General features: G+C 48.6%; 62 protein-coding genes, 1 tRNA gene, 1 other RNA gene and 1 pseudogene (2 of these 65 only partly in view). 57 read left to right on the top strand and 8 right to left on the bottom strand.

From position 1 onward, the window contains the following. The 8 genes from KNP91_RS08180 to KNP91_RS08145 all read left to right on the top strand — a co-directional run. Positions 1-339, top strand: partial view of an acyltransferase gene (locus tag KNP91_RS08180; RefSeq protein WP_012371275.1) — the 3' portion only. 144 nt of this gene lie to the left of the window's left edge; only the last 339 of its 483 coding nucleotides appear in the window; the start codon falls outside the window, past its left edge; the stop codon is at positions 337-339. 29 nt (positions 340-368) lie between these two features. Continuing rightward, positions 369-749, top strand: coding sequence for a sporulation phosphorelay system protein KapB (gene kapB / locus KNP91_RS08175; RefSeq protein ID WP_214849533.1), 381 nt, complete (start codon positions 369-371; stop codon positions 747-749). Positions 750-845: 96 nt separating this feature from the next. Beyond that, the gene (locus KNP91_RS08170; protein ID WP_012371273.1) at positions 846-2330 is read left to right on the top strand and encodes a tetratricopeptide repeat protein; all 1485 of its coding nucleotides are present in this window, start codon (positions 846-848) and stop codon (positions 2328-2330) included. 60 nt (positions 2331-2390) lie between these two features. After that, on the top strand, positions 2391-3353 hold the full coding sequence (trxB, locus tag KNP91_RS08165) for a thioredoxin-disulfide reductase (RefSeq protein WP_214765771.1): 963 nt from the start codon (positions 2391-2393) through the stop codon (positions 3351-3353). A 111-nt stretch (positions 3354-3464) separates the two neighbouring features. Next, positions 3465-4334, top strand: coding sequence for an RNase adapter RapZ (gene rapZ, locus KNP91_RS08160; protein ID WP_012371271.1), 870 nt, complete (start codon positions 3465-3467; stop codon positions 4332-4334). Then, complete coding sequence (locus KNP91_RS08155; RefSeq protein ID WP_214849531.1) at positions 4334-5332, top strand: gluconeogenesis factor YvcK family protein; 999 nt, start codon at positions 4334-4336, stop codon at positions 5330-5332. The genes rapZ and KNP91_RS08155 overlap by 1 nt, the downstream gene beginning before the upstream one ends. Then, positions 5329-6285: a DNA-binding protein WhiA gene (gene whiA, locus KNP91_RS08150; RefSeq protein ID WP_012371269.1), complete on the top strand. Its 957-nt coding sequence runs from the start codon at positions 5329-5331 to the stop codon at positions 6283-6285. The genes KNP91_RS08155 and whiA overlap by 4 nt, the downstream gene beginning before the upstream one ends. A gap of 81 nt (positions 6286-6366) precedes the next feature. Continuing rightward, positions 6367-6603: a hypothetical protein gene (locus KNP91_RS08145; protein WP_012371268.1), complete on the top strand. Its 237-nt coding sequence runs from the start codon at positions 6367-6369 to the stop codon at positions 6601-6603. Positions 6604-6718: 115 nt separating this feature from the next. Here the strand turns inward: KNP91_RS08145 and clpP are convergent, their stop codons facing one another. Beyond that, positions 6719-7330, bottom strand: coding sequence for an ATP-dependent Clp endopeptidase proteolytic subunit ClpP (gene clpP / locus KNP91_RS08140; protein ID WP_255412930.1), 612 nt, complete (start codon positions 7328-7330; stop codon positions 6719-6721). 153 nt (positions 7331-7483) lie between these two features. Next, a tRNA-Arg gene (locus KNP91_RS08135) sits at positions 7484-7559 on the bottom strand. Between the two features lie 167 nt (positions 7560-7726). Here KNP91_RS08135 and KNP91_RS08130 point away from each other — a divergent pair. From KNP91_RS08130 to KNP91_RS08085, 10 genes are all read left to right on the top strand, one after another. Continuing rightward, positions 7727-8869 carry an RNA polymerase factor sigma-54 gene (locus KNP91_RS08130; RefSeq protein WP_214849529.1) on the top strand — a complete coding sequence of 381 codons (1143 nt, stop codon included), beginning with the start codon at positions 7727-7729 and terminating at the stop codon, positions 8867-8869. Then, complete coding sequence (locus tag KNP91_RS08125) at positions 8866-9129, top strand: glutaredoxin family protein (protein WP_114595120.1); 264 nt, start codon at positions 8866-8868, stop codon at positions 9127-9129. The genes KNP91_RS08130 and KNP91_RS08125 overlap by 4 nt, the downstream gene beginning before the upstream one ends. A gap of 113 nt (positions 9130-9242) precedes the next feature. After that, positions 9243-10271, top strand: coding sequence for a sugar-binding transcriptional regulator (locus tag KNP91_RS08120; protein ID WP_131972316.1), 1029 nt, complete (start codon positions 9243-9245; stop codon positions 10269-10271). A 53-nt stretch (positions 10272-10324) separates the two neighbouring features. Then, entirely contained in the window at positions 10325-11332 is a 1008-nt protein-coding gene (gene gap, locus KNP91_RS08115) for a type I glyceraldehyde-3-phosphate dehydrogenase (protein ID WP_214765761.1), read from the top strand. Between the two features lie 124 nt (positions 11333-11456). Continuing rightward, positions 11457-12641, top strand: coding sequence for a phosphoglycerate kinase (locus tag KNP91_RS08110; RefSeq protein ID WP_214722103.1), 1185 nt, complete (start codon positions 11457-11459; stop codon positions 12639-12641). A 27-nt stretch (positions 12642-12668) separates the two neighbouring features. Next, positions 12669-13421: a triose-phosphate isomerase gene (gene tpiA / locus KNP91_RS08105; RefSeq protein ID WP_026827585.1), complete on the top strand. Its 753-nt coding sequence runs from the start codon at positions 12669-12671 to the stop codon at positions 13419-13421. Then, complete coding sequence (gene gpmI / locus KNP91_RS08100; protein ID WP_214849527.1) at positions 13422-14969, top strand: 2,3-bisphosphoglycerate-independent phosphoglycerate mutase; 1548 nt, start codon at positions 13422-13424, stop codon at positions 14967-14969. A gap of 73 nt (positions 14970-15042) precedes the next feature. Continuing rightward, entirely contained in the window at positions 15043-16335 is a 1293-nt protein-coding gene (eno, locus tag KNP91_RS08095; RefSeq protein ID WP_214765752.1) for a phosphopyruvate hydratase, read from the top strand. A gap of 322 nt (positions 16336-16657) precedes the next feature. Continuing rightward, a complete protein-coding gene (locus KNP91_RS08090; protein ID WP_214765749.1) occupies positions 16658-17560 on the top strand; it encodes an acyl-ACP desaturase in 903 nt (300 codons plus the stop codon). Between the two features lie 18 nt (positions 17561-17578). After that, complete coding sequence (locus KNP91_RS08085; protein ID WP_214765746.1) at positions 17579-17827, top strand: hypothetical protein; 249 nt, start codon at positions 17579-17581, stop codon at positions 17825-17827. A gap of 803 nt (positions 17828-18630) precedes the next feature. On the opposite strand, the gene KNP91_RS08080 is transcribed toward KNP91_RS08085, so the two are convergent. Beyond that, positions 18631-18951, bottom strand: coding sequence for a hypothetical protein (locus KNP91_RS08080; RefSeq protein WP_214766226.1), 321 nt, complete (start codon positions 18949-18951; stop codon positions 18631-18633). Positions 18952-19090: 139 nt separating this feature from the next. Between KNP91_RS08080 and KNP91_RS08075 the strand changes: the two genes are divergently transcribed. The 12 genes from KNP91_RS08075 (at position 19091) to ssrA (ending at position 29735) form a co-directional block, all read left to right on the top strand. Then, complete coding sequence (locus KNP91_RS08075; RefSeq protein WP_214849524.1) at positions 19091-19423, top strand: hypothetical protein; 333 nt, start codon at positions 19091-19093, stop codon at positions 19421-19423. 158 nt (positions 19424-19581) lie between these two features. Then, entirely contained in the window at positions 19582-20562 is a 981-nt protein-coding gene (locus tag KNP91_RS08070; RefSeq protein WP_188004657.1) for a LacI family DNA-binding transcriptional regulator, read from the top strand. Further along, positions 20559-21437: a ribokinase gene (rbsK, locus tag KNP91_RS08065; RefSeq protein WP_214849523.1), complete on the top strand. Its 879-nt coding sequence runs from the start codon at positions 20559-20561 to the stop codon at positions 21435-21437. Before KNP91_RS08070 ends, rbsK begins: the two co-directional genes overlap by 4 nt. Next, a complete protein-coding gene (rbsD, locus tag KNP91_RS08060; protein WP_214849522.1) occupies positions 21434-21823 on the top strand; it encodes a D-ribose pyranase in 390 nt (129 codons plus the stop codon). The genes rbsK and rbsD overlap by 4 nt, the downstream gene beginning before the upstream one ends. Before the next feature lie 12 nt (positions 21824-21835). Beyond that, positions 21836-23314, top strand: coding sequence for a sugar ABC transporter ATP-binding protein (locus KNP91_RS08055; protein ID WP_214849521.1), 1479 nt, complete (start codon positions 21836-21838; stop codon positions 23312-23314). A 1-nt stretch (position 23315) separates the two neighbouring features. Further along, positions 23316-24284: a ribose ABC transporter permease gene (gene rbsC, locus KNP91_RS08050; protein WP_012371250.1), complete on the top strand. Its 969-nt coding sequence runs from the start codon at positions 23316-23318 to the stop codon at positions 24282-24284. 27 nt (positions 24285-24311) lie between these two features. Further along, positions 24312-25226: a ribose ABC transporter substrate-binding protein RbsB gene (gene rbsB, locus KNP91_RS08045; RefSeq protein ID WP_214849520.1), complete on the top strand. Its 915-nt coding sequence runs from the start codon at positions 24312-24314 to the stop codon at positions 25224-25226. A gap of 142 nt (positions 25227-25368) precedes the next feature. Then, positions 25369-25602, top strand: coding sequence for a preprotein translocase subunit SecG (secG, locus tag KNP91_RS08040; protein WP_012371248.1), 234 nt, complete (start codon positions 25369-25371; stop codon positions 25600-25602). 100 nt (positions 25603-25702) lie between these two features. Beyond that, a complete protein-coding gene (locus tag KNP91_RS08035; RefSeq protein ID WP_214766212.1) occupies positions 25703-26443 on the top strand; it encodes an alpha/beta hydrolase in 741 nt (246 codons plus the stop codon). Positions 26444-26457: 14 nt separating this feature from the next. Next, the gene (rnr, locus tag KNP91_RS08030; RefSeq protein ID WP_214849519.1) at positions 26458-28815 is read left to right on the top strand and encodes a ribonuclease R; all 2358 of its coding nucleotides are present in this window, start codon (positions 26458-26460) and stop codon (positions 28813-28815) included. 32 nt (positions 28816-28847) lie between these two features. Further along, on the top strand, positions 28848-29318 hold the full coding sequence (gene smpB, locus KNP91_RS08025) for an SsrA-binding protein SmpB (protein ID WP_088837732.1): 471 nt from the start codon (positions 28848-28850) through the stop codon (positions 29316-29318). Between the two features lie 58 nt (positions 29319-29376). Beyond that, positions 29377-29735: a transfer-messenger RNA gene (gene ssrA, locus KNP91_RS08020) on the top strand. 67 nt (positions 29736-29802) lie between these two features. On the opposite strand, the gene KNP91_RS08015 is transcribed toward ssrA, so the two are convergent. Together KNP91_RS08015 and KNP91_RS08010 are read right to left on the bottom strand one after the other, a co-directional pair. Beyond that, positions 29803-30750, bottom strand: coding sequence for a DUF4435 domain-containing protein (locus tag KNP91_RS08015; RefSeq protein WP_214849517.1), 948 nt, complete (start codon positions 30748-30750; stop codon positions 29803-29805). After that, a complete protein-coding gene (locus KNP91_RS08010) occupies positions 30750-32117 on the bottom strand; it encodes an AAA family ATPase (protein WP_214849514.1) in 1368 nt (455 codons plus the stop codon). Before KNP91_RS08010 ends, KNP91_RS08015 begins: the two co-directional genes overlap by 1 nt. Positions 32118-32443: 326 nt before the next feature. Between KNP91_RS08010 and KNP91_RS08005 the strand changes: the two genes are divergently transcribed. Next, positions 32444-32953, top strand: coding sequence for a GNAT family N-acetyltransferase (locus tag KNP91_RS08005; RefSeq protein WP_119923372.1), 510 nt, complete (start codon positions 32444-32446; stop codon positions 32951-32953). Between the two features lie 55 nt (positions 32954-33008). Here the strand turns inward: KNP91_RS08005 and KNP91_RS08000 are convergent, their stop codons facing one another. Then, positions 33009-33374, bottom strand: coding sequence for a winged helix-turn-helix transcriptional regulator (locus KNP91_RS08000; RefSeq protein ID WP_147510502.1), 366 nt, complete (start codon positions 33372-33374; stop codon positions 33009-33011). 204 nt (positions 33375-33578) lie between these two features. On the opposite strand from KNP91_RS08000, the gene hxlA reads away from it, so the two are divergent. Together hxlA and hxlB are read left to right on the top strand one after the other, a co-directional pair. Beyond that, positions 33579-34214, top strand: coding sequence for a 3-hexulose-6-phosphate synthase (hxlA, locus tag KNP91_RS07995; RefSeq protein ID WP_026827605.1), 636 nt, complete (start codon positions 33579-33581; stop codon positions 34212-34214). Beyond that, positions 34215-34763, top strand: coding sequence for a 6-phospho-3-hexuloisomerase (gene hxlB / locus KNP91_RS07990; RefSeq protein WP_028105789.1), 549 nt, complete (start codon positions 34215-34217; stop codon positions 34761-34763). A gap of 142 nt (positions 34764-34905) precedes the next feature. Here hxlB and hisJ read toward each other — a convergent pair whose 3' ends face one another. Beyond that, on the bottom strand, positions 34906-35700 hold the full coding sequence (hisJ, locus tag KNP91_RS07985; protein WP_214849512.1) for a histidinol-phosphatase HisJ: 795 nt from the start codon (positions 35698-35700) through the stop codon (positions 34906-34908). A gap of 134 nt (positions 35701-35834) precedes the next feature. On the opposite strand from hisJ, the gene KNP91_RS07980 reads away from it, so the two are divergent. The 13 genes and pseudogenes from KNP91_RS07980 (at position 35835) to KNP91_RS07915 (ending at position 46199) form a co-directional block, all read left to right on the top strand. Further along, positions 35835-36656: an ATP phosphoribosyltransferase regulatory subunit gene (locus KNP91_RS07980; RefSeq protein WP_214849510.1), complete on the top strand. Its 822-nt coding sequence runs from the start codon at positions 35835-35837 to the stop codon at positions 36654-36656. Beyond that, positions 36657-37265: an ATP phosphoribosyltransferase gene (gene hisG, locus KNP91_RS07975; protein ID WP_214849509.1), complete on the top strand. Its 609-nt coding sequence runs from the start codon at positions 36657-36659 to the stop codon at positions 37263-37265. It begins immediately after the preceding gene. Beyond that, positions 37265-38482, top strand: coding sequence for a histidinol dehydrogenase (gene hisD / locus KNP91_RS07970; RefSeq protein ID WP_214849508.1), 1218 nt, complete (start codon positions 37265-37267; stop codon positions 38480-38482). The genes hisG and hisD overlap by 1 nt, the downstream gene beginning before the upstream one ends. Next, complete coding sequence (locus KNP91_RS07965) at positions 38482-39453, top strand: pyridoxal phosphate-dependent aminotransferase (protein ID WP_214849507.1); 972 nt, start codon at positions 38482-38484, stop codon at positions 39451-39453. Before hisD ends, KNP91_RS07965 begins: the two co-directional genes overlap by 1 nt. Beyond that, positions 39426-40004 (top strand): imidazoleglycerol-phosphate dehydratase HisB, encoded by a 579-nt coding sequence (gene hisB / locus KNP91_RS07960; RefSeq protein WP_214849506.1) that lies wholly within the window; start codon positions 39426-39428, stop codon positions 40002-40004. Before KNP91_RS07965 ends, hisB begins: the two co-directional genes overlap by 28 nt. Beyond that, positions 40004-40591, top strand: a complete 588-nt coding sequence (hisH, locus tag KNP91_RS07955) for an imidazole glycerol phosphate synthase subunit HisH (protein WP_214849504.1) — start codon at positions 40004-40006, stop codon at positions 40589-40591. Before hisB ends, hisH begins: the two co-directional genes overlap by 1 nt. After that, entirely contained in the window at positions 40564-41268 is a 705-nt protein-coding gene (hisA, locus tag KNP91_RS07950) for a 1-(5-phosphoribosyl)-5-[(5-phosphoribosylamino)methylideneamino]imidazole-4-carboxamide isomerase (protein ID WP_214849502.1), read from the top strand. Before hisH ends, hisA begins: the two co-directional genes overlap by 28 nt. Beyond that, complete coding sequence (hisF, locus tag KNP91_RS07945; RefSeq protein ID WP_026827613.1) at positions 41262-42011, top strand: imidazole glycerol phosphate synthase subunit HisF; 750 nt, start codon at positions 41262-41264, stop codon at positions 42009-42011. The genes hisA and hisF overlap by 7 nt, the downstream gene beginning before the upstream one ends. After that, a pseudogene (hisIE, locus tag KNP91_RS15905) lies at positions 42008-42623 on the top strand (bifunctional phosphoribosyl-AMP cyclohydrolase/phosphoribosyl-ATP diphosphatase HisIE). The gene hisF and the pseudogene hisIE overlap by 4 nt, the downstream one beginning before the upstream one ends. Positions 42624-42844: 221 nt before the next feature. Continuing rightward, entirely contained in the window at positions 42845-43510 is a 666-nt protein-coding gene (gene trhA / locus KNP91_RS07930; RefSeq protein WP_214766229.1) for a PAQR family membrane homeostasis protein TrhA, read from the top strand. Positions 43511-43521: 11 nt separating this feature from the next. Then, positions 43522-44181 (top strand): TVP38/TMEM64 family protein, encoded by a 660-nt coding sequence (locus KNP91_RS07925; protein WP_251135965.1) that lies wholly within the window; start codon positions 43522-43524, stop codon positions 44179-44181. A gap of 84 nt (positions 44182-44265) precedes the next feature. Further along, on the top strand, positions 44266-45183 hold the full coding sequence (locus KNP91_RS07920; protein WP_012371222.1) for a proline dehydrogenase family protein: 918 nt from the start codon (positions 44266-44268) through the stop codon (positions 45181-45183). A gap of 194 nt (positions 45184-45377) precedes the next feature. Further along, positions 45378-46199 (top strand): DUF2785 domain-containing protein, encoded by an 822-nt coding sequence (locus KNP91_RS07915; RefSeq protein WP_214849498.1) that lies wholly within the window; start codon positions 45378-45380, stop codon positions 46197-46199. A gap of 127 nt (positions 46200-46326) precedes the next feature. Here the strand turns inward: KNP91_RS07915 and KNP91_RS07910 are convergent, their stop codons facing one another. Further along, positions 46327-46959 (bottom strand): class I SAM-dependent methyltransferase, encoded by a 633-nt coding sequence (locus KNP91_RS07910; protein WP_214766189.1) that lies wholly within the window; start codon positions 46957-46959, stop codon positions 46327-46329. Positions 46960-47144: 185 nt separating this feature from the next. Between KNP91_RS07910 and KNP91_RS07905 the strand changes: the two genes are divergently transcribed. The 11 genes from KNP91_RS07905 to KNP91_RS07855 all read left to right on the top strand — a co-directional run. After that, positions 47145-49562, top strand: coding sequence for a 3-hydroxyacyl-CoA dehydrogenase/enoyl-CoA hydratase family protein (locus KNP91_RS07905; RefSeq protein WP_214849496.1), 2418 nt, complete (start codon positions 47145-47147; stop codon positions 49560-49562). A gap of 17 nt (positions 49563-49579) precedes the next feature. Continuing rightward, complete coding sequence (locus tag KNP91_RS07900) at positions 49580-50770, top strand: acetyl-CoA C-acetyltransferase (RefSeq protein WP_214849493.1); 1191 nt, start codon at positions 49580-49582, stop codon at positions 50768-50770. Continuing rightward, positions 50767-52551: an acyl-CoA dehydrogenase family protein gene (locus tag KNP91_RS07895; protein WP_214849490.1), complete on the top strand. Its 1785-nt coding sequence runs from the start codon at positions 50767-50769 to the stop codon at positions 52549-52551. Before KNP91_RS07900 ends, KNP91_RS07895 begins: the two co-directional genes overlap by 4 nt. Before the next feature lie 75 nt (positions 52552-52626). Beyond that, positions 52627-53082 (top strand): DinB family protein, encoded by a 456-nt coding sequence (locus KNP91_RS07890; protein ID WP_214849487.1) that lies wholly within the window; start codon positions 52627-52629, stop codon positions 53080-53082. 36 nt (positions 53083-53118) lie between these two features. After that, positions 53119-53472, top strand: a complete 354-nt coding sequence (locus tag KNP91_RS07885) for an arsenate reductase family protein (RefSeq protein WP_012371216.1) — start codon at positions 53119-53121, stop codon at positions 53470-53472. Between the two features lie 64 nt (positions 53473-53536). Further along, a complete protein-coding gene (gene gcvH / locus KNP91_RS07880; RefSeq protein ID WP_114595154.1) occupies positions 53537-53920 on the top strand; it encodes a glycine cleavage system protein GcvH in 384 nt (127 codons plus the stop codon). Positions 53921-54021: 101 nt separating this feature from the next. Beyond that, entirely contained in the window at positions 54022-54300 is a 279-nt protein-coding gene (locus tag KNP91_RS07875) for a thioredoxin family protein (protein WP_214849485.1), read from the top strand. 549 nt (positions 54301-54849) lie between these two features. Beyond that, complete coding sequence (locus KNP91_RS07870) at positions 54850-55488, top strand: class I SAM-dependent methyltransferase (RefSeq protein ID WP_214766175.1); 639 nt, start codon at positions 54850-54852, stop codon at positions 55486-55488. A 3-nt stretch (positions 55489-55491) separates the two neighbouring features. Beyond that, positions 55492-55956 (top strand): S-ribosylhomocysteine lyase, encoded by a 465-nt coding sequence (locus tag KNP91_RS07865; protein WP_114595157.1) that lies wholly within the window; start codon positions 55492-55494, stop codon positions 55954-55956. Further along, positions 55953-56876 carry a PLP-dependent cysteine synthase family protein gene (locus KNP91_RS07860; RefSeq protein WP_012371210.1) on the top strand — a complete coding sequence of 308 codons (924 nt, stop codon included), beginning with the start codon at positions 55953-55955 and terminating at the stop codon, positions 56874-56876. Before KNP91_RS07865 ends, KNP91_RS07860 begins: the two co-directional genes overlap by 4 nt. Further along, positions 56869-57528, top strand: partial view of a bifunctional cystathionine gamma-lyase/homocysteine desulfhydrase gene (locus KNP91_RS07855; protein ID WP_214766173.1) — the 5' portion only. Its footprint extends 507 nt past the window's final position; the window shows 660 of its 1167 coding nt (coding positions 1-660); the start codon lies at positions 56869-56871; the stop codon falls past the right edge of the window. The genes KNP91_RS07860 and KNP91_RS07855 overlap by 8 nt, the downstream gene beginning before the upstream one ends.

Here is a 57528-nt window from a genome sequence, read left to right as displayed (position 1 = left end):
AGTCTCTACCGGACGTGTTTGCGGATGAAGATCGGCGACCGGACGGCACTGGCGTTGATGGTCATGCCGGATACGATGTTCCCGGAACGGATTACGATCGGCTCCAATACGGTCATCGGCTTCAATACGACGATTCTCTGCCACGAATATTTGACGACGGAATACCGGATCGGCAACGTGACGATCGGAAATGACGTGTTGATTGGCGCAAACGTGACGATTTTACCCGGCGTGACGATTGGGGACGGTGCGATGGTCGGAGCCGGTTCCGTCGTCCATCGGGATATTCTGCCCGGGGAACGCGTGTCAAGTCAGCCGCTCCGCCGGCACGAAATGTGACGAAAATGTGAGAGGAAGGAGAGGACAAGATGAGTCATATCCGCTTTACGTATAAAACAGGAAAGTATTTCGGAAGATTATTTGCCGAACGTCCGCAAGGGTTGGTCGTCGAGGTACTGGCCGTCGAGAAACACCCGATTCAAGGTGATCTGCACAATCCGAATCAGGTCGACGTGCCCCTCTTCCATGTCCGTACTGCCTTACACCCGCACGAAAAAGTAACGGTTGCTCCCGGTGTCGTTTATGCCTATGAAGGCGAGATTCCGAGCTACGCCGAAAGCTTACGCCAGGCATATGATAAGGAAGTCGAACGTTTGAACGGACAAAACCCGGAGACGGATGCTTTCGTACAAAAATGCTTGGAGAATTACAAGGAACTGGAATCGATTTATGCGAAACGTTGGGGATAAACCCCGGCGTTTTTTTCTGTTGCAACGGTTTCCGAGATAGGTTATTCTTGTCTCTGCAACTACGAAACCAGATTTAGATCTATGGGGGCTTGAATCATGATGGAATTAACTGAATACAAAGCAGACCCCTTTGCGATTACAACGCGCCAAGCGGAACTTTTTTATTTCCGCGGACGGAAGGCGCACCGGGAAGGGCGACTGGAAGAGGCGGTTTATCACCTTGATGAAGCAACGACGCTTCAGCCGAGTGATGTCCGTTATCTTTTACGTTACGCTCGTGTTTTGTTCGAGACAGGCGAAATCAATCATGCCAATGATGTCTTGAAACAAGTGCGGACGCTCGACCAGTCAAATACGGAATCTTTGTTTTATTTAGCGAATAACTACGCGCATGTCTCTTTATATGAAGAGGCGAAAAATTACGCGCTTGAATATTTATCCAGTGCACCAAACGGGAAACACGCAGAGGCATCGGCCGCGCTCGTGGAATTAATCGATCTCGAACAAGAGATGGAAGATGACGATGAGGATGAATTGATTCGTTTACATGCTCAGGCACAACGTCAAATCGACAAAGGGATGCTCTTTGCGGCGCAGGAAACACTCGAATCCCTGATCGTCCAGTATCCGACCTTCTGGCCGGCATACAACAATCTTGCCATCGTCGAGTTTTACCTTGGTGAAAACGACCGGGCGTTTGCTTCACTGGAACAGGTCCTCGATGGAAATCCGGGAAACCTGCATGCTCTCTGTAACACGCTTGTGCTGTTGCACGAGATGGGACAGGATGAAGAAGCGCATCGTTTATCGAACAAGCTCGAGCATGTCCGCTCTGTGAATCTTGAAACACGCTACAAGGTCGCTTCGACGCTTGCGATCATCGGTCGTCACGATTTGGCTTACGAAGAACTGAAGTTACTGGAACGACGCGGCTACCGTGGAGATCCGCTGTTCGGACACTGGCTGTCGATCTCAGCTTTCAAAACGGGACACGTCGAAGAAGCAGCTGCGTTCCTTCAATCAGAAGAAGCGCAAAGTATGCGGGAAGAACAGGAAGCTTACGACATCCGTCATAATCTCCAGTTCCGCTCGGCTTTGATTCAAGCCTTGAAGACGGAAGATGATGTCTCACGGATTTTTACAGCGTTGTTACTCGGCAAGCTGAATGATGAAGAAGCGAAACTCGCGTTATCGATGATGCCGGAAGTAACGGATCATCCGGACGTCCTCTTGCTGACGGAACAAATCATTCATGAGATGAACGGGGAGCACGACGTCGTCGATGCCCGGATTCACCGTGCCTTGATGACGATCCGCCTTGCGGAACGATTTGTCTCGGATGAAGAACGGATGAGCCTTGAAGGTGATTTTTACGAACGGTTTGCGCGACTCGTCTTGAGCGGTGAGACGTTTGATTCGGTCGAACAGTCGGCTGCGGCTCTGATTTATTTATTCCACGATGTCCGCGACGGTATGTTGATTGAAGACTGTGCGGCACTCGTCCACGTTTCCTTTGAGGATACGGCAACGGCGATCCGTGCCTATCAACGACTTTTAAACCCGGCCCGTGCAAAGTGTTAGACGTTTGTACGATTCTCACCTATACTCAAGTTACAACGAAAATACAGATGGGGTGGAATCATGACAGAAACTGAACAGAAAATTTATGACGTCATCATTATTGGTGCCGGTCCTGCCGGAATGACAGCAGCACTTTACGCATCACGTGCGAACCTTTCAACACTGATGATCGAACGCGGTATTCCGGGCGGACAGATGGCCAATACGGAAGATATCGAAAACTATCCCGGTTATGACAGTATCTTAGGACCGGATCTTTCGCAAAAAATGTTCGACCACTCAAAAGCGTTCGGCGCAGAATATGCTTACGGCGATGTCCGCAGCATCGAAGACGGTCCGGCATTCAAGACCGTCCATGCTCACAACAAGGATTACCATGCCCGGGCGATCATCATCGCTTCAGGAGCACAGTATAAGAAAATCGGTGTTCCGGGTGAGGAAGAACTCGGCGGACGCGGTGTATCTTACTGTGCAGTCTGTGACGGCGCGTTCTTTAAAGAAAAAGAACTGTTCGTCATCGGTGGCGGTGACTCTGCCGTCGAAGAAGGTGTCTACCTGACGCGCTTCGCGAAAAAAGTCACGATCGTTCACCGTCGTGAAGAATTACGTGCTCAAAAAATTCTTCAAAAACGGGCATTCGACAATCCGAAAATCGATTTCATCTGGAACCATACGGTCAAACAGATCAACGAAGATAACGGAAAAGTCGGCGGCATTGAACTGATCAATACGAAAACGGCAGAAACGACGACATATCCGATTGATGGCGTCTTCATCTACATTGGGATGAACCCGATCACAGGCTATGTCCAGGATCTTGGTATCTTAAACGACCAGGGCTATGTCGTGACGAACGAAGGAATGGAAACGAACATCAAAGGTATTTTTGCAGCCGGCGACGTCCGTGAAAAAACACTTCGCCAAGTCGTCACAGCGACAAACGACGGTTCGATTGCCGCGCAAAACGCGCAACACTATATCGAAGCCTTGCTTGAAGAATTACAGGAATCATCACAAGTCTAATTCAAGATCCAGCTTGGTTGGGAGGCTCTTCCATCAAGCTGGCTCTTTTTTTATGTTATACTGACATGAGAGTAAAAATACACACGGAACTGTTGTCTGGAGGGCGAAGAGATGGAACAGAATCAACCGCAACTGGTCATCATTACAGGAATGAGCGGCGCCGGCAAAACGGTCGCAATGAACAGCTTTGAAGACTTGGGCTATTTTTGTGTCGACAATTTACCGCCGACGTTACTGCCGCAATTGATCGAAGTCATTGGGCAGGTGCGTCCGAAAATCGCCGTTGCCATCGATACACGGGCTCGTGATTTCATTGACAGCTTCTTTGTCGTTTATGAAGATTTGAAAAAAACGAATCTGCAAATCCGGATGTTGTACCTCGATGCCCGCAACGACGTACTCGTCCGCCGGTATAAAGAATCACGCCGGTCGCATCCGCTCGCACCGACTGCGTCGCCGTTGATCGGTATCGAGCGGGAACGGACGCTGCTCGAAGGATTCCGTGATAAAGCCCAGTTGCTGATGGATACGAGTGACATCAAACCGCTTGCCTTAAAGGAACGGATCTTAAAAGAGTTTACGGAAGGGGAACGGATTCCGTTCACCGTCAATGTCATGTCGTTCGGATTCAAGCACGGTCTGCCGCTCGACGCCGATCTCGTCTTCGATTTACGGTTCCTGCCGAACCCGTTTTATATTCCGGAACTCCGTCCGAAAACGGGTCTCGATCTCGAAGTCTCGTCGTACGTCATGCAGTGGCCGGAAGCGAAGCTGTTTTATAAAAAGCTCGTCGATATGCTCGAATTCCTGATTCCCCAGTACGAACGGGAAGGGAAATCGCAGCTCGTCGTGGCACTCGGTTGTACCGGCGGCAAACACCGGTCAATCACGTTTGCCGAAGCAATCAGCAAAGAGTTCAAGAATCAATACCATATCGTGACGAATCATCGGGATTACGTGCACGCGAAGGAGGAGAAGTAATGAAATGGGAACGAAAAGTCGTCGCTGTCGGCGGAGGAACGGGCCTATCGACTCTTTTGCGCGGACTAAAACATTACCCGCTTGATATCACGGCCATCGTCACCGTCGCCGACGACGGCGGAAGCTCGGGCCGTCTGCGGACGGAATTTAATATGTTGCCGCCGGGCGATATCCGAAACGTCATCGTTTCGCTCTCGAAGTCCGAGACATTGATGGACCGGATCATGCAATACCGGTTTGAGACGGGGGAAGGGCTGCACGGACATTCGCTCGGGAATTTAATGCTGACGGCAGCGACGCAACTCTGTAACGGGTCATTCGTCGAAGCGATCGGTGTCATGGGGCAACTCTTGAATGCCGAAGGAAAAGTCTATCCGGCAACGGAGCGGACGATTACGTTATGTGCTGAGTTCGAGGACGGAACGATCGTCAAAGGCGAATCCTTGATTCCGAAAGTTGGCAAAGTCATCGAACGAATTTTCCTCGAGGAAGAAAATGTCCGTCCGGTTCCGGAAGCGATTCAGGCGATTCTCGATGCCGATGTCATCGTTCTCGGTCCCGGCAGTCTCTATACGAGTGTCATTCCGAACGTCCTGATCGAAGAAATCCGGGACGCGATCAAACAGTCACTCGCACCGGTCGTCTATATTTGTAACGTCATGACGCAGCCGGGTGAGACGACAGCCTTTACGGCAAACGATCACCTGAATGTCCTGGAAAAGTTCCTCGGCAAAGGGGTCATCGATACGATCATCGTCAACAACGAATCGATTGATGTCAGTTACCTGCGGAAGTATCAAAAAGATCATGCCGACATCGTGACCTACGATGAATCGAGTTTTGAAGAAGCTGGAATTGAAGTACTCGCGGACGATATTGTGGATTATAACCACCACTTCATCCGTCATGACTCAGACGCCGTGGCAAGCCTGGTCATGCGGAAAGTCCTATCCATCCGACGTGTGCGTCAATTCGAAGGGAAGGAGGAATTGACGTGAGTTTTGCATCAGAAGTCAAAAAAGAATTAACGCAAATCGCCATCACCGATCACGAAATGAAGGCGGAACTCGCCGCTTTGGCCCGGATGAACGGAGCCATCTCATTCGGACTCGGACGTGGTCTGACACTGGATATCTCGACGGAAAACGCATCGATTGCCCGCCGTATTTATTCCTTGCTCAAACGGGCGTATGCCGTCCATCTGGATTTACTGGTCCGGAAAAAAATGCGCTTGAAGAAAAATAATGTCTACATCGTCCGCGTTAAACAACAAGCGGATAAGATTTTACAGGACCTCGGGATTTTAGGGGAAGGATTTACGATGATCCGTTCAATCAGCGATTCGATTCTCAAGGATGAACGCCGTGCCCGGGCGTACCTGCGCGGCGCCTTTTTAGCCGGCGGATCGTTAAACAATCCGGCGACGTCTTCGTACCATCTGGAAATCTTCAGTCTGTACGAAGAACATAATGCCGCCTTGCGCAGCCTGACAAATCAGTTTGATTTGAATGCAAAAGCCATCGAACGGAAAAAAGGACATATTCTCTACATCAAGGAAAGTGAGAAGATTTCTGATTTTCTGAAGCTCGTCGGAGCGACGTATTCGATGTTACGGTTTGAGGATGTCCGGATTTTAAAAGATATGCGGAATTCAGTCAACCGGCTCGTCAACTGTGAGACGGCAAACCTCAACAAGACGGTTGGGGCGGCACTGCGCCAGGTCGAGAACATCAAGTTTCTGGAACGGACGGTCGGACTCGACGTTTTGCCGGATAAATTAAAAGAAATCGCCATCTTGCGGGTCACACATCAAGACGTGACATTACAGGAGCTCGGTGAGATGGTCGAGAGCGGTTCCATCTCGAAATCCGGGATCAATCATCGATTGCGCAAGATTGATCAAATCGCGGATAAAATCCGAAACGGGGAGTCGATGACCGGGGCTCTTTAGGGAGTAACTTGCGAGATGAACCATAGTCTACTATAATATATAGTCGATGCAACTAAATGTTCGAATTAAGGAGTTTTTGAAATGGCTAATGAGAAAAAACGTATTTCGCTGACAGTTGATGCGAAGTTTGATGAAGTGCTTACGAAAAAAGCGAAAACGATCGGTGTACCAAAAAGTACGCTCGTCGCCTTTGCGACATCGTTGTTCCTGAAGCAATTGCAGGCGGAAGAAGAACTTTCACCACATGCGAACGGAATCTACACATTGATTCGCGAAAACCACGATATCGTGTCTGATATCACAGATTTGATCGACTAAAAAATAGGACTTCTGTCCGCGTCTGTTCTGAGAAGAGTGACGCAAAGGACAGTGGTCTTTTTTTGTACACACAAAAAAACCGTCCTCGCAAATTGCGAAGACGGTCAGGTGAAGATTAAGCACGTTCCATGACGCGGTCGATTAAACCGTAGTCAGCTGCTGCTTGAGCAGACATGAAGTTATCGCGCTCTGTATCACGCTCGATGACTTCAAGTGGTTGTCCTGTGTTTTCAGCCATGATTTTGTTGAGGTGCTCACGCATTTTGATGATGCGTTCCGCATGGATTTTGATGTCCGATGCTTGACCTTGTGTACCACCGAGTGGTTGGTGAATCATGATTTCAGCGTTAGGAAGAGCAAAACGTTTTCCTTTAGCGCCGGCTTGGAGCAAGAATGCACCCATTGAAGCAGCCATTCCGATACAAATCGTTGAAACTTGTGGTTTGATGAAGTTCATTGTATCGTAAATCGCCATACCTGCTGTGATTGAGCCACCCGGGCTGTTGATGTAAAGCGAGATTTCTTTATCTGGATCTTCTGCTGCTAGGAAAAGTAACTGGGCAACGACTGAGTTGGCGACGTTGTCGTCAATCGCGCTCCCGAGAAGGATGATCCGGTCTTTGAGCAAACGTGAATAGATATCGTAAGCACGTTCCCCGCGGTTGGTTTGTTCGATGACTGTTGGAATTAACATAGTCTTTGCCTCCTTATGGTTGGTATGTAGCACATATTCGACTTGTCCTTATCATAATCCTTTGGTCAATATTGGTCAAAAGATACGCTGTTGGTTTTATATATTTTTCCTGAAACAGTGGCTACTAAACATATCAGTATAGAAAAAAGGCAATACCGTAAACGGCATTGCCTGAAGATTCAAGTATGGTACACCCGGAGAGATTTGAACTCCCGACACCTGGTACCGGAAACCAGTGCTCTATCCCCTGAGCTACGGGTGCATGTTTGTACTGAACAATTAATAGTATACCGACATTTTTTCAGAAAAGCAATACTAGATTTGCGAGTTTATTGATTTTTTGTCAAAACGTAAGAGACGATGGAAGACGTATCCTTCCTATATAATGAAAGTGGAATTACATTAAACGAGGAAACGGGAGGTGAGCGGATGGAACAGAGACAGGAACAAGCGCAACGTCTTGTGATGTCGGCAGCCCAGTTGTATCAATTGACGGTTTTGGAAGAAACGCAGGCGGAACTCGAGGAGCGGCTGTACCGGATCATCCGTCGTGCCGGACGCAGCGAACATAATGGAAGAAAAATGATTCCGCCGGATTTAGAGCAGGTTGCAGACCGGATTGATTCGTTTGAAGCGGAACTTCTTCAGCAAATACGTTTAGAATCGGTCAGACAGGAAATAAGATATATGGCGGAACAACTCATCATGTACTTAGACGCGGATGGATTACTCAGAACGACAGACGCACGACTGGCGACCTTGCTCGACAGTGAGGAGACGATCATCAAACAGGCACGGCAACTGCTCCAGCAATGTGAACCAACCGGAATTGCGGCACGCTCGGAAGCGGAGTGTCGCTTGTTGCATGCCATCGAGCTCGAAGATGACCGTTTGATGGATTTGCTTACTGCACTGTCGGACGGACAGCCGTTAAAAGCCGTACTGGATGATGAAACAGAGCGGCGACAGATGAAGCAAAAGATGGAACGGTTGCCGAAGACACCGGTCTTACCAGTATCCACCACCATGACGATACCGGAAGCCGATATCAGTTGGTCGGACGATCAGGTGCAAATCCAGTGGTCTTCCTTGCCGATTGATACGTCCTGGACGGATCTCGCGGAAGCAAAACCGTTTCTCAGCGCTTATGAACGACGGCGTAACACGTTGCGTGCAATCCTCGATGTCATCGTGGAACGGCAAATGCGCTGGTTCAAAGGAGAGCTTCATTTGGAGCCGTTGACGAAAAAAGAGGTAGCCAAACAAACGGGATACCATCCGTCGACGGTTGGTCGGGCAATCGTCCACAAAACGATTCGGACGATCCATGGAACGCTCGAGCTTGAAAATTTTTTCGTCTCGAAGACGCAAAGCGGCACATCGAGCTTTTTAATCAAAGCCCGAATCGCACAATTGATTGAGGAAGCGACCTCGCCGCTGTCGGATCAACAGATCGTCAACCGTCTCGACCTGGAAGGCATCCGGGTCGCAAGACGGACAGTCGCGAAGTATCGAGCGAGTATGAACTTGACCCGGTCCGACATGACGAAACGACGAGAGGCGAATGAATGATGCCATCAAAAGAACACACGACCTTAACACTGTATTCACGTCCCGGATGTACGCTATGTGAGGAAGCCGCCTTCTTACTTGATTTCGTGCTCGATGAATTTCCGGATTGGACATTCGAAGAAGTGAACATTGAAGAAGATGCTGCGCTCAGTCTCCGGTTTTTATATGAAATTCCTGTCGTCATGCATCAGTCCGAAATTTGGAGTTATGGCAAATTCGAGACAGAGGCGATAAGAAACCGCTTACTTGAAAAAAGTTAAAGGCGAGGCTTGAATCCTTGTACGAGGGCTGTTATGATGAGGATGTACCAAGTGGGACAAGATATGACACGCGGGACGTAAAGTGTCCAGCAACTTGAGAGGAGCGGGAATACATGATTCGGCAGTTAGTACAGATCCAAAAACGAATCGTGCCTGATCTGATCGAAGAAATGCAGACACGTTACGACATACTTCATTATGTCCGGCTCATGCAGCCGATTGGCCGGCGGACCCTGGCAACAAGCCTCGGCTTGACGGAACGGGTATTACGCCGGGAAGTGGACTTCCTGAAAGAGCAGGGATTGCTCGAAGTGGCGACACAAGGAATGTCTTTGACGGATGAAGGGCGGATCGTCTTACGAAGTATGCACAGCGTGATGGCAGAACTGGCCGGTATTTCTGACATGGCGAAAGCCTTACAGGAAAAACTGGGTGTCCGGGATGTCGTCATCGTACCAGGAGATTCGGATCAAACCTTCTGGGTGCAACGCGATATGGGACGTGCGACGGTCGCACGTTTGAAACGAGAACTTTCTTCATCTGTACACAACACGATTGCAGTCACAGGAGGTACGACGATGGCTTCCGTCGCGGCGATGATGTCGCCCGATAAGGAAAACCGTCCGATGACATTCGTGCCGGCACGTGGCGGCTTAGGTGAAACCCTTGAATTACAAGCGAATACGGTCTGTTCACGGATGGCATCCCGTGCACAAAGTGATTATCACTTATTGCACATTCCAGACATGGTCAGCAAGGAAACGTTTGTGAAGATGGTGGAAGAGCCAAGCATTAAAAATGTGTTACAAATGATTAAAGATGCCTCAATCGTGGTACATGGAATTGGTGAGGCAAAAACGATGGCAAAACGTCGTCGCGCTTCGACCGAGTTACTGGAACAGCTTGAACAGGAACATGCGGTAGCGGAAGCATTTGGTTATTACTTCGATCGGGACGGAAAGATCGTGCACCGGGTGAAGACGGTTGGTCTTCAACTCGACGACTTAAAAAAAGTCGAACACGTCATCGTCGTCGCCGGAGGACATTCCAAAGCAGAAGCGATCAATGCGTATGTCAAACAGTCCCCGGACATCATCCTGATTACGGATGAAGGGGCAGCAACAACGATTTTGAAAGGGTAGCCCCCTTTTGAATAATAGATAACTCGCTTTACATTAAAAGGAGGAAAATTATCATGGCAGTAAAAGTTGGTATTAATGGATTTGGACGTATCGGACGTTTGGCACTTCGTCAAATTCTTCAGTTTGACGGAATCGAAGTAGTCGCAATCAATGACCTTACAGACACTAAAATGCTTGCACACCTCTTGAAATATGATACGACTCAAGGTCGTTTCGACGGAGAAGTTGAAGTACACGACGGTTACTTCCTCGTCAACGGTAAAGAAATCAAAACACTTGCTAACCGCAACCCAGAAGAACTCCCATGGGGCGAGCTCGGTGTTGACATCGTTCTCGAATGTACTGGTTTCTTCACAGACAAAGAAAAAGCTGAGCTTCACTTGAAAGCCGGCGCTAAAAAAGTCGTTATCTCAGCACCTGCTACTGGCGACATGAAAACAGTTGTCTTCAACACGAACCACGAAATTCTTGACGGAACTGAAACAGTTATCTCTGGTGCTTCATGTACTACGAACTGTCTCGCGCCTATGGCTAAAGTTCTTCAAGATCAGTACGGAATCGTTCAAGGTCTCATGACAACGATCCACGCTTACACTGGCGACCAAAACACACTCGACGCTCCACACCCTAAAGGTGACTTCCGTCGTGCACGTGCAGCGGCAGCTAACATCGTTCCTAACTCAACTGGTGCTGCTAAAGCAATCGGTCTTGTTCTTCCAGAACTTCAAGGTAAACTTGACGGTGCAGCACAACGTGTACCAGTTGCTACAGGTTCACTCACTGAGCTCACAACAGTTCTCGAGAAGAAAGTAACAGTTGAAGAAGTTAACGCAGCAATGAAAGCAGCTGCTAACGAATCTTACGGTTACACTGAAGACGAAATCGTTTCTTCTGACATCGTTGGTATCTCTTACGGATCACTCTTCGATGCAACACAAACGAAAGTCGTTACAGTCGGCGACAAACAACTCGTTAAAACAGTTGCTTGGTATGACAACGAAATGTCTTACACTAGCCAACTCGTTCGTACACTCAAACACTTCGCAGAAATCGCTAAGTAATTCGAGCAATTAAATAGCAATTGAATAAGAGCGGAAACGATACCAGTCTCCGCTCTTATTGCGGAAAAAAGTCTGGAGGGGCGCATGAGCCCCTCACTATACGTATGAGATGGAGGACGAATGTATGAATAAGAAATCAATTCGCGATATCGATGTAAAAGGAAAACGCGTGTTTACACGTGTGGACTTCAACGTACCGCTAGAAGACGGCAAGATCACAGATGACACACGGATCCGTGCTGCCCTTCCGACAATCAAACACTTGGTTGACGGTGGAGCGAAAGTCATCCTCGCAAGCCATATGGGACGTCCAAAAGGCGAGAAAAACCCTGAGTTCTCACTTGCACCAGTCGTAGCACGCCTCAGCGAACTGCTTGGTAAAGACATCAAGCTCGTTGAAGAAGCATACGGTCCGGTCGCTGAAGAAGCGGTCAGCAAGCTTGAAGAAGGCGATGTCATCGTTCTTGAAAATGTTCGTTTCTACCCAGGCGAAACGAAAAACGATCCTGAACTCGCAGAAGGTTTTGCGAAACTTGCAGACGTTTTCGTCAACGACGCATTTGGTGCAGCGCACCGTGCGCACGCTTCTACAGAAGGAATCGCACACCATGTCGAGACAGCTGTAGCAGGATTGTTGATCGAAAAAGAACTTCAAGTTCTCGGTAAAGCTCTCTCAAACCCGGATCGTCCGTTTACAGCGATCATCGGTGGTTCGAAAGTCGCGGACAAAATCGGCGTCATCGATCACTTGCTTGATATCGTCGACACGTTGATCATCGGCGGAGGATTATCTTATACATTCCTCAAAGCTCAAGGTTATGAAGTCGGTACGTCACTTCTTGAAGTCGACAAAATCGAACAGGCGAAGGAATTCATGAAAAAAGCAGAAGACAAAGGCGTGAAATTCTTGATGCCGGTTGACTGTGTCATCACGAAGGAATTCGGCGAAGAAACATATGTTGGACCACGCGACATCGACAGTATCCCAGCGGATCACATGTCACTCGATATCGGTCCAAAAACGGTAGAACTGTATGCAGAAGCAATCAAGGCTTCGAAACTTGTTGTCTGGAACGGACCAATGGGTGTGTTCGAACTTGATAAATATGCAAACGGAACAAAAGGTGTCGCTCAAGCATTAGCTGACAGCGATGCATACTCGATCATCGGTGGTGGAGATTCTGCTGCAGCGGCTGAGAAGTTTGGTCTTGCAGATAAAATGAGTCACATTTCTACAGGTGGCGGCGCAAGCCTCGAGTTCATGGAAGGTAAAGCTCTTCCAGGTGTCGAAGCGCTTAACGACAAGTAATCTAAAGTTCACAAGGGAGTGTTTTCAATGCGTAAACCAATTATCGCAGGTAACTGGAAAATGAATCTTACCCTCAAGGATGCTGTGGCATTCGCTGAGGAAGTCAAAGGAACTGTACCCGCTTCTTCGAAAGTCGACGCGGCTGTCTGTGCACCGTCTGTATTCCTTGCACACTTGACAGAAGCGACAGCTGGAACGGACCTGAAAATCGGCGCTCAAAACATGTATGACCAAGAGAGCGGCGCATTCACAGGTGAAATCAGCCCAGTGATGCTCAAAGAACTTGGCGTAACATACGTCGTCCTCGGTCACTCAGAACGTCGTGAGTATTTCGGAGAAACGGATGCGTTCATCAACAGCAAAACGAAAAAAGCATTCGAGCATGGCATCGTGCCAATCGTTTGTGTCGGTGAAACACTCGAAGAACGCGAAGGCGGAAAATTCGAATCAGTTATCCGTGAACAAACAACGAACAGCTTGAAAGGCTTAACAGTCGATCAAGTCAAAAACCTTGTTGTCGCATATGAGCCTGTCTGGGCAATCGGAACAGGAAAATCAGCAACAGAACAAGATGCACAAGATTCTTGTAAATTCGTTCGCGATGTCATCGCAGCTGAATTCGGTACGGAAGCTGCAGAAGCAGTCCGCATCCAGTACGGCGGCAGTGTTAAACCGGACAACATCAAAGAATATATGGCTCAGCCTGACATCGACGGTGCTTTAGTTGGTGGCGCAAGTCTTGAGACAGGATCGTTCCTCAAACTGTTGGAGGCGATTTAAATGAAAAAACGTCCAGTCGCACTGATCATCCTTGATGGTTTCGGTATGCGTGACGAGGAGTTCGGAAATGCTGTCACGGCAGCAAACAAACCGAACTTCGACCGGTACTGGGAACAGTACCCGCATACGTTGTTGAATGCGCAAGGAGAATACGTCGGTTTGCCTGAAGGTCAAATGGGGAACTCAGAAGTGGGTCATTTGAACATCGGTGCAGGTCGCGTCGTCTACCAATCGCTATCCCGAATCAACAATGCCATTAAGGATCGCTCGTTCTTCTCGCGTCAAGCGATGAACGATGCGGCAGGTCACGTGAAGAAATACGGTTCAGCCCTTCATATCTTCGGTCTGGTCTCTGACGGTGGAATCCACAGTCACATCAACCACTTGTATGCGGTGCTTGAATTCGCCAAACTTCACGAAATCGAAAAAGTCTATCTCCATGCCTTCACGGATGGCCGCGATTGTGATCCACAATCAGGAGCCGGCTTCCTTCGTGATGCACAAGCGAAGATGGACGAGTTAAACGTCGGTCAATTCGCAAGTGTCTCTGGTCGTTATTATGCGATGGACCGCGACAACCGCTGGGAACGCGTCAAGAAAGTTTATGACGTCATCACGTTCGCAGACGGTCCGACAACAAAAGACCCAATCGCGATGGTCGAAGCTTCGTACAAAACAGACGTGACAGATGAGTTCATTGAACCAACGGTAGTCGTGCAGGAAGACGGTACTCCAGTAGCACCGATCCACGATAATGATGCGATCATGTTCTTCAACTATCGTCCGGACCGTGCGATTCAGCTCGCCAAGACGTATAAAGAAAAAACAGGCTTCAATGGTTTTGAATTGCCGGACAACGCACCGAAGAACCTGCTGCTCGTCTCCATGACGAAGTACTCGGATGCGATTGATACGGACATCGTCTTCCCACCGGAAGATATCAAAAACACGCTCGGTGAAACGTTATCAAAACAAGGCCTTAAACAATTACGGATTGCGGAAACTGAAAAGTACCCGCACGTCACGTTTTTCTTTAACGGTCAACGTGAAGAGCCGTACGAAGGAGAAGATCGGATTCTGATCCCATCTCCAAAGGTCGCGACATACGACTTGAAACCGGAAATGAGTGTCTATGAAGTCACAGAAGCACTCGTTGACGCAATCAACTCGGACAAACATGACGCGATCATCCTCAACTTCGCCAATCCCGATATGGTCGGTCACTCGGGTATGCTCGAGCCGACGAAAAAGGCAATCGAAGCGGTGGATAAATGTCTGGGGCAAGTCGTTGACTTGATTCTCAGTAAAGGTGGCGCAGCCATCATCACAGCCGACCACGGAAACGCGGACAAAGTCCTCAACGCCGATGGCAGCAAGATGACGGCGCACACGACAGAACCTGTTCCATGTATCGTCACGGTCGAGGACGTCGAACTCCTTAAGCCATTGACTGGCGTACTGGCAGACTTGGCACCAACTGTTCTCGATTTACTCGGAGCAGATCAACCGGCAGAAATGACCGGGAAATCGATTGTATTAAAGAAATAATCCCGTCAATCGATGGACTTGTCACTGTCTCACTACAAACTAATCTTTCTCAAACAAAAAGGAGCGAATTTAAATGTCAATGATTACAGAGATTTATGCACGCGAGATTCTTGATTCACGCGGTAACCCAACGGTAGAAGTAGAAGTTTATACAGAAGACGGCGGCTTTGGTCGCGCACTCGTCCCATCAGGCGCATCGACTGGTGAGCACGAAGCAGTTGAGCTTCGCGATGGCGACAAATCACGTTACCTCGGTAAAGGTGTCTTAAAAGCAGTTGACAACGTCAACGAAAAATTAGCACCTGAAATCATCGGTTACGATGTCTTCGACCAAGCTGGAATCGATAAAAAAATGATCGACCTCGACGGTACGAAAAACAAAGGTAACTTCGGTGCCAATGCAATTCTTGGTATCTCAATGGCTGCTGCACGTGCTGCTGCAGATGAGCTTGGTCTTCCACTTTACACGTACCTCGGTGGATTCAACGCGAAAACATTGCCAACTCCAATGATGAACATCATCAACGGTGGATCACACGCTGACAACAACGTTGATTTCCAAGAGTTCATGATCATGCCTGTTGGAGCTCCAACATTCAAAGAAGCTCTTCGTATGGGTGCTGAAATCTTCCACGCGTTGAAATCAGTTCTTAGCGGAATGGGTCTTAACACAGCAGTCGGTGACGAGGGTGGATTCGCTCCAAACTTGAAATCAAACGAAGAAGCAATCACAGTTATTCTTGAAGCAATCGAAAAAGCTGGCTACAAAGCAGGCGAAGATGTTTACCTCGCTATGGACGTCGCTTCTTCTGAGTTCTACGATAAAGCAGCTGGAAAATACAACCTCGCTGGCGAAGGCAAAGTCCTTACAACAGAAGAGCTTGTTGAATTCTATGCACAACTTGTTGACAAATACCCAATCATCTCAATCGAAGATGGCTGTGACGAAAACGACTGGGATGGCCACAAACTTCTTACAGATCGTATCGGACACAAAGTCCAACTCGTTGGTGATGACTTGTTCGTAACAAACACAGAGAAACTCGCTGAAGGTATCGAAAAAGGCATCGCGAACTCGATCCTCATCAAAGTTAACCAAATCGGTACGTTGACTGAAACATTCGACGCAATCGAAATGGCGAAAAAAGCTGGTTACACAGCAGTTGTTTCTCACCGTTCTGGTGAAACAGAAGATTCAACAATCGCTGACATCGCTGTTGCGACAAACGCTGGTCAAATCAAAACTGGTTCACTTTCACGTACAGACCGTATCGCGAAATACAACCAACTTCTCCGCATCGAAGACATGCTTTCAGATGTTGCTGTCTACGACGGAATCAAATCATTCTACAACCTCAAGAAGTAATTTCGGGTTGATGATTTAAAGTGTGTTGTACATTCACTGTACAGCCGACGCCTCCTATTCATACGAATAGGAGGTTTTTTTATTCATGATGGATGCAGTAATAAAAGATGAGTTCATTCCAAAATGCAAAATGCCGGTTTCGATCGATCACAATGAGCCGACTTAGTTCTAACCGTTAAAAAAATCAAATTTACAGGACCTTTCTTTTACTACCTGGTCATTAAAATGTTATAGTTATAAATAAGTTTAAGCGCAATCATTAGAAGGCTTAACTACATTTGAACGGATGAAGGTTCAAAAAACATCTAAAGGAGAAATGATCATGTTAAATTCAGATTTAGATATACGTTTAGAACCACGCATTAAAGAGTTGTATCGACTACATAAGGAGCGCTCAGCCAACATTGACTGGAGTTATCACGAATTCATTCCATGGGACAAGGCGATGTCGTTTAAACGGGTTCCTTGGGAAGAGAGCCAAGTTACGCTTCCGGAAGGTGTCATCGTTGCCGTGGAAACGGCCTTGCTGACAGAAGTCAACTTACCTTGGTATACATCGCACTTGGATTATACGTTTAAAAACTCGATGGAAGTCATCAATGATTTCGTCCGCACATGGACGGCGGAAGAAGACCAGCACTCGAGCTTACTGGAAACGTATTTACTCGTAACACGAAACGTCAATCCGACACGGTTGCATCAGTTAAGAAGACGCGTCGTGGAAAGCGGCTGGTTCCCGGACTTTACGAATCCATTGGCGACGATGGCGTATACGTCGCTCCAGGAGCTTGCGACACTCGTTTTCTATAACAACGTAGCGCGAGTAGCCGGAGCACACGATAAAGACCTGGCGACACTGCTCCGCCGCTTGGCAAAAGATGAAGCCCTTCACTATGCGTTCTATCGCGATACGGTAAAAGCGCACCTTGAGCTCGATCCGAACTTTATCGTGTTCTTTGAAGATGTCATCATCAATTTCTCGATGCCGGGTGCGATCATGCCGGACTTTACCGAGCGTATGAAGACGATTGCGATTGATACAAATTACGGACCCCTCCAGTACTTTGACCAAGTATTAGATGTCGTCGTGAAATACTGGGATATTGAGAACCTGCAACCGACGACCGAAGAGGCGAAACAGTCACAAGCAAACATTATGAAATATCACGGGCGTTTAAAACGGATCAAGGACCGTCAAGCAGCAAAAACAAAGATTGATGTATAAAGAAGGGAGCACTAAAAAATGACGTGTGAAATATGCGGAAAAGAAACGAAGAACCAAGTCAGTTATTTGGAACTGAACACGTGGGAATTTAATTCGTTGAAGACAGAAGAAAAAGACTTTTACCCGATCTGCTACAGCTGCTTTGATAAGCATACGAACGAGTTCATTGATCAGGAAATGGATCTTGAATTAAGAAAAAAACGTTCGCAGATGGTGAATAAAGAAGTCGAGGCAGAAATCGAAGCTATTCTTGAAGTTGAAAATTAAGTGCTCAATTAGATTCCGATATATGTTGGAATCGTCAGACTGAAGACAAAATAGTGGTTTTTCTCTTAATCGAGAAGAGCCACTTTTTGCTCGCTCTTTGAAGTATTATTTTATATTTAGTCCAAATAAAATAAAGAGGGAAAATAAATTTGATACCTCAAAATATTTTCAACATTCATAAATGAACTATTTTTAACAAAAAAATTCTGTACAAACTTATTCATTTACGCTTTTCTTCATATTTATTTTCAATAACGTAAAACAAAAAAAGTGTTATAAGGATAACGAATGGAGTTGTGCTATGGTCCATTAATTCAAAGTGCGGTAATGTTAAAGACAGAAGTATCAGTGACGTCGCTACTAATCGAACGATAACAAGTTTTTTATGATATTTGTTATTATCCAAATTACTTCCTCTTTTTTCAAATTTAACATTAACATTATTTCCTATATGATAAAACCTATTGCACATTAATAACGAGATTTCTTAATCCAACGTTGAAGCGTCTCATGTGGTTTCCTCAAACAAGATCTGACAGCGCAGCCTTGCGCTTTTTCCTGCAGAAGTCGCGTGAAACGCGTGATAACAGGTGCTAGAAAAAAATTCATCGCTCGACTTCTAAGAGAGAAGGAAGCAACGCTTCCGTCAGGAACAGGCGAGACCCGGAGATCTGAAAGAAATCCGCGGTTCGCGTTCCGCCCTAGAAAAGCGAGCGAATGCATGTTTTTTATAGACACAAAAAAACGAGACCCGACTAAACGTCGAATCCCGTAGTATCAAAATGGAATTATCCTCCTTGAAATCAATCCTCGATAAACGTAACGAGATAATGATGAGCAGAATAGAGTGGAGCACGCGTGACGAAGAACTCGGGTAAGTCGACATCGATATCAAGTTCACGTAATGTCTGTGGATCGAGACACTCCTGGACGAGACGTTTGATGTCGCTGAGTAATTCATCGTGCAAATTCGCTTCCGCTGCGAAGAAACGTTTGGCTTCATCTTTTAACAATAAGACGACTGGAGGAAGACCGCGTAGTAAGTCGACCTGAAGTGGTTGTTCGTTGCGTTGAAAAAAGTCGTTTAAGCAACTGACGACCTTCATCGAATGTTCTTCTTTCATCGGTCGGACCCCCAACTTTCTTTAAGTAGCTGTTACTATCAAGCTATTCCCTAAAGTCAGATAGGATATGCAGACAAACTGGAATCGGTGCATTAACGGATTCAATAACCGGGTACAGAAAGAGGTAGGGGGGATGAATATGCTGTTTCGTTATTTATTTTTGGGTCTGGACCCCGCGATCGACGAGATTCAACTACGGATCATTTATTTTACGGAATTGATTTTCTTTATCGGTCTGTATCAGATTACGAGTCGTTTTTCACGTCAAAGCATGATTCTCGGAACGGTCCTCGGCATCACGGGTCTGATTGCGCTCCTACCGGGAGCCATCTATATTCTGCGGTATAACCCGGAAGATGCGGTCATCGACATTACGTTCCTGTTGATTTACTTACTGGAGCCGCTTGCGATTTTAGCATTTCTCGTCGCCTTGTTTCGACGGTTGTATCAAAAACGCCATCCCAATCATTGAAGAAGTCCGGACAAACGTTGTCGTAACACGTTTGATCGGACTTTTTCGTCTGTCTCAAAAAATAAATAAAATATATTTTAGCAAAAAGGATTGATGTGTAACCGGTTACACAATATGATACATATTGTAAGCGTTATCAAAAGAAAGAGGTGGCGAACATGTCGACCATCCGGGAAGTAGCGAAAGTGGCAAATGTCTCCGTTGCGACCGTCTCACGTGTCATGAATGAGAAGGGATATGTCAGCGAAAAAGCAAGAACAGCAGTCCTGCAAGCGATTAAGCAGCTCGATTATCGACCGAACCGGGTCGCCCGGTCGTTGTTCCAAAAACGATCTGGTCTGATTGGTCTGATTGTCCCGGACATCACCAATCCTTTTTTCCCGCAACTCGCACGGGCTGTGGAAGATATGGCACATCAGCACGGATTTCAGGTGATTTTGTGTAACACGGATGAACAGTTTCAGAAAGAACAAGAATATATTCAGTCACTCGAAGCGATGCATGTTGACGGATTGATCATCACGACCAACTATTCGAACAATCCGAACTATGAAAAACTCGAAGTACCGATCGTCGCCCTGGACCGTGTGTTACAGGGAGCGATTCCGACAGTGACCTCAAACGGGCATGACGGCGGAAAAAAAGCCGCTCAGTTTCTGCTCGATCACGGGGCAACCGAACTGGTCGTCATCAGCGGTCCTTCGAAGTTACCAACGATCCGAAAGCGGCGTGACGGATTTGAAGAAATCGCCGGGAAACATCTGGTCGCAAGTATCGAGTCGCCGTTTCATTTTCAGGGGGCGCTCGGAGCAGCCAACTACTTATTTGACCATTACGACTGTAACGGGATTTTTGCAGCAAACGATGTCATTGCAGCAGCGACGATCCAGGTCGCAGCGGAGCGGGGAATCGCGATTCCGGAACAGTTGCAAATCATCGGCTATGACGGGATTGAACTCGGACAGATGATTTCGCCGCCCCTGACAACGATTGCCCAACCGATTTATCAGATGGGCGAGCTGGCGGCAAAATTACTGATTCAACGGATTGAAGGAAACGAGATTGCAGCCGTCCATCACGAACTGATGGTCGAAGTCATTGAACGGGAAACAACGAAGCGGAAGGATGAACAGTTATGAAACAAATCAGTGTAGTCGGAAGTATCTCGATGGACTTAGTCGTCGAAAGCGATCGTCGTCCGTCAGCAGGCGAAACGGTTATCGGATCCGCTTTCCATACGGTACCGGGAGGCAAGGGGGCGAACCAAGCGGTTGCGATTGCCCGGCTCGGCGGTCACGTCGAAATGGTCGGCTGTATTGGCGACGATGCGAACGGCGTGGCAATCCGTCAAAACTTCGAGACGGAGCACGTCGGGACGACCCATCTGCAGACGATTGCGAAGGAACGGACCGGAACGGCCCACATCACGCTCGCAGAGGGTGACAACTCGATTGTCGTCGTCCAGTCGGCGAACTTAGCGGTTGTCTATGACGAGAATCAACTCGACAGCCTGCTTGGTCAGGCAGACATGATTTTGTTACAGCTCGAAATTCCGCTCGCGACCGTCAAACAGGTGGCGCGTTACGGCAAGACCCACGGGATTCCCGTTGTCTTGAATCCGGCGCCAGCCATCGTCCTTGACGACGAGTTACTTGCAGACGTGACGTATTTGACTCCAAATGAACATGAATGTGGTTTGATTTTCGGACAACAGCAACCACTCGAACATTGGTTGACGCAATACCCGAATAAATTGATTGTGACGGAAGGCAGCCGGGGTGCCCGCTTTTATGACGGCGAGGCCATCGTGACGGTTCCTGCGATCAAGACGGACGTCGTCGATACGACAGGTGCCGGTGATACGTTCAACGGTGCACTCGCAGTCAGTCTGAGGGACGGGGCAACCTTAACGGAAGCGATTCGCTTTGCCAATAAAGCAGCCGGTATGTCCGTCCGCGCGCTTGGCGCACAAGGCGGGATGCCGACACGTGAACAGATGGAGGTTGAAGCATGAAACGACATGGTATTTTAAACAGTCAGATCAGTAAAGTCTTAGCTGATCTTGGTCATACCGATACGATCGTCATTGCTGACTGCGGTCTGCCGATTCCGGCCGGTGTAGCACGGATTGATTTGGCACTTGAACTCGGAACACCATCGTTCGTCGATGTCGTCCGGATCGTTGCCGACGATATGGCCGTTGAACAGGTGACACTGGCGACAGAAATCAAAGCAGCTAATCCGGTTGCACTCGAGGCCGTGACGAAACTCGACGTACCGCAAGACTATGTCTCGCACGAAGCATTCAAGGAATTGACGAAGCAGGCGAAAGTCATCATCCGGACGGGTGAAGCGACACCGTATGCGAACGTCATCTTACACGCCGGCGTCATTTTTTAAGGGGGAAGCACGATGCAAATTGAGATGACAGGTATCACAAAAGCGTTTGGTCCCGTTCCCGTCTTGAAGGGAGTCGACTTCACCCTCGCGACCGGTGAGATTCATGCCTTGATGGGAGAAAACGGTGCCGGAAAATCGACTTTGATGAAAATTCTGACCGGTGTTCATAAAGCCGATCAAGGAACGATTCAAATTGACGGAGTCGAACAGCAGTATAAAAATCCGAAACTGGCGGAAGAAGCGGGGATTGCCTTCATTCATCAGGAACTGAACATTCTGCCGGATTTAACGGTCACGGAAAATCTGTTTCTCGGACGGGAACTGAAATCCCGTTTCGGTGTTTTGAAGCAAGCGGAAATGAAACGGCTCGCTGAACGGGAGCTAGCGGAGCTGAACGTCTTCATGGACGTCAATCAGCTCGCCCGGACGTTATCGGTCGGACAACAGCAGATGATTGAGATCGCAAAAGCGTTGATGACGGACGCGAAGGTCATCATCATGGATGAACCGACGGCTGCTTTGACAGAGCGTGAAATCCGCGCCTTGTTCAGTGTCGCAACGGCATTGCGGGGTCAAGGAGTCTCGATCGTCTATATCTCACACCGAATGGAAGAAATCTTCGAACTGTGTGACCGGATCACGGTCTTACGGGACGGTGTCTCTGTCTCGACCCACCGGATTGCCGACACTTCGTTTGAACAGATCGTCCGCGAAATGGTCGGACGCGAGATGGGCGAACGCTATCCGGAGCGTCAAGTGACACTCGGTCAGACGGTCCTCGAAGTCACCGGGGCAACCGGCAAACGGTTTGAAGATGTCTCGTTCTCGGTCCGGGCCGGGGAAATCGTCGGCTTTTCCGGCTTGATGGGGGCAGGACGGACAGAAGTCATGCGCGGCTTGTTCGGGGTCGACCGGATGAAAGCAGGGACGATCAGCTTAAACGGTAACGTCGTCAAAATCAAATCACCGCACGATGCGATCAAACAGGGACTCAGTTTCTTAACGGAAGACCGAAAGGGCGAAGGATTGTTCCTCGATTTTTCACTCCGGGAAAACATCTCCTTGCCGACAATCCGGTCGTTATCGAAGTCCGGTGTCATCTCCGATCAATCGGAGCGGCAGTTCGCCGAAGGATATCTCAAGTCGTTATCTGTCCGGCACAGTTCGATGGATCAACCGGCGAAGTCGTTGTCCGGCGGGAACCAGCAAAAGGTGGTCCTCGCGAAATGGCTCGGAACGAAACCGGATGTCCTGATTCTCGACGAACCGACACGCGGTGTCGACGTCGGGGCGAAAAAAGAGATTTATATGATTATGAATGAACTCGCCGCAACGGGTGTCGCGATCATCATGATCAGCTCGGATCTGCCGGAAATTCTTGGCATGAGTGACCGCGTCTATGTAATGCGCGAAGGACAAATGAGCGGCATGCTCAATCAAGAAGAGGCAACGCAAGAGAGTATCATGACGCTTGCGACAGGAGGACAATGACATGGAATTGATGCAAGGGAAACTGACAGAAAAGAAACCGAGACGACTCGGGATTGGTCAAAAGCTTGGTCCGCTCGCCGGACTGTTCGCCATCATTCTCGTCGTTTCGATCATGGAACCGGACTTTTTAACGCTTAATAACTTATTTAACATCTTACGCCAAGTTTCAATCAACGCCTTGATTGCCTTCGGAATGACGTTCGTCATCCTGACGGGTGGAATTGATTTGTCGGTCGGCTCGATTCTCGCCTTGTCATCCGCGTTCGTCGCCGGTCTGATGACCGACGGAACGTCCGCGATTCTTGCTGTCCTCGCCGGTTTGATCGTCGGCGCGATCATGGGCGCGTTAAACGGAATGGTCATCTCACTCGGGAAAGTCGCACCGTTCATCGCGACGCTCGCGACGATGACAATCTTCCGTGGTCTGACACTCGTCTACACGGACGGGAAGCCGATTACGGGACTCAGCCAGGGTGGCTGGTTCGAATTATTCGGACGCGGCTACTTCTGGATCTTCCCGGTACCGGTCGTCACGATGTTGATCGCCTTTGCAGTCCTTTACTTCATCCTGAAGAAAACGACGTTCGGGCGTTATACGTATGCCATCGGCGGTAACGAAGAAGCAGCAAAACTGATGGGGATTCAAGTCAACAAAGTGAAGATTATGATTTACGCGCTGTCCGGTTTAATGGCAGCACTCGCCGGCATCATCCTGACGTCGCGTCTGAACTCGGCGCAACCGACGGCCGGAACATCGTATGAGCTTGATGCCATCGCAGCCGTCGTACTCGGCGGAACGAGCTTATCGGGTGGACGCGGTTGGATTGTCGGAACATTAATCGGCGCCTTGATCATCGGGACACTCAACAACGGACTCAACCTGCTTGGTGTGTCGTCGTTCTTCCAGCTTGTCGTCAAAGGGCTCGTCATCCTGTTCGCCGTACTCGCGGACCGGAAACAAACTACGTGATTTACCATCCAAAAGGAGGATATTGATATGAAAAAATTGCTCGCACTTGTCATGATGGCGTTAATGGTCTTCGCAGCGGCTTGTTCGACGGAACAACCGGGCAGTGACACGGAAAAGGAAAAGAAAACAAAAGACTTTAAGATCGGTCTGTCGATTTCGACACTTAACAACCCGTTCTTCGTTTCACTGAAAGACGGCGCGGAAAAAGAAGCAAAAGCACAAGGCGCAACACTCCAAGTCGCAGATGCACAAGATGATGCGGCGAAACAAGCCAGTGACATCGAAGATATGATTCAGAAAAAAGTCGATCTCATCCTGATCAACCCAACAGATTCAGCAGCAGTCGGGGCAGCGGTTCAGACAGCAAACGATGCCGACATCCCGGTCATCACGGTTGACCGTAACGCAGAAGCCGGTGACGTCATCGCACACATCGCGTCGGATAACGTCGCAGGCGGAAAACAAGCCGGTGAATACATGATCGAACTCGTCGGGGACAAAGCGAAAGTCGTTGAACTTGAAGGAATTCCGGGTGCTTCTGCAACTCGTGACCGCGGTGAAGGGTTCCATTCAGCAGTCGACGGTAAACTTGACGTTGTTGCGAAACAATCGGCAAACTTTGACCGGGCGAAAGGTCTTTCGGTCATGGAAAACATTCTTCAAAACAACAAAGACATCAAAGCCGTCTTCGCACACAACGATGAAATGGCACTCGGTGCGGTCGAAGCGTTGAAAGCAGCCGGCATGGAAGATGTCAAAGTCATCGGATTTGACGCAACAGACGATGCAGTCAAAGCAGTCAAAGACGGTAAAATGGCAGGAACCGTTGCTCAAAAACCGGCAGAAATCGGTAAAATGGGTATCGATACAGCCATCAAACACTTAAAAGGCGAGAAAGTCGACAAGAACATTCCGGTCGAACTTGATCTCATCAAACAATAAGCATCACTGCCAGCCGGTCTGATTTTGTCAGCCGGCTGGTGTTTTTTTGAAGGTAAGATGAACTTCATGAATCTATACCTTGTTCCCGTAGTTGTTTTTCTCTATAATGAAAGAAGCGTATATTACTGAAGGAGGATCATCGATGATCATTCATAACGTGGCTCTTGTCGGCCTCATCGTCGTTTCCGTTCTTCTCATCATCGTCGTTCTCTTGATGTCGGGCCGTACGGCTGGACTCGGAGCACTGACAGGTGGAGCAGAACAATTATTTGGTCGCCAAAAAGCCCGTGGCTTGGATGCGGTCCTAAACCGTGTAGCGTCTATCTTAGGGGCATTATTCTTTATCTTGGCGTTACTCGTCGCTTTTTATAAGTGAGTACTGAAACGACAGCCGTCCGATCGCGCTGTCGTTTTTTCGTATTTCTCGATTTCTAAATTTTCATTTTGGGGTATAGAGTTAGAGGGGGAATCATTTTATGAAAATCACATTACCAAAACCATTCTTTTTTGAAGGCGGCAACCGGGCTGTTCTGTTGTTACACGGCTTTACTGGATCAAGCGCCGATGTCCGGATGCTCGGACGTTACTTGCAAAAACACGGATATACTTCACTCGCACCACAATATAAGGGGCACGCTGCCCCACCCGAAGAGCTGACGAAGACCGGGCCAGCCGACTGGTGGCAAGATGTTCTCGACGGCTATGAAGAATTAAAGGCCAAAGGATATGACGAGATTGCTGTCTGCGGACTGTCGCTCGGTGGAGTCATGTCACTTCGACTTTCGATGCACCGTCCGGTCAAAGCGGTCATTCCGATGTGTGCGCCGGCCTACATCAAAAGTGAAGAGGTCATGTATGCAGGAGTCACGGAGTATGCAAGAGAATTTAAGAAGCGAGAAGGAAAATCGGCGGAAGAAATCGAGCAGGAGATGGCAGTGTTCGAACCGATGCCGACCTTAAAGGATTTACAGGCTTTGCTGAAAGACACACGCGATTCACTCGAAGATGTCTACGCACCGACGCTTGTCATCCAGGCCCGCAATGATCACATGATCAACACCGATTCAGCGAACATCATTCACGACGGTGTCAGTGCCTTACAAAAAGATTTGATCTGGTATGAGAACTCAGGTCATGTCATTACGCTCGACAAAGAAAAAGAAACGCTCCACCAAGATATCCATGAATTTCTGGACGGCTTGAACTGGAGCCACTAATTGGAGGTGTCACGTTGGAATTACGTGAACGAATACTAGAGGTCATCGCGGCGGAAGAACGTCCGTTGTCGATTGATCAATTAACGAAAAAACTGGAATTAACAGATACGGCACAGTTCAAGGAACTGATCCGGACATTAAATGAGCTGGAAGATGAAGCACTCATCGCGCGGACCCGTTCGAACAAATACGGGACACTGGCGCAAATCGGACAAGTCGCCGGGAAAATCTCGGTCCACCAACGTGGATTCGGATTCGTTTCACCGGAGGACGGTTCTGCAGGCGATATCTTCCTGCCGGCACCGGAACTCGGCAATGTCTACAACGGGGACCGTGTCCTCGTCAAAGTGTTCGCCGAATCAAACGGCGGAGACCGCCGTGAAGGAAAGCTGCTGAAGATTCTCTCACGCGGACCGGCTGATTTCGTCGGAACGTTCGTCAGTCCAAAAGGACGGATTGAGTCGATTGCCTACATCGAGCCGGATGATTCGAAGCTGACGTTCTTACCGGTCGTCGCCAACGAAGATACGCTTGGTGCCGTCGACGGCCATAAAGTCCTCGCACGAATCACGAAGTATCCGGACGGCCGTTACGCGGGAACTGCCAAAGTCCTGCAGATCATCGGCCATAAAAACGATCCGGGTGTCGATATCCTGTCGATTGTCCACAAGCACGGCATCAATGTCGACTTCTCGGACGCAGCGATTGCGGAAGCGAATAACATTCCCGATCAAATCGACGAGAAGGACCTTGTCGGCCGCGTCGATTTACGCAACGAAGTGACGGTCACGATTGACGGCGCGGACGCAAAAGACTTGGATGACGCCGTTCACGTCAAGAAACTTGCGAACGGTAACTACGAGCTCGGTGTTCACATCGCCGACGTCTCACATTACGTCAAGGAAGATTCACCGCTCGACGAAGAAGCACGCGAACGCGGAACGAGTGTCTATCTCGTGGACCGGGTCATTCCGATGATTCCACACCGTCTGTCAAACGGGATCTGTTCACTCAACCCGCACGTTGATCGTTTGACGCTGAGCTGTATCATGGAAATCGATCAAAACGGGGTTGTCGTCAACCATGAGATTTTACAGAGTGTCATCAAGACGGTGGAACGGATGACATATACCGATGTCCGTAAAATCATCGAACGGGAAGACGAAGAAGTGGTTGCGAAATATCACGATCTCGTCGCGAACTTCGATCAGATGGCGGAACTGGCTGCGATCCTTCGCGAACGCCGTGCGCGTCGTGGTGCGATCAACTTCGACTTCCCGGAAGCGAAAGTCCTCGTCAACGAAGAAGGCAAGACAAGCGAAATCATCTTACGCGAACGGTCCGTTGCTGAAAAACTGATTGAAGAGTTTATGCTCGCAGCGAACGAAACGGTGGCGGAGCACGTCCAGCACCAAAAACTGCCGTTCATGTACCGGATTCACGATGAGCCGAAAGCGGAACGTCTCGATACGTTCTTCAAGTTCATCGCCAACTTCGGCATCAACGTTGAACGCAAAGGTGAGTCGGTCGCACCGAAGACATTGCAATCGATCCTGAACGCCGTGGAAGGCGAACCGGAAGAAGCGGTTGTCAGTACGGTCATGTTACGGTCGCTCCAACAAGCGAAATATGACGTCGAACCGATTGGTCACTTTGGTCTGTCGACCGATTTCTACACGCACTTCACGTCACCGATCCGCCGGTATCCGGACTTGATGGTTCACCGTCTCCTGCGCGAGTACATCATCTTTAATGATAAATCGCAAAAGACACAGGACCGTTACGCTGCCATCTTGCCGGAGATCGCCGATCACGCTTCAAAACGCGAACGTCGTGCCGTCGACGCGGAACGCGAAACGAATGCACTGAAGAAAGCCGAGTATATGGAACAACACATCGGCGAAACGTTTGAAGGGGTCGTCAGTGGCGTAACGAACTTCGGGATGTTCGTTGAGTTACCGAACACGATTGAAGGACTTGTCCACATCCAGGCGATGACGGATGACTTCTACCGCTATGATGAAGCGAACTATCAATTGATGGGTGAACGGACGAAACAACAGTTCCGGATCGGCGACGTCGTCGAGATTAAAGTCACCGGTGTCAACATCGATGAGAAGACGATCGACTTTGCAGTCGTCGGGATGCCGGAACGCCAACCGAAAAAACGCTTTGAGTCGAAGACGATCCGTTCAACGGGCGGTCGTCCGGGACAAAAACGCGACGACAAGAAAGACGACCGTCGCGGGAAGTCGAAGCGTCCGAGTAAGCCGAAGGACCAGTCGAAAGGCAAAGGGTTCGCGCTGAAGGACAAGAAGGATAAACCGCCGTTCCATAAAGCGGTCTCGAATAAAAAACGGAAGCGCAAATAAGCGCTTCTGTTTAGAAATGTGGTGGAAGAGAGATGCCAAAAGGTACAAGTTCAAAAGTATTAGCCAACAACAAACGGGCGTCGTTTGATTATGCGATTGAAGATACGATCGAAGCGGGTCTCGTCTTGACGGGAACCGAAATCAAATCGGTCCGTAAAGGAAAAATCAGTATCGGCGACGCGTTCGTCCGCTTCGACGGCGGGGAAGCGATTCTCTGGAACTCGAACATCGCCCACTTCGAACAAGGGAACCGGTACAACCACGAACAGCTCCGTCCGCGGAAACTGTTGTTGCACAAAAAACAGATCGCGACCTTGATGGGATCGGTCTCGCGCGACGGTTACACGATCGTGCCGTTGAAGGTCTACATCAAGAACGGCTACGCGAAATGTCTGATCGGACTCGGACGCGGGAAGAAGAAATTCGACAAACGTGACGATCTGAAGAAGAAGGATGCGAAGCGCGATATCGACCGCGCATTACGCGACAAGCAAAAGTATTGAACCCGTAACACTTTTCTGCTATTATAATAGTATTCGGAAAGCCCCAATTTTATATCTTGGGGACGTTACGGATTCGACGGGGGTAGTTCGGTCTTCTGTGGCGTGTCGAGGGGTCGGCCTCGTTAAAACGCATCAGCCATAACTGGCAAAACTAACACACAACTCGCAGCAGCTTAATAGCTACTACGGATCCTAGCAGCCGTCGCCTGGTCGGCTGATTTCTAGGGTCTCACTTTAAACAGGCTACGCTTGGACCCTTCCGTCTGGAGGGAAAGAGAAGAGATGGAATCAGACTGGTCGGACGGACGCCTGTCAATTGGCAGCCTGACGACGAGATCCCAATAAATTGACTACACACGTAGAAGCTTAAGTATACGATGCCTTCGGACGTGGGTTCGACTCCCACCGTCTCCATACGACGAAATCAGTGGATTTCAAAAAAGTGTCACACTTAAACTAGTGTGACACTTTTTTATTATGATATTTAAATCGCTAGCGCTATAGATTTCTTCCACTGCTTTTCAATATATTCATATAAATCTTCGGGAGATTCTGCATAAATAGATAGTGAGGTTAAAATATTGTCATTAAGCGTGAGACTAATTTTACCTTTATTTCGAAAAACTTTCCGATCATTTTTTTTATTTCTATCTTCTATTAATTTATTCAAGAGTATCTTTAAAAATTCTAGTTCAAATTTCCCTCTAAAAATTTTTGCTTTGTGCGGGCAACATTTCAGGTTCTCAAAATTCGAATTAAAGTCTTGCTCAGGGATAATATTTGGAACGCCAAGTAGGCTCTCTACATCACGTAAGTTATATTTACCGTTCACATTATCTAAATCAATATCTACTAAATGACTTTTTAAAGATAAATTTTTTAGATGGAGCTTTATAATTTCACCGGTTCTCTCCATGTGTTTTTTATAACTAAATATCCATGCATTTAACGCAGTTATTGCTTCGTGAAATTCATTTTGTCGATTAATAAATATTTGCAATGCATCTCTGTAATCTTCTTCTGTATCATTAATATTAAATTCACTACTTAAAATTTTTTCAAATACAGTAGCAGAAGTATATAAATTTTCTATTGAATAGCAAGGGGTCTCATATATAAGATCACTATTAATAGAATCATCAAAATCGCTATCTACAAAGAATAGCAAAGAACTGTTTTCATATTCTTTATGTTTCTGAATTTCTCTAAAAGCTTCTAAAACTCCTTGTTTGCCATCACATCTAATAAACTCTGGATCGGATTTACATACTATCGATACTCTTGGTAAATAATATTTACTATCTTCACCTTCAACGAAACAATATGGTTTTCTTTGTTTTGGCTTATATTTTAAAACGAATTTATGGAAAATGACGATTCCTTTATCTCTTTTTCTTCTCATATATTCGTCTCTACTCAATCTGTTTTCCATTAAGCATTAATCTCCTCAATAAAAAATTCGATTCCCTTTGCATAACTATCTAAATTATTGTCGAAGATGAATGGAGAATGTGTTACGGCAAAAAGTAACGAGCATCTTCCTGAATCAATAATATCTGGTAGTAGCATTTCTTGCCATTCTAATGAAAGAGAAAGCTCTGGTTCATCAAATAGAATAATAAAATTATCTTTAAAGTTTAAAAATACTTGTGCTAAAATTGATACAATTTGTTTTTCACCAGAAGATAATTGATTTAACTCAATTTTTAGATTGTTTTTTTGGTTAAATATAGAGATTTCACCATTTCTTTCGTTGAAATGTACTTTTTTGTTAACTAGATATTTTGTACAGATATTAATAAATTCTTTAATTGAATCATCTCTTTTTTTATACTTCATATAACTTTTAATTAAATTTTTTAAATAGAAATTCAATAAACTGTATTCTCTATTAAATATACTTTTATTTTTTACTAAGTTAAAAATATATTTTTTATCCTCTTCTTTTAAATCATTACCAAATCGCTCTAATGAGATTTTAAGCAATTCTCTGTTTTCGAAAATAGTATCATCAAAATTAATAAGATTTTGTTTCTGATCAGGATATATTAAATGTTTAATCATATTTCCAGTCACATTGGAGTAACTAATCAAAGATTCATCTTTTATATCTGTTTTAATTTTATCAAAAACTTCTTGAACGTCGTTCATACCAAAATTTATTACACCGTATTTGTTAGACAAATTATCATTTTCATCATTAAGAGAAAGTCCTAATTTTGATAAATCATCTTCAATTCTTCTGTAGGTAGGAAAATATAAAATTTCATCACTAAATACTTCTTTAAGTTTTTTTTCAACTTCTAAAATATCTTCACTATATTGATATGTTCCATTATCTCTTAAAATAGTTTTTAATTCTTGAATATATCTTCGTAAACGAATAAAAGAAACGCGTTTTCTATCTATTGATTCTCTAAAAAGTGAACGGAAATTTTCAAAAGTTCTATTTCCATAAACAATTTCTAATGCGTATTCTAGTTCTTGGTCATTTAGTTCTTCTTCTAACATTTGATAATACCTGTATGCGTTTTCATTGCCATCCAAAGAAAACCATTCTTTATGTAAAGTAATAGTTTCGTTTGTAGATAATTTTATGTTTATCTTTGAAAAATCAATATTGTATAAATTATAAAACTTTCTTGATAAGACATAATAAAGAATAGTTAGAATTGTGGTTTTACCTGTGCCATTTTCACCTAACAATATTCTAATATTTTCATCAAAGGTTAAGGATATGTTTTTATCGTTATTTAATCCTTCGATTTCAAAGCGATCTAAATAAATCTGAGTGTTCATTGTATGTTACCTCCTTTTAAAATTTATATTACCATTTTTTTAATATTAACCTATGCTAAAAAATGTATAATTGAAAAAAATGCTTTTTGAAAGATAAATAATTTATGTTGTATTAATTTTATTTCAACATTACTATCTTTATAATTTTAGCAGAAAGTATTTTTCTTGAAATGCGCGGCTTAGAATTTGTGTAAAGCTTTCATCATTTTTGTTAAAAAGCAATTAATGAATAGCCTCATACAATTATGACAATGTAACTAAAAAATGCATTATCAGTTTAATATCGGCTATATTGAAATGAAATATATGAAACGGAGCTGAAATCTATGATACGACGTGCCACCTTGATGGACGGAAAGGCCTTATCGGACTTGATGCGACGAATTGATCGGGAAACGAAATATATGTTGTACGAACCGGAAGAACGCAGCATGTCGACGGAACAGGCGGAAGCGTTCATCGAACGATTTGGTCAGGCCGCGAACTCGGATATTTTCGTCGTCGATGTCGATGAGCAACTTGTCGGTTATGTGTTGGTCGTCGGTGGCAAACCAAGCCGAATCCGTCACCGGGCGAACCTTGTGATCGGCTTGCTCGATGCCTATACCGGTCGAGGGCTCGGTGCCGGATTACTCGAAGCAGTCGATGCCTTTGCCGTTGAAGCGGGACTCGTCCGGCTGGAACTGACAGTCCGGAAAGATAACCTGCGGGCAATCGAGCTTTATCATAAGTTTGGTTTTAACATCGAAGGCACACGAATTGCCTCGCTGTTCATTGACGGCGAGTACGTCGACGAACTGGCGATGTCGAAGATTTTTACAACAGAAGAAATCTAAAAAAGATGCTCGGTTGCCTCCTCTCAGATTGAGACGGGACAGACGAGCATCTTTTTTATTGCGATAATTTTGTTTGTTCGAACTCGACTTCGAGGACATTTTTGGCGTAATCCTTGCCCCAGTCGTACATCGCGTCCAAAATCGGCATCAGGCTGTAGCCATGTGGCGTCAATGAATATTCGACCTTCGGCGGAACAACCGGATACACTTCCCGGTGGATGATATGGTGATCTTCCAGCTCCCGTAACTGATTAACGAGCATCCGTTGCGTAATGCCGGGCATCAGACTTTTCAGCTCTCCGAAGCGTTTGGTGCCTTCTTTACCGAGGTGCCAAAGAATCAGCATCTTCCATTTCCCCCCGATGATTGATAGGGTCAATTCCTTTTCACAGTTAAACTGCCGGTCTTCAAAATGTGGCATCAATCCACCTCCTTTTTCAGTATAGCTCTCTTGTCATCGACAGTATACTTTTCCGCACTATGTATGAAAAATCGCACTATGTAAATTAAAAGTGCGTACTTCCCAAGTTCGTCTATGAGGATTATATTTAGTCATGTTCCTTCACGAACGTCAGAAGGAAGTGCCAGGATCCATAATTAGAGAGAAGAATGGGAGAGATCAATTATGAAATTACAATTAGCAATCGATTTAGTCGATACAGCAGGTGCCATCGCTTTAGTCAAAGAAATTGGTGAAGAAAACTTGGATATCGTTGAGATCGGGACACCGGTCGTCATCAACGAAGGGCTTCGCGCCGTTAAAGAAATGAAAGCGGCATTCCCGAACTTAACGGTTCTCGCCGACTTAAAAATCATGGATGCTGCCGGCTATGAAGTCAGCCAAGCTGTCGCACACGGTGCCGATATCGTGACGATTCTTGGAGCAGCCGAAGATATGTCGATCCAAGGTGCGGTTGAAGAAGCGAAAAAATCAGGCAAGAAGATTTTGGTGGATATGATCGCTGTCAAAGATATCGCGACACGTGCGAAAGAGCTTGATGAACTTGGTGTTGACTACATCTGTGTCCACACAGGTTACGATCTTCAAGCCGTCGGTCAAAACTCGTTCGAAGATCTCGCGACAATCAAGTCAGTTGTTAAAAACGCTAAAACAGCAGTTGCGGGCGGCATCAAGATGGAGACATTACCAGAAGTCATCGCAGCACGCCCAGACCTCATCATCGTCGGTGGTGGGATTACCGGACAAGACGACAAACAAGGAACAGCGTCAACGATGCGTCGGATGCTGCAAGAGGCGTAAATGACACATATTCAAACGATTTTACAAGAGCTGACGTCGACGGTCGAAGCGATTGATCAAGCCGAGACGACGCAACTCGCGGAAGCCGTTCTGAAGGCAGACCGGATTTTTCTCGCTGGAGCCGGTCGCTCCGGCTTGATGGGCAAAGCGTTTGTCATGCGTCTGATGCACATGAACTTCGATGCGTACGTCGTCGGTGAAACGGTCACAGCGAACTTGCGCGAAGGGGATTTGTTGATCATCGGATCAGGATCCGGTGAGACAAAAACACTCGTCCCGATTGTCGAGAAAGCGAAACAGATCGGCGGAACCGTCGCGGTCGTCACGATTGAGCCGACATCGACACTGGCGAAGTTAGCAGACTTAACCGTCAAGCTGCCGGGAGTGCCGAAAGAACGGACAGCTACAGCGGATGAAACGGTTCAGCCGATGGGATCATTGTTTGAACAAACGATGTTGCTGTTCTACGACGCATTGATTCTTCACATCATGGCGGCGAAACAACTTGATTCAAAAACAATGTACGGCAAACATGCTAATTTAGAATAGAAAAAAATCATAAGACCGGTAGACGTGTGTGACACGTTTGCTGGTCTTTTTTTATTGTTGAACATAAAAAATCGCCGTTTCACGCAACTCTCGACAGAGTAAGCGAAAAGCGAGCGATTCTTTTTTTTATACAGTTATTTGTTTACCATTTGAAATCAAAATCAGCCCCGACGTCTTTCGCCAAATGCGCATCTGATCCGTAAACGAGCGGAATCCCTAAAGACTGCGTGAGTTGCAGGAGTTCCGGGTAAGGATAGGAAAGACCGCATAACGGTTTCCGCAGGCCTGCCGTATTGAGATCGAGTGTAAAGTCGGCCTGGCGGATTTTCCGGACCGTCTCATCCAAGTTCGCCGGCGTCTGCTCGAGCGGATAGGCTTGAATGAACTTCGTCGGCAACGTCAGGTGACCGAGGCGTTTTGGTTGATGCGTGCCGAGGTTCGTCATGACAAGCGCCTGGATGCCTTCATAATAGCGCTCGTGGGCCGCCGTGACACTTCCGGTCGCCGTGACGATCTCACCGAAACTTTCTTTGCTGAAGTCGACCATGTAATACTGGTCCTCGATCCAAAGATAATGGAGCGACAGGATGCCGTCCGTCAGCTCGGGACCATAGCGGGCAATGATATCGCGTGTGCCGTCAACATCGTTTTCCCAGTAATCAAACTCCATCCCAATCCGGATGTCGATGTCATTTTTATATGTGTCGCGTAATGTTTTTAACTCTTCAATGTAGCGTTCGGCTGTCGCAAACGACATCCCGGAATCGTTGTCGGGTGCCGGATCGTTAAGACCTTCCGGAAGCGGGGCGTGCTCGGTGAAGCTGATCCGTTCGAGTCCTTGTGACAGGGCACGTTCGATATACGCTTCAAGTGGATCCTTTGTTCCGTGCGGACAATACGGGCTGTGGACATGACCGTCCCATTTAATCAATTGCATGACAAAACCTCCAATATGTTTTTTTTCGGTACGAAAGCAGGCAAAAGGATTGACAATCAAACCACAAAAAAGGTATCTTATCGTTAAATAATTTAGCGTGGTACAGTGATAACAAGATAAAGGAGTGGCGATATATGCAATCATTTTCTACGATTCGACTCAAAGACGGGGCAACGGACTACGTCGGGCCATCAGCTGAACGCCTGCAACGTGTCATCCGTCAACTCGAGGATGGACTCGAACAATCTAACTATACCCGATTAATCACCCCTTTAATTGAAGAAGTCGGTGGCCGGGAACAAATTCGGATGGATTTTACGACAAGTGTCGCGCGGGCGCTCAGTGAGCGGGGCCGCGAACAATATAAACGCGTCTTTTACAGCGGATCGGTCTTCCAGCCGGAAGAGAAGTTTCAGGTTGGTTTTGAAGAACGCGGTGTCGTCGCGGAAGTCGAAGCGATCCAGCTTGCCGTCCGACTCGTTGAAGAGTTGACGGGGAAAGAAGTGACGTTGTCGATCGGTGACGCCGGTTTGATTGAACACCTGATTGAAACGCGGGTCGGCGACCACCATCTGCGGGATCAAGTCACACAGAGGTTACGGTTACGGAACGTCATTGAACTGAAACGGATTGCAAGTGAACTCGATGATGCCTTGCTCGCGAAACTCCCGCTCCTGTTTGGCCGGGAAGGGGCAGAACAGATCCTGCCTTATGTCGACGGAACCCGCTTAAATGCCGTCATCGATTTAGCAGACGCCGTCAATGCCGATCTCGACTTCGGACAGATGGGTTTACAGACGTATTATGACGGTGTGACAATTCACGGATTCATCGAAGGCGTTACAGAACCGGTCATCGTCGGGGGACGTTACGACCGCCTGTACGAACAATTTGGACAAGAACAACAAGCGTTCGGAATCGGATTTTCCGTCGAACGACTCGCGGAGGTGCTCTAAATGCGGATTGGAATTACGAAAGGCCGGTTGTCGAAAGCAACGGAACGGTATTTAAAAGAAGCGGGCGTCGAAACGTGGGGAGCGATTGAACGTGAATTGATCGTCAAACGCGGGGAACACGAATTCGTCTTCATGAAAGGTTCGGATTTAATTCCGTACGTCGCCCAAGGTGTGCTGGACGTCGCGATCACCGGCAGTGACATTCTCGTCGAATCCGATCAGGAATTATCGGAACTGGCGGAGTTGCCGTTCGGGGTTTGCCGGATGTCGGTCTGTGCGAAACAGCCGTTACAGTTTGAAGGCGGACGCCGCGTCCGGATTGCGACCAAATATCCGGTCATCGCGAAACGGTACTTCAGTGAACTTGGTGTCGACGTCGATATCGTGCCGCTGAATGGTTCGGTGGAGCTGGCACCGTTACTCGGACTCGCCGACGCAATCGTCGATATCGTCGAAACCGGTGAAACACTCCGGGCGAACGGACTGAACGAATATGAAAAAATCATCGATATCAATGCCCGGTTCTTTACAAGCGAATGGACGCTGAAACGCAAACGCGTCGAAGTGATTCAATTACTCGAACAGCTGACAGAAGGAGTGACACGGTAATGGCAACGACAAAAAACTTCAGTGTCGACCGCGAGACGGAGCAAGCTGTCCGGTCGATTCTGGAACAAGTGGCAAACGACGGCGATGCAGCCGTTCGTCGATATACAAGTGAATTTGACCGCGTGGATTTGACGGACTTCCGCTTGGATGAAACAAAAATCCAGGAAGCGTTTGATCAAGCTGATCCAAATCTGGTCGACTCGTTAAAACTGATGGCGACTCGACTTGTCGAGTGGCACGAACAGGAACTGCCGTCCGACATCGAGCTTGTCGAAGCGGACGTCACCCGTCGCCAACGGTTTGTTCCGGTTGACTCGGTCGGGATTTATGTTCCGGGCGGAGCCGCCAGTTATCCGTCAACTGTCCTGATGAACGCAATTCCGGCTAAAGTCGCGGGTGTCGAGCGGGTCGTCATGGTGACGCCGGTCACCGGACTCAGCACGGAAGTGTTGGTTGCGGCGAAAATCGCCGGTGTGACAGAAATTTATACGATCGGCGGCGCGCAGGCCGTCGCTGCCTTGACGTTCGGAACAGAATCAATCCAGGCGGTTGATTTAATCGTCGGACCGGGTAACCGGTTTGTGGCCGAAGCAAAACGCCAAGTCTACGGCATCGTCGGGATCGACTCGGTCGCCGGACCGTCAGAAGTCGTCGTCATCGCTGATGAGACGGCGCATCCAGACCGGATTGCCGCTGATTTACTTGCTCAAGCAGAACATGACCGGGATGCCGTCGCGATCGCCTTCGTCCCGACGGAAGCGATGAAAGCGGACGTCGATGCGAACATCGAACGCCGGCTGCAACAACTGCCACGTCAGGAGATTGCACGCCGGGCGATGGAAAATGGCGGGGTTTTCGTTGCTTCACTTGATGATGCGATTGCCGAAGCCAACCGTTTGGCTGCCGAACACTTGGAGCTTGCTGTCGCGAACCCGCAAGAGGTCGTCAAGTTGATCCGTCACGCCGGGATGATTTTCCTCGGACACGAAACACCGGAAACACTCGGGGATTATGTCGCCGGGACGAACCACGTCTTACCGACGTCGGGGACAGCACGTTTTGCATCCGGCTTATCGGCACGAACGTTCTTACGTCACCAGACGATGCTCCAAGCGACGCGGGAAGGGGTCGCCCGACTGGCAAATGCCGCGAAAACGGTCGCCCGGGTCGAAGGACTTGAAGCACACGCACAAGCGATAGAAGTGAGGGAGAACTGATGCGATTACACCAAAATGAACGATTCACGGCGCACAGCCGGACGGGAATCGAGGCCATTAAACAACTTGTCGAGACGTTTCCGATCAATGAATATCCGGTCGAGGTTATCGACCAAGCCAAAGCATCTTACAGCGCATACGCTGGTGTCCGCCCGACGCAACTCGTGGCCGGGAACGGCTCCGACGAACTGATTGGTTATCTCTGTGCCCGTTACGCCGGACCGGAGTCCCCCGTCATTGCGTCACAACCGGACTTCGTCATGTATCAGTTTTATGCCGACCGCGCACGGGCTGATTTCAGTAAAGTACCACTTCTTGACGGAATGGCGCTCGATGTCGACGGACTGCTTGCAGCACCGGGGAATATCATCTTCCTCAGTCACCCGCACAATCCGTCAGGTATCTTGCGGAAAGAGGCGGATGTCCGCCGTCTGCTCGACAGTGGAAAATATGTCGTAATTGACGAAGCTTATATCGATTTCGCTCTCGAACAATCGATGGTCGGTCTGCTTGACGAATATCCGAACGCGATCATTCTCCGGACGTTGTCGAAAGCATTTGGTCTTGCATCGCTGCGACTCGGCTTCCTGATTGCCAGTGAACAGGTCGTCGCCGAGGTCGAATCGATCAAATCACCGTATAACGTCTCCGGTCTCTCGGCTGCGGTCGGGATTGCCATCATGGCGGAACCGGAACTTGATCTTGTCTTAGAAGAAACGTTTACGAGCCGGGACACGATTGCCCGTCTAGTCGAACCGCTCGGCCGAACGTATCCGAGTGCGGCGAATTTCTTCTACGTCGAATACGACCAAGCGGAACGCTTTACCGAACGGTGTGCCAAAGCCGGACTGCGAATCCGTTTGTTTGACGGAGCTTTCCGCGTCAGTTGCGGCTCGATTGAAGCGATGGAAATCTTAGAGAAATGTGTAGAGGAGGAACTGCAATGCGTCGTGGGACAAGCGAACGAGTAAGCTCAGAATCAGAAATCAAGGTGGCGGTCGACCTCAGTGGCGGACCGGTTGAAATTAAGACAGGCGTCGGCTTCTTCGATCACATGTTGACACTGTTTGCCTTCCAGGCACGGATTGGTCTTGAGATTCAAGCGAAGGGGGATCTCTGGATCGATGCCCACCATACGGTTGAAGATACGGCCATCGTCCTCGGAGCAGCCTTGACGGAAGCGTTAGGCGACAAAGCCGGCATCGAACGGTACGGCGAATCACGTGTGCCGATGGATGAGACCCTTGCCTCGGTCGTTCTCGACTTCAGCGGTCGTCCGTATACGGTCTTCCTCGCCGAATTTAAAAATCCGAAGCTCGGTGATTTTGATACGGAACTGGCGGAAGAGTTTTTCCAAGGCTTGTCCCGCAGTGCGCGGATGACGATTCATGCCCAAGTCCTGTACGGATCAAATACCCACCACATGATTGAAGGATTGTTTAAAGCGCTCGGTCGTGCTGTCCGTCAGGCTGTTGCCGTGACCGGAGACGGTGTTCCGTCAACGAAAGGACTGATTGACTAATGATCGCAATCGTAGATTATGGTGTCGGCAATATCGCGAACATCGAACGGGCGTTAAAAGAGCTCGGGGAAGCCGTCATCGTCACAAGTGACCTGGAGTTACTTGGACAGGCGGAAGCGCTCGTTTTACCGGGGGTCGGGGCCTATGCGCCGGCAATGGCCAGGTTAGAAGAGACGGGATTGATTGAGTTCTTACAGGAACAAGCGAAGAAAAAACCGTTCCTCGGGATTTGTCTCGGCATGCAACTGTTGTTTGAGTCAAGTGATGAAGACGGACAGACACAAGGGCTTGGTATTTTACCGGGAACAGTCGAAAAGTTACCGAGTGACGTCCGCTTGCCGCACATGGGCTGGCATCAATTGAAGAATCACGGCGAAGCGGTTTATTTCGTCCACTCGTACGGCGCGGTCTGTGATCCGGACTGGATCGTCGACTCGGTCGAGTACGGACGACTCGTTCCGGCCATCGTCCAAAAGGACCTGGTGACAGGGATGCAGTTCCACCCGGAAAAGAGTGGCGAAGTCGGATTGAAATTACTTAAGGAATGGAGAGAGACGACATGCAACTCTACCCAGCAATCGATTTAATGAGCGGACAGGCCGTCCGCCTCAAACAAGGGGATTTTCAACAACAGACGTTTTTCGGTGATGCGTTGACGATCGCCAAACGGTTTAAAGAAGACGGCGCGACAGCGATTCACCTGATTGATCTTGATGGGGCAAAAGCCGGTGAACCGTTACACTTGAGCCTGATCGCCGACATTAAAAAAGAAACCGGTTTGTTTGTTGAAGCCGGCGGTGGCGTCCGCAACATCGAAACGGTCGAAGCCTACGTCGGCGCCGGGATTGACCGGATTCTGATCGGGACGGTCGCGCTCGAAGACGAAGCGTTGCTCGAACAGATGATTGAGAAAGCCGGTGACAAGTTGGCTGTCGCGCTCGACGCCAAAAACGGCATCGTCCAGACGCGCGGCTGGCTCGAAGCGAGTGACTGGACGCTCGAACGGGCGATCGAACACTTGATTCAAAAAGGCATTAAGACGTTTTTATACACGGACATCTCCCGCGACGGAATGATGCAGGGACCGGATGTCGACGGACTCGACCGTTTGAAACGGGACGGCGTTGAACTGATTGCGTCCGGTGGTGTGACGACTGTCGAAGACGTCGCCCGCTTAAAAGAAATCGGGATGGACGGTGCCGTCATCGGCCGCGCCTTACTCGACGGATCGTTATCGTTGAAAGAGGTGCTGCGCGTATGTTGATGAAACGGATCATTCCCTGTCTTGACGTCAAGGAGGGACGCGTCGTCAAAGGCGTGAAGTTTCAAAATCTGCGTGATCTCGGCGATCCGGTCGCCGTCGCCAAGTACTATTACGAACAAGGAGCCGATGAGCTGGTCTTACTCGATATCTCGGCGACGCAAGAAGGCCGCGACACGATGCTCGATATCGTCGAGCGGGTGGCGGAAGTCATCTACATGCCGTTTACGGTCGGCGGCGGGATCAAGACGCTCGAAGACGCGAAACGATTGATCCGTGCCGGTGCCGATAAAGTCTCCCTCAATTCGTCGGCGTTACAGAACCCGCAACTGATTCAGGACATCAGCCGCCTGTTCGGTGTTCAGGCGACGGTTGTCGCGATTGATGCTAAACGGACAGGGGACTCATGGGGCGTCTTCTCGCACGGCGGCACACAAGCCGTCGGACGGGATGCGATCGAATGGGCGAAGGAAGCCGTATCGCTTGGAGCCGGTGAACTGCTCGTCACGTCGATGGATGCAGACGGAACAAAAGACGGCTACGATCTGGAATTGATTCAACGTTTACGCGAAGTCGTCAATGTGCCGTTGATCGCCTCCGGTGGGGTCGGGACACTCGAACACTTGGCGGAAGGTCTCGAAGCGGGAGCCGATGCGGCACTGGCAGCATCGATTTTCCACGAAGCGACCTATACGATGCCGGAGACAAAAGACTACTTGAAGGCGAGAGGAGTCGACGTCCGATGATCGAATTGAATTTTTCGAAGGGACTTGTCGCAGCCGTGATTTTAGATGAGATGACAAACGATGTTTTGATGGTCGGCTTTATGGATCAGGCGGCTTACGACAAGACGCTTGCGACCGGACTCGTCACGTTTTTCTCGCGGACGAAAAACCGGCTTTGGACGAAGGGCGAGACGAGCGGACATACGCTTGAACTACGCCGTATGTGGATCGACTGCGATCAGGACAGTCTGTTGATCACTGTCAAAGCGAACGGACCGACGTGCCATACCGGCAACCGGACCTGTTTCTATACAGAAGTGGAGGTGCCGCATGCTACATGAACTTGAACGCACGGTAAAAGAAAAAATCGCGTCACAAGATGAGGCGTCCTATACGAACTACCTGGTTAAAGCCGGGCGGGAAAAAATCGCCAAGAAGTTTGGCGAAGAGGCCTTTGAAGTCGTTCTTGCAGGCGACGATACCCTCGCGGAAGAGACAGCGGATTTGCTGTATCATCTGACGGTGTTGCTTGCTGATCGGGGTGTTTCGTTTACGGACGTCGAAGTCGTCTTGAACGAACGCCACGGGACAAAGTCGACGTTCAAGGATCGACCGGATATCGAACAGTGGTAATCCATGACTTTGCATTCCTCAAACGGGATGCAGAGTTTTTTTACTGTAAACGGGGAAAAGACTGATTATAATGTCATCAAATCGTCAGAACATTTTGATAGGCATTTAGTAGAAAGCGGGCGTATAATCAAGAGCATAGTCTGTTTGTCCAGAAAGTAGGTGTCGTCTTGATTTCTAAAAAAGAAATTACGAAAACGATCAAAGAACAATCAAAAGAAACGATTGAAGAGTTGCTTGCGAAAGGTGACTCGTTGAAAGAAGAAGTGGCTAGTGCCATCACGCACGGACTGGGTGTCATCTTCAGTATCGTCGCCCTGGTCTTACTGATCCTGCAGGCGACGAAGTCGGGCAGTGCCTGGAACGTCACTGCCGTCAGCATCTTTGGTGCGACAATGATTTTACTCTACCTGTTCTCGACGTTGATGCATTCACTCATGCATACGCGTGCCAATAAAGTCTTACAAATCCTTGATCATGCAGGAATCTACTTATTGATTGCCGGGAGCTACACGCCGTTCGCCTTGATCACGTTGCGCGGACCGCTCGGGTGGACGTTGCTCGGGATCGTCTGGGGAGTCGGGATACTCGGGATCATCTGGAAACTGTATTCGACCGGAAAACACGTTTGGATTTCGAACGCCTCGTATCTGATTCTCGGCTGGTGTTGTATATTCGCCATCAAACCGATGTATGAAGCGCTTGGTTTACAAGGATTCCTTCTCCTGCTGGGCGGCGGACTCGCCTATTCACTTGGTGTCATCTTTTATGTCTGGGCACGCTTGCCTTACAATCATGCGATTTGGCATCTGTTCGTGCTCGCCGGCAGCGTCTTGATTTTCTTATCGATTTTCTATTACGTCGCACCGGCGTCGGCACCGATCTCTTGAAGAATCTCAAGTTGCGGGACTGGCTCCCGTTTACACTCTACATGCTGATTGGACTTGGACTGCTCCTCTATTTCCGTTTTTCGGGAATGATGGAGCAGTTTGATATCCAAGCACTATCGGACTGGATTCGCCAGCAGGGCGCTTTCGGCATGTTGCTGTACATATTGGCTTATACGATCCGTCCGCTCGTCTTTTTCCCGGCAAGCTTGCTGACAGTTTTTGGCGGTTATACCTATGGTCCGTGGGTCGGGACGATTCTCGATGTCATCGGCGCCGGAACCGGCAGCCTGCTCAGCTTTTGGATTGCCCGTCTGCTCGGTCGGCGCGGCATCGAAAAGATCATCGGAACCGGTAAGTTGACGATTCTTGATGAACGGATTGCCACGAATGGATTCTTCGTCGTCTTGACGGTCCGGCTGATTCCACTATTTCCGTTTGACGCGATCAGTTATGCGTCCGGTCTGTCGAAAATTAAATTCCGTCAGTTTGCGCTCGCCAGTTACCTCGGCATCATTCCCGGAGCTTTCGTTTACAATAATATCGGGGCGAGCCTGCGCGATCCGTTTTCCTGGCAGTTTTTCTTTGCCATCTTCTTATATCTCTTATTTTTTACCGTCGGTTTTTTTGCACAACGGATGTTACGGAAAAAACAAAACAACGAGCACATGTAAGCGCTTTATGTCATAATATGAATGCAGAGATGTGAACCGACACGGTAAAACAGCCTAGCATTTATTTAGGGGGAGTAATGAGTGATGGAACGAGTATTACGGGATGGTTTTATCTTCTTATCGCAAAATAAGACATTGAATGGTCTGGCAAAACGGTACGGCCTGAAGTTCGGCGCAGGGCGCTTTGTGGCAGGGGACTCACTTGAAGCTTCAAAACGGGCAATTCAGGATTTGAACTCCAAGGGATTATGCGTCACGATGGATCACCTCGGTGAGTTCATCTCGACGGTTGCGGAAGCGGAAATGATGACGCAGGAATGTATTCGTGCAGTGGAAATGATTGCGGAAGAGAAATTAGACTCGCAACTTTCACTGAAACTGACGTCACTTGGTCTTGATATCTCGGACGAATTGATTCGCTCGAACATGGAACGAATTTTGACACGGGCGAAAGAAGTCGGTGTCTTCGTCACAATCGATATGGAAGACGAGCCGCGTTGTGAAAAAACGATCCAATTGTTTGAAGAATTGCGTCAATCCTTCGATAACATCGGAACGGTCATCCAGTCGTATCTGTACCGTTCGGAAGACGACATCAAACGTGTCGGACGATTCGAGACGAACTTACGGATTGTCAAAGGCGCGTATAAAGAGCCGGCAACGGTTGCCTTCCCAGAAAAAGAGGATGTTGACCATAACTACATCAAGCTCGTCAAACTGCAACTCTCACTCGGTAACTATGCCGCGGTCGCAACGCATGACGACGCGATGATTGAACAAATCATCCGTTATGCGAAAGAAAACGGCATCGGCAACGACAAGTTCGAATTCCAGATGCTGTACGGCATCCGCGTCGAACGTCAGCTCGAGCTCGTGAAGCTTGGCTATAAAGTCCGTGTCTACGTCCCGTATGGTCGTGACTGGTACGGCTACTTCATGCGCCGTTTAGCAGAACGTCCGGCGAACGTGGCGTTTGTCCTTAAAGGAATGGTTAAAGGATAATAACGAATAATAGAGAAGTGAAAGATGGGGCCTTCATGGTTCCATCTTTTTTGTGCTTTTTGGATAACAGATTGAAAGATTTCGTCCTTCCCTCGGGCGAGACGCAAGTCGCTGCTCTTTTCCCCATAGGAGTCACGGGAAGCAAATACTACATATACTACATATACTACATATACTACATAGGAGGTATGGTCATGGAGGTAACGGAACAGCAGTTGAAAGTGCAGCTGCAACAAGAGAACACAGTAATTACGAAGGGATTGCTGGAACAGATGTTGTACCATATCGGCAGTTTGGATCCGGTCCTTCGGGATGAACTGATTTTTTCACGGCTTGCGGAATGGGTTATGTCAGGAGAGTTGACGGTGACGTCTGCTAAACGAATTGTCTCGTTTGTACTCAGTCCGGACGGCTTGTTTTATAAAATGAAGACTTCTGATGATACAGCAGTCTTTACCCGTTCGTTTTCAGCATTGCTTCTTGCAGTAGTACTCGAAACAGACGCTGCGCATCCACAACTGGAGGAGCAGACATACGAACAGATCTCTAATCAATTATTGGAATATCTAAGCAACGAAATCGATTTTAGAGGATTTGTTCCTGGCTATGGTTGGGCACATAGTATTGCCCATATTGCCGATGTCTACGACGCTTGGTTCAAGCATCCTCAGTGTCAGATCAGAAATGAGCAAGCAGTGATTGCAAAGTTTATCGAGATTTTGATGACACCGGATTATGTTTTTATCGATGAAGAACAGGAACGCGTCATCACAGCTTGGTTAGCGGCAAGAGAACGAGGAATGACAGACGAAATCTTGTTTAAGACGATTGAGACATCAGTCCGAGCCTTGCTTGATCTACCGGTGAATTGGAGCGACGAACGATTTACTGTGCTCCGCAACACAAAACAATTGCTACGGACACTGTACTTTCGGGTGAAATGGCAAGACAAGACGTCTACGCTCCCGGAACTGATTGAACACTTGCTGATTCAAATCCATCAACGCTATCAGTAAACGAAAAACAGACGTGTCCATCCGACTTCTACGGGAAAAGGAAGCTTGCGTCCCGCCCGAGAAAAGCGGGTGGACATACGTCTGTTTTAGAACTTATGATTTTGTGGTTCTTCAGCACTCAATCCACTTACCGCGTCCGAAACGCAAACAAACAGGAAAACGCATGGGCCTGATCGAGCAACCGGTGACCGGTCATGACGGCACCTTCCTTTTGAATGACGGCTTCGTCAAGCAACGTCCATCCGAGTTCGTCTGCCAGTTGGACGAGTTCCCACGGCATCATCGTATTGCCCATCGGTGCCTCTTCCCCGTGCAGGCGACGGTAGGACAATGCCCGTGGTGCTGCCGTCGGTCCAAGCAGACTGATGACGACGAGCGGGGCGACCCTGCTGATTTCTTTTAGGACCGTGACGGGACGCGTCGACCACTCGAGTGAATTCACGGCAAGGACGACGTCAAACGTATCATCCGCAAACGGTAATGCTTCACCGGTTCCGACGACGAAATCGAGTGCCGGTGATTTGTCACGGGCGATTCGTATCATCTCTTCCGATAAATCAAGACCTGTCACTTGAAATGCGTCCGCGAGCAGCCGGCAGGCTGTACCGTCGCCGCATCCTAAGTCGAGTAATCTACCGGACGTAATGACGGACTTCAGAAACGGAATGATTGTTTTCCGGCTGCCTGTCGTCCACATCATCTCCGATCGTTCCGCCCAGTCGGTCGCTTTTTGATCCCATAATTGTTCCGTCGATTTCATGAGAACTCCCCCTTTTGATTTCAGTGTAACAGGAAAATTTGACCAAAAGCTGAATTTTTATTGCTACTGAATGATAATTCATTTATGATGGAGATGTAGAAGGAAGCAGTGGAAAAACGGACGGCTTCTTTTTTTGTCAGAATAATGAATGGTTGTTCATTCAATTACGAATCAGGGGGTCTATCATGGCGAGTCAAATCGGTCAGCCGACCACAGTACACACGACGAAACATATTCAATTCGCCGTCATTATCGGTTCAGGGGTCATGGGGGCAGGAATTGCCGCACACCTTGCGAACGCGGGAATCCGGACATTGATGCTTGATATCGTACCAAAAGAATTAACGGCGCAGGAAACGAAACAAGGATTGACGCTGGAAGATGCGGCAGTCCGCTCACGGATTGCCCGCGACAACCGGCAAAAGCTGCTGAAACAAAATCCGGCACCACTCGCTTCAAAACAATTGATTGATTTGATTGAAGTCGGAAATCTTGAAGACGATCTCGACCGTCTCAAAGAAGCCGACTGGGTGATTGAAGTCATCGTCGAACGGCTTGACGTTAAACAACAGTTGTTTGCGACGATCGAACCGTTTTTACGCGAAGATGCGATCGTCAGTTCCAACACGTCAGGGATTTCGATTGAAGCGATGCGCGAAGGACGGTCGGACTCGTTTAACGCCCGGTTCCTCGGCACGCACTTCTTTAACCCGCCGCGTTACTTGAAGCTGCTTGAACTGATTCCGACACGCGACACGAATCCGGAAGTTGTCCAGTTCATGAAACAGTTTGCCGAAGAGCGTCTCGGTAAAGGTGTCGTCATCGCAAAGGACACACCAAACTTCATCGGCAACCGGATCGGGACATACGGTCTGCTCGTCACGATGGATGAGATGAAAAAAGGCGGTTACTCGATCGGGGAGGTCGATTCCGTCACCGGACCAGTACTCGGTCGTCCAAGCTCAGCGACGTTCCGGACGCTTGATGTCGTGGGGATCGACACATTCGTTCACGTTGCGAACAACGTCTACGACCTGTTACCGGACGGAGCAGAAAAAGAGACGTTCGCCGTACCGGCGGAAATGAAACGGTTGGTGGACGAAGGATCGCTCGGAGCGAAGTCGGGTCAAGGCTTCTATAAAAAAGCCGGCAAGCAGATTCTCGAGCTCGATCTTGCAACTTTTGAATACGTGGAAAAGAAAGCGCTTACTGAACTGTCGATCGGTCAGGCAAAAGCTCTTCCGGGCGCTAAAAATAAACTGAAAGCCGTCGTCTTTGCAAAAGACCGTGTCGGTGCCTTACTGTGGCCGATCCATGCGAAAACATTGCTCTACTCGGCGCAATTGACACACAAGATTGCAGACGACATCAAAGCGATTGACGAAGCGATGAAATGGGGCTTCGGCTGGAAGATGGGACCGTTCGAGACATGGGATGCACTCGGTGTCGAGAAGACGGTCGCGAAGATGAAACAGGACGGCTATGACGTCCCGGCCTGGGTCGATGAAATGCTGGCAGCCGGCGTCACGAGCTTCTATAACGAAGACGGCGAGTTTTACGATGCCAAGACGCAAAAATACGTCGGCAGTGCCGTCAATCCGAAAGAAATCCGCTTACGCGACGTCCGCAAATCAAACGGCGTCTTGCTTGAAAACAACGGTGCCCGTCTGCTTGATCTCGGAGATGATGTCGCAGTCCTTGAATTCACGTCGAAGAGTAACGCAATCGGCGTCGACATCATGCAGATGATCGAACAGTCGATTGATCTTGTTGAAAAAAATCACCGGGGTCTTGTCATCGCCAACGACGGCAAAAACTTCTGTGTCGGGGCGAACCTGGCGATGATGCTGATGGAAGCGGAAGATGAGAACTGGTTCGAACTCGACTGGATCATCAACAAGTTCCAGCAGTCGATTCAAAAAATCCGTTACGCGTCGCGTCCGATCGTCGTTGCCCCACAAGGGATGACACTCGGCGGCGGAACGGAAATTTCACTTCCGGCAGCCCGTTTGCAGGCCGGTCTTGAAACGTATATGGGACTCGTCGAAGTCGGTGTTGGTCTGATTCCGGGAGGCGGCGGGAACGTCAACACGTATCGTCGTCTGCTTGAGAATACACCGGACGGACTCGTCAACATCGAAAAAGCCGCGCAGAAGACGTTTGAGAACGTCGCGATGGCGAAAGTCTCGAAATCGGCTTTCGAGGCACGGGACCTCGGTTATGTCCGGACCGTCGATCAGATTTCGATGAATCGTGACCACCTGACGTTTGATGCAAAACAACTGGTCCTTGAGCTCGACCGGACCGGTTATACGGCACCGGCCCACGCGAAGATTCCGGTCGTCGGCCGCGCCGGGAAAGCGACGCTTGAACTCGCGACCCGTGAAATGTTCTACGGCGGTTATATCTCGGAACACGATTTAAAAATTGCCAGCAAACTCGCACACGTCATTGCCGGTGGGAACGTCTCGTTTGGCACACACGTCGATGAGCAGTACATGCTCGATATCGAACGGGAAGCCTTCTTGAGCTTGATCGGTGAACTGAAAACACAACAACGGATGCAACATATGCTTGTCAAAGGCAAGCCGCTTCGTAACTGATGACTGGGGGGATTCGAATGAAGGAAGCAGTAATCGTCGCCGGTGCACGAACACCGGTCGGCAAAGCAAAAAAAGGATCATTTAAATCAATGCGTTCTGATGAACTCGCAGGCATCGCCATCAAGGAAACGTTGAAACGCGCGAACTACACGGGAGCAATCGATGATGTCATTCTCGGATGTGCCTTACCGGAAGCGGAGCAGGGGATGAACATCGCCCGTTACGCGTCGGTCCTCGGGGGACTGTCGCACGAAGTACCGGCAATCACGATCAACCGGTATTGCTCAAGTGGCTTACAGTCGATTGCCGATGCCTCGATGAAAATCATGACGGGTCAAGCAACGGCCGTCATCGCCGGCGGACTCGAATCCATGAGCCAGGTGCCGATGCCGGGGCACGTCGTTCGACCGAATCCGTCAATCGTCGAAACAGAACCGGAATATTATATGAGCATGGGACATACGGCAGAACAAGTCACTTCGACCTATCAAGTCTCACGCGAAGATCAAGATGCCTTTGCACTGAAAAGCCATCAAAAAGCAGCCGCTGCAATTGCGTCCGGCAAATTCGCCGATGAAATCGTGCCGGTGACGGTCACGGAACAGTTCGTCAATGATGAGTTGAAGATTGAAGAAAAGACGTGGGTCGTCGAACATGACGAAGGTGTACGCGCCGATTCATCACCGGAAGGTCTCGCCAAGCTCCGTCCGGCCTTCCGCCTCGGCGGCAGTGTCACAGCGGGGAACTCGTCTCAGACATCAGACGGTGCAGCCGCCGTCTTGATCATGGAGCGCGAAGAAGCAGAACGCCAGGGCCTGCCGATTCTCGGGAAATTCAAATCGTTTGCCGTCGGCGGTGTTCGTCCGGAAGTCATGGGAATCGGACCGGTCGTCGCGATTCCAAAGGCACTTGAACTCGCCGGCATCACGCTCGAAGACGTCGGATTAATCGAATTGAACGAAGCCTTCGCGTCCCAATCGCTCGGTGTCATCCGGGAACTCGGTCTGAACGAAGATATCGTCAACGTCAACGGCGGCGCGATTGCGCTTGGTCATCCGCTCGGGTGTACCGGAACGAAACTGACATTAACACTCTTGCATGAAATGAAACGACGGAACGTCCAATATGGTGTCGTCTCGATGTGTATCGGCGGCGGAATGGGTGCTGCCGGTGTATTCGAACTAGTTGAAGGAGGAACAGGACAATGAGCCAAACAGCAAACGAATTAATTAAAGGTGGAAGTTTTGTACTGGATGAGTTGCAGGCGGATCGTCTCTTTACACCGGAAGATTTTTCGGAAGAACACAAAATGGTTGGTGACATGACAGCGAAGTTCGTCGAAGACCGTGTCGTCCCAGTCCTCGACCGGATCGAAAAACATGAGTTCGAATTATCGGTTGGTCTCTTGCGTGAAGCAGGCGAGCTCGGCTTACTCGGCGCAGATGTCCCGGAAGCGTACGGCGGCTATCAGATGGATAAGATTTCATCGTCAATCATCACGGAGAAATTTGCCCGCGGTCGTTCGTTCGCCCTCAGTTACGGCGCGCACGTCGGAATCGGTTCATTGCCGATCGTCTTCTTCGGGAATGAAGAACAAAAACAAAAGTACCTGCCGAAGCTCGCATCAGGTGAGTGGATCGCGTCGTACGCGTTGACAGAGCCGGGCTCAGGTTCGGATGCCCTCGGAGCGAAAACAACGGCAGTCTTGAATGAAGCCGGCACGCACTACATCCTAAACGGAGAAAAACAATGGATCACGAATGCCGGTTTCGCCAGTCTGTTTGTCGTCTACGCGAAAATCGACGGCGACAAGTTCACGGCGTTCCTTGTTGAAGGCGACTACCCGGGTGTCTCGACAGGACTTGAAGAACAGAAAATGGGCATCAAAGGTTCGTCAACACGGACGTTGATTTTACAAGATGCAGAAGTACCGGTTGAAAACGTCCTTGGTGAAATCGGGCGCGGACACGTCATCGCCTTTAACATCTTAAACGTCGGACGGTATAAATTAGCGGTTGGTGCGGTAGGATCATCAAAACGGGCGATTGATCTCGCGGTTCAGTATTCGAACGAACGCAAGCAGTTCAAGACACCAATCAGTTCGTTCCCGTTGATCCAGGAAAAACTGGCAACGATGGCAGCGCAGACGTATGCGATGGAAAGTTCGGTTTACCGGACAGGCGGTCTGTTCCAGGACAGCCTCGATCAGTTGTCGGACGAAGAAAGCAAAGACGGCAAGAAAATTGCGGATGCAATCGCCGAATACGCCATCGAATGCTCGATGAATAAAGTCTTTGCATCCGAGACATTTGATTATGTCATCGATGAAGCGGTCCAGATTCACGGCGGTTACGGCTTCATGGCGGAATATGAAGTCGAGAACATGTACCGTGATTCGCGGATCAACCGGATCTTTGAAGGAACAAATGAAATCAACCGTCTGCTTGTACCTGGCACATTGCTGAAGAAAGCGATGAAAGGCGACTTGCCGCTGCTCGCAGAAGCACAACGTCTGCAACAGGAAGTCATGAGCTTCATGCCGACAGAAGTCGGATCAGAGCCGCTTGACCGCGAACGTCATCTGCTCGCAATGATGAAAAAGATCTTCCTGTTGACGGCCGGAACAGCGGTCCAGAAATATCAGGACAAGCTCCAAGGCGAGCAGGAAATCCTTGCGAACACAGCCGACATCATGAGTGCGATTTATGCGCTTGAGTCAGCAATCGTCCGGACGGAAAAAGCGATTGCTGCCAAAGGCGTCGAGAAGAACGAACTGAAAATCCGTTATACGGAAGTCTTTGCACAACAAGCCTTTGAAGGCGTGGAGCGGGACGCGAAAGAAACGTTGTACGCGGCAGCGAGCGGCGATGAGTTACGGATGCTGCTGTCGGCATTGAAAAAGTTCAGCCGATACCAACCGATTAATTCGATCGGAACGAAACGCCAGATTGCGAAACGTTTGATCGAATCAAATAAATATACGGTCTAAGTCAGGTTTACTGATTCGCCTTTGCAGGGAAAATCTCTGTAAGGGCGAATTTTTTCATTGAAGGAGGGAGCAAACATGCGACACGAATTGACAGAACTCCAGTTTGCCATCGACTATTACAAATCACTCGAACGGCTTTCCGGGGAAGAATGGGAATTACCGCTTGCCGTCGATAAATGGACCGTTCAGGAATGTGTCAGTCATCTGTTTCTGTGGGACCGGTATTATCTCGATCATGCCGTCTCGAAGTTACCGGATGAACGATTGACGCTTGTTCAAACCGACTATGATGAGTTCAACCGCCTGGCGGTCGAATATGCCCATCATATCGATGCTCTCGCCTTATTGAAAAAAGCCATCGGTGTCCGCCGGGAACTGGTCACACTCCTCGACCGGCTGACGGACGAACAATATGAGCGGACGTATGAAGGAACATTTCAGCCGAAAGCGTTTGTCGAATCCTTCATCGCCCATGACCACCACCATCAAGATCAAATCGATGCTGCATTGGCGCGCTTGAAACGCAACTGATGCATCTGCTAATCTGAAGTCAGAGGTGATGAAAAAATGGTAACAATGTATGGTTATCCAAAATGCAGTACGTGTGTTAAAGCCAAAAAAGCACTGGAAACGAACGGGGTCGAAGTGGACTACAAGCATATCGTCGACGAGACACCGAGTGCCGAGACAATTCGGGAACTTCATCAAAAGAGCGGCGAACCGCTGAAGAAGTTTTTTAACACGAGCGGCCAGTCGTACCGGTCGCAAGGAATCAAGGACCGTTTGCCGGAACTTTCCGAACAGGAGCAATACGAATTGCTCGCAAGTGACGGCATGTTGCTCAAGCGTCCGATCGTTACGGACGGACAAGACGTGACCATCGGCTTTAAAGAAGAACTCTATCAAGGAAAATGGTATTAAGAAGGCTAGTTCATTTGGTATACTGAATGCGTTAGTCCACTATAGATCACAGGGGGAATCGCAAATGAGTCAAGTCAAAGACAATCTACGTTATTCGGAAGAGCATGAATGGGTCGAAGTAACAGGAAACAAGGCACGAATCGGGATTACGGATTTCGCGCAACACGAACTTGGCGATATCGTCTTCGTGGAATTACCGGAAGTCGGCGATACGATTTCTGCCAACGAGCCGTTTGGTTCAGTTGAATCGGTCAAAACGGTATCTGAATTGTACGCACCGATTTCAGGAAAAGTCGTTGCCATCAATGAGTCACTTTCTGATTCCCCGGAACTCGTCAACGAATCACCATTCGAAGGTGCATGGATGGTCGATATCGAGATCGAAGATGATGCCCAAGTAGAAGCGTTGATGGATGCAGCTGCTTACAAATCGATGATCAACGAGTAATACTTACCGAAAAGGCGGCAAGGAAACGCTATCGTTTCCTCGTCGTCTTTTTTTCTGTATACTGGCACAAGATAAGACAAAACAGAGGGGGAATGGAACGGATGAAAGAAGTCACACAGGTCCCGGAAAAGGGTTTTTTGTATGTCTATGCACCGATGTGTGGGACGTGCGCCATCGCCAGCCGTATGCTTGCGGTCGTCGAAGCGACAAAAGACGAAGAATGGATCATGCAGGCAAACGGAAACTTTATTCCGGAATTTTTAGAGCAGGCGCAGGTCATGAGTGTGCCGGCCTTATTGAAAATCGAGGATAATCAAGTCGTGTCAAGGCTTTATGCGTTTCAATCGGTTCAAAATGTCTTTACATTTTGTGCTGAGTAAGAAGGGAAATCCATCCGAGATTTCTCTTTACGCTAAATTGTCGGAATATTTACAATAATTCATTGACAATGCTAAATTATGAATGGTATATTCATATCAACTTCTAGAAATGCTTTTATAGGAAGTCTGGCAGAGATATGAGTTGGCTGTTGCTTTTCATTCCAGAACCGTTCAAAAAAATCCTCCATTGTTTGGTTGTCTCCCCTTAAGTCGTCCCCCAAAGACGAAGCGGCGCAAGGAAACAATTCGGGATTCGAGCAGGAGATCTGTCATGGGAGTCCAGTTCAACTGATATGTCGAAAAGGCGCCGTCCTCTGATACGACGAACGAAGAAGTTCGTGTCAGAGCTGGGTTTTCCTTCGTGGCATTTCTAACCACATTATTCGTGTTGCCGGTTCTCCGGCAACGCCTTTTTTTTGTTTTCCAAAAAATTTAAAGCAGTCGTCTTGCCATTCGGAAATCTCCCTGCTACAATGCGATTAAGGTAAATTACTTTAATTCATATCCGATTAGTCGGAATTAAAAGAGAGATACGGAGGACGAACAGGCATGACAGTACGTTTTATGGATGTTTTTACAGAGTGGGCGTCAACATACGACGACACAGTAACGGGGCATGATCCGGAGTACAAAGAAGTCTTTCGTCGTTATGAAGAAATATTGGATACCGTCGCAACGAAAGCTGTCTCACCGGTCGTTGAGTTCGGGGCCGGAACCGGCAACCTGACACAGCGGTTGCTGGAGCGACATGATCATGTTCTTGCCGTTGAACCGAGTCCAGAGATGCGGGATATTCTCATCAACAAGATTCCGGAACTTCCGGTGCAGGACGGACACTTCCTGTCGTTTACGGCGGACCATGCGAAAAGCTTTGTTTCGACCTATGCGTTTCATCATCTGACGGATGAGGAAAAGGGAGAAGCCGTTGATTTGATGGCGAAGATTTTGCCGCATGACGGAAAAATCGTCTATGCCGATACGATGTTCGTGTCGGAAGAAGCGCGTTTGCAGACAATCGCTGAAGCGAAAGCCCAAGGGTTTAACGGACTCGCAGAAGATTTGGAACGCGAGTTTTATCCACTGATTCCGGTGATGGAACAGATTTTTGCATCGCGCGGATTCGATGTTTCATTTACACAATACAATCACTTCGTCTGGCTCGTAGAAGCCGAGAAAATGGGGGAATAAATCATGACACTCAAAAAAATGAACGTAGAAAGCTTTAACCTGGACCATACGAAAGTCAAAGCACCTTATATCCGCGTCGCCGGTTACAAAGACGGTAAAGTCGATCAAGTCGTCAAATACGACATCCGCTTCACACAACCGAACGTGGAACAAATGCCGATGCGTGCGATGCACACACTCGAGCACTTACTCGCTGAAAATATCCGCAATTACTCGGATGACGTCATCGATGTGTCGCCGATGGGATGCCAAACAGGTTTCTACATGGCGATGATGAACTTCGATTCGGTCGAAAAAATGAGCGAACTCGTTGAGAAAACATTAAAAGACGTCTTAGCAGCAGAAGAAATTCCAGCGCAAAACGAAGTCCAATGCGGATTTGCAAGCGCCCACGACCTTAAAGGAGCGAAGCACTATGCCGAGAAAATGCTTGCCGGTCGTGATGAATGGGACATCGTCTTCGGATGATCGCGAAATCAGTCCGCGACCTCGTCGGAAATACGCCGCTCTACGAGATTACTTCATTCGATTTGCCTGCTGGTACGCGGATTTTGGCGAAGCTCGAATGGATGAACCCTGGGGGCAGCGTCAAAGACCGCCTGGGCATTCAACTCGTTGATGCCGCGATCGAACAGGGATATGTGACACGAGGCGGAACGATCATCGAACCGACTGCCGGCAACACCGGCATCGGTTTGGCGCTCGCCGCTAAAAAATATGACCTTCAAGTCATCTGTGTCGTTCCGGAAAAGTTCAGCCAGGAGAAACAGACGTTGATGCGAGCACTCGGCGCGACTGTCGTCAACACACCAACTGAACTCGATATGCAAGGCGCAATTGATAAAGCAAAAGAACTGGGACAAACGATTCCGAACAGCTATGTCCCGCTTCAATTCGAAAACGAAGAAAATCCGGTTACGTATCAGCGGACACTTGGTCCTGAGCTGATGGCGGAGCTGGATCAGATTGATTGGTTCGTTGCTGGATGCGGTTCAGGTGGAACGTTTGCCGGAACAGCGGCGTATTTAAAAGAACGTCTCGGGACAAAAGGTGCAATCGTTGAACCGGAAGGATCGGTCCTCAACGGGGGACCAGCCGGACCGCATAAGACGGAAGGCATCGGGACGGCCAAATGGCCAAGTCTCGTTTCCCGTGACTTAGTGGATGAAATTCATACGATTTCCGATCATGACGCTTTTACGAAAGTCCATGAACTGGCGGCCCGTGAAGGATTGCTCGTCGGCAGTTCGGCCGGCGCGGCACTCGTTGCAGCACTTGATCTGGCACATCGTTTTCCCGGCAGTACCATCGTCACCGTCTTTGCGGACAGTGCCGAACGGTATTTAAGCCAACAAATCTTTGAAAAGGTGGACGAGACACATGCGTAAAAAGACAGCATTGATTCATGGAGGAACAGGCGTCGATCGAGCAACAGGTGCCGTTACACCCCCGATTTATCAGACAAGTACCTACAAACAGGAAAAAATTGGTCAGTTAAAAGAAGGATATGAGTATTCCCGGACAGCGAACCCGACACGGACGAGCATCGAACGTCTGATTGCCGATCTTGAAGGCGGTGCACGCGGTTTTGCCTTCGGATCAGGGATGGCAGCGATTCACGCGGTGTTCAACCTGCTCGAATCAGGCGACCACATCGTCATGACAGATGACGTCTACGGCGGGACATTCCGTTTGATGCAGCGTGTCTTACCGAAGTTCAACATCCAAGTGACGTTCGTCGATACGACGGATCTCGCGGCGACGGAAGCTGCGGTGCAAGACAACACGAAGATGCTGTATGTCGAAACACCGACGAACCCGTTGTTGAAAGTTACAGATATCGCAGCAGTTGCTGAGATCGCGAAACGCAACAACTTGAAACTCGTCGTCGATAACACATTCGCGACACCTTACTTGCAACAACCACTCGCTCTCGGCGCAGATATCGTGCTGCACAGCGCGACAAAATACATCGGCGGTCATTCGGACGTCGTCGCCGGACTTGTCGTTGTCAACAGCGACGAGCTCGGAGAAGATCTT

The organism is Exiguobacterium sp. s138, from assembly GCF_018618775.1.
Lineage (GTDB): Bacteria > Bacillota > Bacilli > Exiguobacteriales > Exiguobacteriaceae > Exiguobacterium_A > Exiguobacterium_A artemiae.
This window is presented reverse-complemented; position numbering and strand designations above follow the sequence as displayed.

Coding starts and splice junctions, on each gene's coding strand:
- kapB (WP_214849533.1), top strand. CDS start 369: ATGAGTCATATCCGCTTTACGTATAAAACAGGAAAGTATTTCGGAAGA.
- KNP91_RS08170 (WP_012371273.1), top strand. CDS start 846: ATGATGGAATTAACTGAATACAAAGCAGACCCCTTTGCGATTACAACG.
- trxB (WP_214765771.1), top strand. CDS start 2,391: ATGACAGAAACTGAACAGAAAATTTATGACGTCATCATTATTGGTGCC.
- rapZ (WP_012371271.1), top strand. CDS start 3,465: ATGGAACAGAATCAACCGCAACTGGTCATCATTACAGGAATGAGCGGC.
- KNP91_RS08155 (WP_214849531.1), top strand. CDS start 4,334: ATGAAATGGGAACGAAAAGTCGTCGCTGTCGGCGGAGGAACGGGCCTA.
- KNP91_RS08145 (WP_012371268.1), top strand. CDS start 6,367: ATGGCTAATGAGAAAAAACGTATTTCGCTGACAGTTGATGCGAAGTTT.
- KNP91_RS08130 (WP_214849529.1), top strand. CDS start 7,727: ATGGAACAGAGACAGGAACAAGCGCAACGTCTTGTGATGTCGGCAGCC.
- KNP91_RS08125 (WP_114595120.1), top strand. CDS start 8,866: ATGATGCCATCAAAAGAACACACGACCTTAACACTGTATTCACGTCCC.
- KNP91_RS08120 (WP_131972316.1), top strand. CDS start 9,243: ATGATTCGGCAGTTAGTACAGATCCAAAAACGAATCGTGCCTGATCTG.
- gap (WP_214765761.1), top strand. CDS start 10,325: ATGGCAGTAAAAGTTGGTATTAATGGATTTGGACGTATCGGACGTTTG.
- KNP91_RS08110 (WP_214722103.1), top strand. CDS start 11,457: ATGAATAAGAAATCAATTCGCGATATCGATGTAAAAGGAAAACGCGTG.
- tpiA (WP_026827585.1), top strand. CDS start 12,669: ATGCGTAAACCAATTATCGCAGGTAACTGGAAAATGAATCTTACCCTC.
- gpmI (WP_214849527.1), top strand. CDS start 13,422: ATGAAAAAACGTCCAGTCGCACTGATCATCCTTGATGGTTTCGGTATG.
- eno (WP_214765752.1), top strand. CDS start 15,043: ATGTCAATGATTACAGAGATTTATGCACGCGAGATTCTTGATTCACGC.
- KNP91_RS08090 (WP_214765749.1), top strand. CDS start 16,658: ATGTTAAATTCAGATTTAGATATACGTTTAGAACCACGCATTAAAGAG.
- KNP91_RS08085 (WP_214765746.1), top strand. CDS start 17,579: ATGACGTGTGAAATATGCGGAAAAGAAACGAAGAACCAAGTCAGTTAT.
- KNP91_RS08080 (WP_214766226.1), bottom strand. CDS start 18,951: ATGAAAGAAGAACATTCGATGAAGGTCGTCAGTTGCTTAAACGACTTT.
- KNP91_RS08075 (WP_214849524.1), top strand. CDS start 19,091: ATGCTGTTTCGTTATTTATTTTTGGGTCTGGACCCCGCGATCGACGAG.
- KNP91_RS08070 (WP_188004657.1), top strand. CDS start 19,582: ATGTCGACCATCCGGGAAGTAGCGAAAGTGGCAAATGTCTCCGTTGCG.
- rbsK (WP_214849523.1), top strand. CDS start 20,559: ATGAAACAAATCAGTGTAGTCGGAAGTATCTCGATGGACTTAGTCGTC.
- rbsD (WP_214849522.1), top strand. CDS start 21,434: ATGAAACGACATGGTATTTTAAACAGTCAGATCAGTAAAGTCTTAGCT.
- KNP91_RS08055 (WP_214849521.1), top strand. CDS start 21,836: ATGCAAATTGAGATGACAGGTATCACAAAAGCGTTTGGTCCCGTTCCC.
- rbsC (WP_012371250.1), top strand. CDS start 23,316: ATGGAATTGATGCAAGGGAAACTGACAGAAAAGAAACCGAGACGACTC.
- rbsB (WP_214849520.1), top strand. CDS start 24,312: ATGAAAAAATTGCTCGCACTTGTCATGATGGCGTTAATGGTCTTCGCA.
- secG (WP_012371248.1), top strand. CDS start 25,369: ATGATCATTCATAACGTGGCTCTTGTCGGCCTCATCGTCGTTTCCGTT.
- KNP91_RS08035 (WP_214766212.1), top strand. CDS start 25,703: ATGAAAATCACATTACCAAAACCATTCTTTTTTGAAGGCGGCAACCGG.
- smpB (WP_088837732.1), top strand. CDS start 28,848: ATGCCAAAAGGTACAAGTTCAAAAGTATTAGCCAACAACAAACGGGCG.
- KNP91_RS08015 (WP_214849517.1), bottom strand. CDS start 30,750: ATGGAAAACAGATTGAGTAGAGACGAATATATGAGAAGAAAAAGAGAT.
- KNP91_RS08010 (WP_214849514.1), bottom strand. CDS start 32,117: ATGAACACTCAGATTTATTTAGATCGCTTTGAAATCGAAGGATTAAAT.
- KNP91_RS08005 (WP_119923372.1), top strand. CDS start 32,444: ATGATACGACGTGCCACCTTGATGGACGGAAAGGCCTTATCGGACTTG.
- KNP91_RS08000 (WP_147510502.1), bottom strand. CDS start 33,374: ATGCCACATTTTGAAGACCGGCAGTTTAACTGTGAAAAGGAATTGACC.
- hxlA (WP_026827605.1), top strand. CDS start 33,579: ATGAAATTACAATTAGCAATCGATTTAGTCGATACAGCAGGTGCCATC.
- hxlB (WP_028105789.1), top strand. CDS start 34,215: ATGACACATATTCAAACGATTTTACAAGAGCTGACGTCGACGGTCGAA.
- hisJ (WP_214849512.1), bottom strand. CDS start 35,700: ATGCAATTGATTAAATGGGACGGTCATGTCCACAGCCCGTATTGTCCG.
- KNP91_RS07980 (WP_214849510.1), top strand. CDS start 35,835: ATGCAATCATTTTCTACGATTCGACTCAAAGACGGGGCAACGGACTAC.
- hisG (WP_214849509.1), top strand. CDS start 36,657: ATGCGGATTGGAATTACGAAAGGCCGGTTGTCGAAAGCAACGGAACGG.
- hisD (WP_214849508.1), top strand. CDS start 37,265: ATGGCAACGACAAAAAACTTCAGTGTCGACCGCGAGACGGAGCAAGCT.
- KNP91_RS07965 (WP_214849507.1), top strand. CDS start 38,482: ATGCGATTACACCAAAATGAACGATTCACGGCGCACAGCCGGACGGGA.
- hisB (WP_214849506.1), top strand. CDS start 39,426: ATGCGTCGTGGGACAAGCGAACGAGTAAGCTCAGAATCAGAAATCAAG.
- hisH (WP_214849504.1), top strand. CDS start 40,004: ATGATCGCAATCGTAGATTATGGTGTCGGCAATATCGCGAACATCGAA.
- hisA (WP_214849502.1), top strand. CDS start 40,564: ATGCAACTCTACCCAGCAATCGATTTAATGAGCGGACAGGCCGTCCGC.
- hisF (WP_026827613.1), top strand. CDS start 41,262: ATGTTGATGAAACGGATCATTCCCTGTCTTGACGTCAAGGAGGGACGC.
- KNP91_RS07920 (WP_012371222.1), top strand. CDS start 44,266: ATGGAACGAGTATTACGGGATGGTTTTATCTTCTTATCGCAAAATAAG.
- KNP91_RS07915 (WP_214849498.1), top strand. CDS start 45,378: ATGGAGGTAACGGAACAGCAGTTGAAAGTGCAGCTGCAACAAGAGAAC.
- KNP91_RS07910 (WP_214766189.1), bottom strand. CDS start 46,959: ATGAAATCGACGGAACAATTATGGGATCAAAAAGCGACCGACTGGGCG.
- KNP91_RS07905 (WP_214849496.1), top strand. CDS start 47,145: ATGGCGAGTCAAATCGGTCAGCCGACCACAGTACACACGACGAAACAT.
- KNP91_RS07900 (WP_214849493.1), top strand. CDS start 49,580: ATGAAGGAAGCAGTAATCGTCGCCGGTGCACGAACACCGGTCGGCAAA.
- KNP91_RS07895 (WP_214849490.1), top strand. CDS start 50,767: ATGAGCCAAACAGCAAACGAATTAATTAAAGGTGGAAGTTTTGTACTG.
- KNP91_RS07890 (WP_214849487.1), top strand. CDS start 52,627: ATGCGACACGAATTGACAGAACTCCAGTTTGCCATCGACTATTACAAA.
- KNP91_RS07885 (WP_012371216.1), top strand. CDS start 53,119: ATGGTAACAATGTATGGTTATCCAAAATGCAGTACGTGTGTTAAAGCC.
- gcvH (WP_114595154.1), top strand. CDS start 53,537: ATGAGTCAAGTCAAAGACAATCTACGTTATTCGGAAGAGCATGAATGG.
- KNP91_RS07875 (WP_214849485.1), top strand. CDS start 54,022: ATGAAAGAAGTCACACAGGTCCCGGAAAAGGGTTTTTTGTATGTCTAT.
- KNP91_RS07870 (WP_214766175.1), top strand. CDS start 54,850: ATGACAGTACGTTTTATGGATGTTTTTACAGAGTGGGCGTCAACATAC.
- KNP91_RS07865 (WP_114595157.1), top strand. CDS start 55,492: ATGACACTCAAAAAAATGAACGTAGAAAGCTTTAACCTGGACCATACG.
- KNP91_RS07860 (WP_012371210.1), top strand. CDS start 55,953: ATGATCGCGAAATCAGTCCGCGACCTCGTCGGAAATACGCCGCTCTAC.